Here is a 56265-nt window from a genome sequence, read left to right on the forward strand (position 1 = left end):
TCGGTGTCCAGCAGAATGGTCACCGGGCCGTCATTTTGAGAAAAGACCTGCATATCCGCGCCAAATTCGCCGTGCTGCACGTCAAAGCCCCGGCCGGCGCACTCGGCCATAAACTTCTCATACAGAGGAATGGCGATGTCCGGCTTGGCGGCCCCGGAAAAGCCGGGACGGCGGGATTTGGTGTCGGCGTACAGGGTAAACTGGCTCACCACCAGCAGAGCGCCCCCCACCGCCTCCAAATTGAGGTTCATTTTCTCGTTTTCGTCCTCAAAGATGCGCAGGCCGCACACCTTGTCGGCCAGCTTGACCGCCTGGGCCTCGGTATCGGTGGGGGCCACCCCCAGCAGCACCAGAAAGCCCTGGCCGATCTGGCCGTTGACCTTGCCGTCGATGGTGACGGAGGCGTTTTTCACTCTCGTTACAACTGCGCGCATGTCCTTAAATTCCTTTCTGTCAAGCGGGACGGAGGGCCGGTTTACCCCCCAACCGGGATAGTCTTTTCCATTATATACTGCCCGTCGATTTCCGTCAATCAAAAGGGGACAGGCCTTGTCTTTGACCGGGAAAAGTGGTATGATTTATGCTTGAAACAGTATGTTTGGAGGAACCGCTTTGAACCGACAGACCACCAAAATTTCCCCCGCCGACGTGGAGCGTCAGCGGGATTTCTGCCATCAGATCCTGGAGCGCAACGCCGCCCGGCCCACGCCCCCTCTGGCCTTCGTGGACACCTACGGCTGCCAGCAGAACGAGGCCGACTCCGAGCGGCTGCGGGGCTACCTCAGCGAGATGGGCTACCAGTTTACCGACAGCGAGGCCCAGGCCGACCTGATCCTCATCAACACCTGCGCCATCCGGGAGCACGCCGAAATGCGGGTGCTGGGCAACGTGGGGGCCCTGGTCCACACCAAGCGGGCCAAGCCCGGCCAGCTGATCTGTGTGTGCGGCTGTATGGCCCAGGAGCCCCACCGGGCCCAGAAGATCAAGGAGTCCTACCGCCAGGTAGACCTGGTGTTCGGCCCCCACGCCCTGTGGCGGTTCCCTGAGCTTTTGTACCGGCTCATCACCCGCCGGGGCCGTATCTTTGACATTGCCGACGAGCCCGGCTCCATCGCCGAGGGCATCCCGGTGGTGCGCCAGGACAAGGTGAAAGCCTGGGTGTCCATCATGTACGGCTGCAACAACTTCTGCACCTACTGCATCGTCCCCTATGTCCGGGGCCGGGAGCGCTCCCGCCAGCCCCAGGTCATTCTGGAGGAGATCCGGGGCCTGGTGGCCGAGGGCTACAAGGATATCACCCTGCTGGGTCAGAACGTCAACTCCTACGGCAAGGACCTGGACTCTCCCTGTGACTTTGCCGACCTTTTGAAGGCGGCGGCGGACATTGAGGGGGATTTTCTCCTCCGCTTCATGACCAGCCATCCCAAGGACGCCTCTCAGAAGCTCTTTGATACCATGGCCGCCTCTCCCAAGATCGCCCCCTGCTTCCACCTGCCCTTCCAGGCAGGCAGCGACCGGGTGCTGAAGGCCATGAACCGGGTGTACGACCGGGCGGGCTATCTGGACAAGGTGCGGCGGCTGCGGCAGGCCATCCCCGACGTGGTCATCACCTCCGACGTCATCGTGGGCTTCCCCGGAGAGACCGCCGAGGAATTTGAGCAGACCATGACTCTGCTGGACGAGGTGCGCTTTGACGCCCTCTTTACCTTTATCTATTCCCCCCGGGTGGGCACCCCCGCCGCCAAGATGGAGGACCCCGTCTCCAAGGAAGAGAAGGCGGCCTGGTTCCAGCGGCTGGTGGAGCGGCAGGACCAGATCTCCGAGGAAAAGCACAAAGCCTACATCGGCAAGACGGTGCGCTGCCTGGTGGACGGCAAGGACGACAAGGGCCTTACCGCCCGCACCCCCGGCAACCGGCTGGTGCGGCTGAGTGGGGAGGAATCCCTCATCGGCCGGTTTGTGGACGTGAAGATCACCGGGGCCAACAAGTGGTCCCTGATGGGGGAAGTCACAACCTAACGCGACGGGGCCATTTCTTCCCCGGATCAGCGATCAATTCTATTTTATTCCAACCAGAAAAGGAGCGTCCGCCATGCCGTCCGAGCTCACCCCCATGATGAAGCAATACTACAAGATGAAGCAGCTCCACCCGGACTGCATCCTCTTTTTCCGGCTGGGGGACTTTTACGAGATGTTCCAGGAGGACGCCAAGCTGGCCTCCAAGGAGCTGGACCTGACCCTTACCACCCGGGACCGGGGCAAGCCGGAGGACCAGCGCACCCCCATGTGCGGCGTGCCCTACCACTCCGCCGACTCCTATATCGCCCGGCTTATCTCCAAAGGCTACAAGGTGGCCATCTGCGAGCAGATGGAGGACCCCGCCGCCGCCAAGGGTCTGGTGGAGCGGGATATCATCCGCATCGTTACCCCCGGCACCGTCATTGCCTCCTCCATGCTGGAGGAGGGACGCAATAACTTTATCTGCGCTATCTACCAGGACGCCGCCGGGGTGGGTCTGTGCTTCTGCGACATCTCCACCGGCGAGCTGTCGGTCACCTCCTTCTCCGGTCCCGATGCCTACGAGCACCTGTGCAACGAGCTGGGCCGGTTCTCCCCCCGGGAGGCCATGCTGTCCGACGGGGCCTACCGCGACGACGCCCTGCTGGACTTTCTCACCAACCGGCTGGACTGCCGGTGTGAAAAGGGCGGGGAGGACCGCTTTGAGCCAAGCGCCGCCCAGGCGCTGGTGGAACAGCAGTTTACCAGCGGCCTGGACCAGCTGCCCCGGGAGGACAGCCACGCCCTTCAGGCGGCAGGGGGCCTTTTGAGCTACCTTTACGAGACGCAGAAAACCGACCTGTCCCACATCACCGCCCTCACCTGGTTCTCCTCCGGCCAGTTCATGGAGCTGGACCTGACCGCCCGGCGCAATCTGGAGCTGACCGAAACCCTCCGGTCCAAGGAGAAGAAGGGCTCTCTGCTGTGGGTGCTGGACAAGACCCGTACCGCCATGGGCCGCCGTCTCATCCGGGCCTGGATGGAGCGGCCCCTTCTCTCCCCGGCGGCCATCCGCCGTCGGCTGGGGGCGGTGGAGGAACTGGTGGCCGACCCCATCGGCCGGGAGGAGCTGACCGCCACCCTGCGGGAGATCACCGACCTGGAGCGGCTCATCGGCCGCATTGTCTATGGTACTGCCGGAGGGAGGGACCTGGCGGCGCTGGCCGCCGGGCTGGGTCGGCTGCCCCAGCTGCGGGAGCTGCTGACCCCCCATACCGGGGCCCTGCTCACCTCTCTTGCCGACGCTCTGGACGACCTGCCCGACCTGCGGGAGCTCATCGGCGCAGCCATCGTGGACGATCCTCCCTTCTCCGTCCGGGAGGGCGGCTTCATTCGGGCGGGCTTCGACGCCGAGGTGGACCGGCTGCGGGATATCCTCACCAACGGCAAGGACCTGGTGGCCGCCGTGGAGGCCCGGGAAAAGGAAAAGACCGGCATCAAGAGCCTGAAGGTGGGCTTCAACAAGGTATTCGGCTACTACATCGAGGTATCCAAGTCCTATTATGACCAGGTGCCCCAGGACTATATCCGCAAGCAGACCCTCACCAACTGCGAGCGGTTTATTACCCAGGAATTAAAGGACCTGGAGCACGAGATCCTCTCGGCCCAGGACCGGGTCACCGCCCTGGAATACCAGCTCTTCTGCGACCTGCGCCGGAAGGCCGCCGCCCGGGTGGGGGAGATTCAGCGTTCCGCCGCCGCCGTGGCCCAGGTGGACGTGCTGTGTTCCTTCGCCGCCGTGGCCGCCGAGCAGGGCTACTGCAAGCCGGAGGTGGATCTGTCCGATGCCATCGAGATTTCCGAGGGCCGCCACCCGGTGGTGGAGAAGATGCTGAAAAACGCCCTCTTTGTCCCCAACGACACCCGGATGGACGGCCACGACAACACAGTGGCCATCATCACTGGCCCCAACATGGCGGGCAAATCCACCTATATGCGGCAGGTGGCCCTCATCGTCCTTATGGCCCAGATGGGCTCCTTTGTCCCCGCCAGGTCGGCCCGCATCGGCATCGTGGACCGGGTGTTCACCCGTATCGGGGCCAGCGACGACCTGGCCGCCGGGCAGTCCACCTTCATGGTGGAGATGACCGAGGTGGCCGAGCTGCTGAAAAACGCCACGTCCAAAAGCCTGCTCATTCTGGACGAAATCGGCCGGGGCACCTCCACCTACGACGGCATGTCCATTGCCCGCTCGGTGCTGGAATACTGCGCCGACAAAAAGCGGCTGGGGGCCAAGACCCTGTTCGCCACCCACTACCACGAGATCACTGCCCTGGAGGGGGTCATCCCCGGGGTGAAGAACTACAACATTGCCGCCAAGAAGAAGGGGGACGATATCCTCTTTCTGCGGAAGATCGTCCGGGGCGGGGCCGACCAGAGCTATGGCATCGAGGTGGCCAAGCTGGCCGGGGTGCCCGACAAGGTCATCTCCCGGGCCCGTCAGATTTTGAAGGAGCTGGAGGCGGGAGGGGTCCAGACCCCCCAGACCCCGGCGGCCCCGCCGTCCGAGCAGGTCTCTCTGCTGGACATGGGGGGCAATGAGGTGGTCCGCCGCCTTCAGGAGGCCGATCTGAACACCCTCACCCCCATTGAAGCCATGAATCTGCTCTTCCAGCTCAAGCAGATGGTGTAACGGCGGGTCCGCCGCCACACCATCCACGAAAGGAGGGAACCGCCATGTATAAAAGCCGCCGTTCCGGGCAGGCCCCGCTCTCCCGGGGGGAGCAGCTGCGGGGCTGGATCTTTTTCGCCCTCTATCTCTTTTTCTTTCCCTGGCTGATGGGATGGGTCCAGCGGTTTTATCCGGCGGAATTCCCGGTGGCCGAGGCCAATGTGGTCTATTACCTCCTGCTGGCGGTGCTCACCTTTGTGGTGTTCTGGTCCTTTCTGCGCCGGGGGTTTGGACTGCTGCTGGACTGGCTGCCTGAAAATCTCTTTGCCTGCGCCACCGGCCTCATAGGCGCGGTGGTCCTCTATGGTTTGGTGCGGCTCATCCCCCTGCCCGTCCAGAATCCCAACTTCATCAGCTACCCGGAACAGTACGCCTTTGCCCCCGCCGCCACCGTCCTGATTTTGGTGGTGCTCATGCCCCTGGTGGAGGAGCCGCTGTTCCGGGGCCTGCTCTTTGGCGCGGCCCGGGGCTACAGCCGGTGGCTGGCCTATGTGCTGTCGGCGGCGGGGTATGCCTTTTACTGCGCGGTGCAGTTCGTATACGCCTACGGCGCCCTGGACCTGCGCTATCTGCTGCTGGCCATCCAGTACGCCCCCATGGCCCTGGCCCTCACCTGGTGCTATGACCGGGGCGGCTCCATCTGGAGCGCCATCGCCCTGCACGCCGTTCTCAACGGCTTTACCCTGCTCTTTGCCCTGTGGGGGTGGTAGGCGGCGGGGGCAAGCCCCCGCCCTACGCCCCCACAGAATTTCCATTTGCCGATATCAGAAAGTTGGTCGTTTATGCCCCACATTCAACAACTTGACTCCCATGTGGCCGACCTCATCGCCGCCGGTGAGGTGGTGGAGCGCCCCGCCTCGGTGGTGAAGGAGCTGATGGAAAACGCCATTGACGCCGGAGCGGACAAGCTGACGGTGGAGATCCAGCACGGCGGCATGGCCCTCATCCGGGTCACCGACAACGGCTGCGGCATCGCCGCCGGGGAGGCGGAGACCGCCTTCCTCCGCCACGCCACCAGCAAGCTGCGCACCGAGTATGACCTGGAGGCCATCGGTACCCTGGGCTTCCGGGGGGAGGCCCTGGCCGCCATCTCCGCCGTCTCCCGGGTGGAACTGCTCACCCGCACGGCGGAGGAGCCCCTGGGCGCCGCCCTCTCTTTGGAGGGAGGCGTGGTGGTGAGCCGGGAGGAGGCGGGCTGTCCCCAGGGCACCACCATGGTGGTGCGGGACCTGTTTTTCAACACCCCCGCCCGGCTGAAATTTGTGAAAAAGGACTCCGCCGAAGGGGCGGCCTGCTTCGCCATGGCCCAGCGGCTGGCCCTGTCCCACCCGGAGGTCAGCATCAAATTCCTCCGGGACGGCAAGCAGGACCTGCTCACCCCCGGAGACGGCCAGCTGAAATCCGCTCTGTATGCGGTGCTGGGCCGGGATCTGGCCCTGGGCTTCACCCCGGTGCAGGGCACCGGCGAGGAAATCAGCGTGTCCGGCTTTGTATCCCTGCCCACCTGCTGCCGGGGCACCCGGGGGTACCAGCACTTCTTTGTCAACGGCCGGTATGTGAAAAGCCGTACCATGATGGCCGCTTTGGAGGAGGCCTACGCCAACCAGAAGATGGTGGGCAAATTCCCCGGCTGCGTCCTCCACCTGACCACCAAGCTCAACGCCGTGGACGTAAACGTCCATCCCACCAAGCAGGAGGTCAAGTTCGGCAGCGACAAAAAGGTCTTTGACGCGGTGTACTACGCGGTGAAATCCACCCTGGAGGCCGACCGCTCCCGGCCTGCCGCCCTGGCCGACCGGCCCCGGCCCGCCCCCAGACAGGCGGTGGACACCGTCACCCCCAACCAGACCGCCTTCCGCACCATGACGGCGGAGCAGTTTCGCAGGACGGCGGACAAGCCCGCTTCCCCTCTGCCCCTCCAGGACGTGACCGCCCGGAGCGTTTCCCCCGTGAAACCTTCGGCTGCACCCAAAGCGGCCGCCATCTATGACGGCCCTGGGGCCCCATCCCGGCCCGCTCAAACCGCCCCGCCCGCAGCGGCCAGCGTCCCGGATCGCCCGCGGCCTGATCCGAAACCAGACAGCGGAGGGCGGCAGATTGCCGCCCCTGTCCCGCCGCCGGACACCCCCGCTCCCACCGTCCAGCCCGAGCCGGAGGAACTGCCCTGGCGTCTGGCGGGGGAGGTCTTGAACACCTACATCATTGTGGAACAAGGGGACAAGGTGCTGCTCATCGATAAGCACGCCGCCCATGAGCGGATGAACTTTGACCGGCTGAAGGCGGCGGGGTACACCCCCATGGTCCAGACCCTGCTTACCCCGGTGGTGTTCACCCCACCGGCGGAGGAGGGGGCCGCCCTGCTGGCCCAGCTGCCCCTGCTGGCCCGGTTCGGCTTTGAGGTGGAGGACTTTGGGGGCGGGGCCCTCATCGTCCGGGCCGCCCCCTACGACGTGGACGCCGATCAGATCCCCGATGTGCTGCTGGAGCTGGCGGGCCGCCTGCTCACCAGCGGCACCGCCGACCCGGACAGCGCCCGGGACGCCCTGCTCCACACCATGGCCTGCAAGGCCGCCATCAAGGGAGGCCAGAAAAACGGGGAGGCCGAGCTGCTGAAAGTGGCCCAGGCTGTCATGACAGGCGCGGTCAAGTATTGTCCTCACGGCAGGCCGGTAGCCATTGAGCTGACCCGCCAGCAGATTGAAAAACGGTTTGGCCGGGCTTAGACTATGTCCTGGGAAATGTAACCCCTTCCCGACGCTTCGACGAAATCCGCCTCATAATTGGTATATATTGGATGTATCTCAGAGAAAAAGGAGTGCATCCATATGCAAAAGACACCCAACCTGCAAGACTTATTCCTGCTCCGGGCACGGCGGACCCGGGCCAATGTCACCGCCTTTTTGATGAACGGCTATCAGCTCAAGGGCCAGATCGTGGGCTATGACGCCTTTGTGGTGGTACTTATGACGGGGGACAAGCAGCAGATGATCTACAAGCACGCGATCTCCACCATCGTGCCCGAACGGGCCATCTCTCTGGAGCGGGAGGAGCGTGGCGACTGACAAAAGGAGTACCTATGAAGCAAGGTTCACTGAACGCCCGCATCATCATGCTGCTGCTGCTGGGCGCCATCCTGCTCACCATCGGGGTATCGGCCTGGCACAGCCTCCGGAACCTCTACCCCACGGTGCTGGCCTACACCTACACGGTGAACGACAGCACCGAGGTCACCGGCTATCTGGTCCGGGAGGAGAGCGTCCTCACCAGCCAGGGCGGCACGGTGGAGCTGCTCCCCGACGAAGGGGAGAAGGTGAGCCGGGGGGAAACGGTGGCCCTGCTTTACCAGAGCGACGCCAGCGTCTCCCAGCGCCAGACCCTCCAGCAGCTGCTGCTGGAACAGGAACAGCTGGAATACGCCCTGGCGCAGGCGGGCGGGAGCAGCGACTCCGCCCAGCTCAGCAGCCAGGTGGCCGACGCCATCGGCAAACTGCGGGGGGCTACCGCCGCCGGTGATCTGACCGGTCTGGAGAGCCAGACCATGGAGCTGAAAAGCCTGATCTATAAATACGGCTACGCCTTTGACCAGAATACCGAGGAATCCACCGCCGCCCTTCAGGCCTCCCTGGATGAGGTCAACGCCCAAATCACCGCCCTCACCGCCCAGGCCTCCCAGAGCACCAGCCGGGTGACCGCCGCCCAGTCGGGGATCTTTTCCGGCGTAGTAGATGGGTATGAAAACCTTATTACCCCGGACATGCTCTCCACCATCACCCCCTCCCAGCTGGAGGGTCTGGCCGGGCAGAACCCCTCGGCGGATTCCGCCGCCATCGGCAAGCTCATCACCGACTCCACCTGGTACTTTGCCTGCGTGCTGCCTGAGAGCGAGAGCCAGCGGCTGGTGGAGGGGCGCACCATCACCGTGCGCTTCTCCCGGGACTGGTCCGGCGATGTGGAGATGACGGTGGAGCGGCTGGGCGATTCGGTGGACGGGCAGGTGGTGGTGGTGCTGTCGTCCGACAAGTTTTTGTCGGACACCACCCTGCTGCGGCGGCAGACCGTGGAGCTGATCTTTGAGACGGTCAGCGGCATCCGCCTACCCAAGGAGGCCCTGCGGGTGGAGGAAAAGACGGTGGAGGACGTGGACACCGGCGAGGAACGCACGGTGTCGGTCACCTGCGTATACGCCCTGGTGGGCGAGTGGGCCGAGCTGAAGGAAGTAACCGTTCTGGCCGAGGAGGAGGACTATATCATCGTCACCGCTCCCACCTCTGAGACAGAGACAGAGGCCCAAGCCAAAAAGGCTCTGCGGGCGGGAGATAAGATCATTATTTCCTCCGGCGAGCTGTACGACGGTAAATATATTGGTTGAGCCTGTTGAAAAAGGGCTGCATAACAGAGAAACAATCTTACGGTTATCCTCATTTTGTGTGTATTTATTTTGGAGGTGCTTCATCATGTCCCTGGAAGAGAAGGTAGCGCAGGTAAAGGCCAACATCGCCGCCGCCGCCCGGGAAGTGGGCCGGGACCCGTCGGAGATCACCCTGGTGGCCGCCACCAAGGTCCAGACCTCGGACACCATCCGGCAGGCCATTGCCGCCGGTATCACTGTGTGCGGGGAAAACCGGGTGCAGGAGATGACCGCTCACCTGGACGACAACGCCTACGCCGGGGCGGCCCTCCATTTTATCGGCCATTTGCAGACCAACAAGGTCAGGCAGGTGGTGGGCCGGGTGGACCTCATTGAATCGGTGGGCTCGGAGCACCTGCTGGATGCCATCGAGGCCCAGGCCGCCAAGCTGGATTTGGTGCAGGATATCCTGCTGGAGGTCAACATCGGCGGCGAGGCCTCCAAAAGCGGCATCGCGCCCGAGGAGCTGCTTTCCCTGGCTCAGAAGGCGGTATCCTGCCCCCATGTGCATCTGCGGGGGCTGATGGCCATCCCCCCCGTGGCGGAGGGGCCCCAGGGCAACCGGCCTTTTTTTGCCCGCATGCACCAGCTTTTTGTTGACATAAGGCAAAAGATGGCGGATAATGAGGTTAACATTGACTGTCTTTCCATGGGTATGAGCGGCGATTATCAGGACGCCGTCCGGGAGGGCGCCACCCTGGTTCGGGTGGGTACCGCCCTGTTCGGCCCCCGCCCCCCCATGCAGCATACATGATCTGAACTTAGGAGGTAACCGACAATGGGATTGTTTGACGAACTGCGGAGGCTGGCCCGCCCCTATGAGGATGAGGCGGAAGACGACTACGAGGACGACTTTGAGCCTGTCTCCCGCAGTGAGCGGATGGACCGGACCAGCAGCGACCGGCCTGAGCGCAAGAGCACCAGAAGCCAGTCCATCTCCGAGTCTACCGGCAGCCTCTACTCTATGGATAACGAGCGCCGCAGCAACAAGGTGGTCAACATCCACACCACCACCCAGCTGCAAGTGGTGCTGGTAAAGCCCGAGCGCTTTGAAAACGCCAGCGAGATCGCCGACCACCTGCGGGAAAAGCGCACGGTGGTACTCAACCTGGAGTCCACCAACAAGGACATTGCCCGCCGCCTGCTGGACTTTTTGTCCGGCGTGGCCTATGCCAACGAGGGCAAGATCAAGAAGGTGGCCATCTCTACTTACATCATCACACCCTACAACGTGGATATTCTGGGCGATTTGATTGACGAGCTGGAGAACAACGGCCTGTATTTCTAATTTTTAAATACCATTTTTATCTATTGTAAGGCGCGGCCACCGGCTACGCCTTACAGATTATGCCCCTTTTCCGGCAAGGTCCGGTAGGCGCATTGGAACAAAACATCAGGGGGAATTGACCTATGCTGACGCCTCAGGAAGTCTCTGAGCACGCCTTTACCAAGGCGTTTAACGGCTATAATATGACCATGGTGGATGAGTTTCTGGACATCCTGACGGCGGACTATACCACTCTGTACAAGGAAAACGCCACGCTGAAAGCCAAAATGAAGGTGCTGGTGGACAAGGTGGAGGAATACCGCTCCACCGAGGACGCCATGCGCAAGGCCCTGATGACCGCCCAGAAGATGGCGGACGATCTGGTGGCTGAGGCCGAGAGCAAGCGCAACCAGCTGATGCAGAACGCCGAGGCCGACGCCAGAGCCCGGGTGGACGAGTTACAGCAGTCCATCCGGGACGAGCAGGCCCGCCTGACCGCCGCCCAGCAGTCCACCGCCGCCTATGTGCGCAAGCTGAAGGAGCTCTACCAGCACGAAATGGAGTTTTTGGGCGGGCTGTCCAAGCTGAGCGCCGCCGCCCCTGCCGCCCCCGCCGACCCGGTGGGAGATACCGCCCGGGATATTGAGGAAAACGTGGAGCGGATCATCCAGCAGGAGGAGCAGGTCCCCCAGCCCGCGTCCGTTACTCCCATCACGCCCATGCCGGAGCCCGCCAAAAAAAGCGGGGAGAGCAGCCTGTATGACGAGCTGATGGAGCTCAGCGGCCGGAAGGCCCAGGCCGCCCACCATCCGGCCGAGGACGAGGACGACGAGGTGGAGGAGCCCACCCGCCGCATCGACTTTGACAACCTGCAATTCGGCAAGGACTATGAAATCCGGTAAACCTCTTGACAGAAGCCCCGCAAACGGGTAAGATACTGGGAGACGTCTGGAAAAAAGGCGTCTCCCAGTCATTTTCATCTGAAACATGCTGTGACGAGGACGAGTACCGCCCCATCCCTGCGCAGAGAGCCGCCATTTTGGTGCAAGGCGGACAGGGCAGGCCGGGAAAATCACCTCTGAGCATGACCGCCGAAGTACAGTAAGCGGTTACGGTTGGCCTCGTTACCGGCCATCGAGTGGTTCCGGCCCGCCCGGAACAATGAGAGTGGTACCGCAGAGGTGTGCGCCTTTGTCTCTTAGGAGACAGAGGCGTTTTTTGTTTGCCTCCATTCCCGTTTTCTATTTATTTTTATCATAAAAGGAGAAACACCCATGGACTACAACCAGACTGTCCACCTGCCCCAGACCGACTTCCCCATGCGGGCGGGCCTGCCCAAGCGGGAGCCCCAGATGCTCCAGGAGATGTATGACCACGATCTCTATCACAAGCTCATGAAGAAGAACGAGGGCAAGCCCCTGTTCGTCCTCCATGACGGCCCTCCCTACGCTAACGGCAACATCCACATCGGCACCGCTTTGAACAAGATCCTCAAGGATATGATCGTCAAGCACCGGAATATGACCGGCTACTGCGCCCCCTATGTGCCCGGCTGGGACACCCACGGCCTGCCCATCGAGTCCGCTATCCTGAAGAACAAGAAGGTCAAGCGGGACGAGCTCACCACCTCCCAGTTCCGGGAGAAGTGCAAGGAGTATGCCCTGGACTTCGTGGACAAGCAGCGGGAGCAGTTCAAGCGCCTGGGCGTGCTGGGCGAGTGGGAGAATCCCTACCTGACCCTGAAGCCTGACTTTGAGGCCAAGCAGATCGAGATCTTTGGCAAGATGGCTGAGAAGGGCTTTATCTACAAGGGCATGAAGCCGGTGTACTGGTGCCCCGCCGACCAGACCGCTCTGGCCGAGGCCGAGATCGAGTACGCCGACGACCCCTGTACCACCATCTTTGTCAAGTTCCCCGTCCGGGACGACAAGGGCAAGCTGGGCCAGTACACCGACCTCAGCAAGACCTACTTCGTCATCTGGACCACCACCCCCTGGACCATCCCCGGCAACTTCGCCATCTGCCTCAACGCCGACTTTGACTATGTGCTCCTCCAGGTGCCCGGCGGCGATGTGTATATCCTGGCCAAGGACCTGGCCGAGAGCGTGTGCAAGTCCGCCCACATCGACTATGAGGCCTGCACGGTGCTGGCTACCCTGAAGGGCTCTGAGTTTGAGCTGATGACCGCCACCCACCCCCTCTTTGACCGGGAGAGCGTTATCCTCAACGGCGAGCACGTCACCCTGGACGCCGGCTCCGGCTGCGTCCACACCGCCCCCGGCTTCGGCGCCGAGGACTTCCAGATCTGCCAGCAGTACGACAAGGCGGGGCTGACCCACATCGGGGTGCCCGTGCCTGTCAACGCCAAGGGCGTGATGACCGACGAGCGCTACAACGGCCAGTTCTACGCCAAGGGCAACGACATGGTGGTGGAGGACCTGGAAAAAGAGGGCTTCCTGGTGGCCAAGGAGTCCATCACCCACTCCTATCCCCACTGCTGGCGGTGTAAGAACCCCATCATCTACCGGGCCACTGAGCAGTGGTTCTGCTCCGTGGACGCCATCAAGGACGCGGCGGTCAAGGCCTGCGACGACATCCAGTGGAAGCCCGACTGGGGCAAGGACCGGATGACCAGCATGATTACCGAGCGCAACGACTGGTGCATCAGCCGCCAGCGGGTGTGGGGCGTGCCCATCCCCATTTTCTACTGCGCCGAGTGCGGCCAGGACATTGTCACCCCCGAGACCATCGCCCACATCGCCGGTCTGTTCCGGGAGCACGGTTCCAACATCTGGTTTGACAAGGAGGCCGACGAGCTGGTGCCCGCCGGGCTCAAGTGCCCCAAGTGCGGCCACACCCACTTCACCAAGGAGTCCGATATCATGGACGTGTGGTTCGACTCCGGCTCCACCCACGCCGCCGTGCTGGACGAGCGTGATTATCTCCACTTCCCCGCCGACGTGTATCTGGAGGGCGGCGACCAGTACCGGGGCTGGTTCCAGTCCTCCATGCTGACCTCCATTGCCGCCAAGGGCGTGGCTCCCTACAAGCAGATCATCACCCACGGCTGGACCGTGGACGGTGAGGGCAAGGCCATGCACAAGTCCCTGGGCAACGCCGTGGGCCCCGAGGAGGTCATCAAGGACTACGGCGCCGACATGCTCCGGCTGTGGGTGGCCTCCGCCGACTACACCCAGGACATGCGTATTTCCCAGGACATCATGAAGCAGCTGTCCCAGGCCTACCTGAAGATCCGCAACACTGCCCGGTATATGCTGGGCAACCTGTGCGACTTTGACCCCGACAACGATCTGGTGCCGGTGGAGCAGCTGATGGATCTGGACCGCTACGCCCTGCACTGCTTCAACGAGCTGGTCAAGACCGTGCGGGCGGCCTACGACAAGTACGAGTTCCACGGGGTCTATCGGGCCGTGTACAACTTCTGCGTGGTGGATCTGTCCAACTTCTATCTGGACATCATCAAGGACCGGCTGTACTGCGGCGGCGAGGAAGAGCGCCGCTCCGCTCAGACCGCCTTGTACCACATCCTGGACGGCATGACCCGGCTTATTGCCCCCATCCTGGCCTTCACCTCCGACGAGATCTGGCACGCCATGCGCCATGCCGCCGGGGTGGACGGGGAAAGCGTGCTCTTTAACGAGATGCCCGGCGACAACGCCGCCTATGCCATGGCCCAGGCCGATCAGGACCGGTGGGCCAAGCTGGTGAGCCTGCGGGACGCCGTCAACAAGGCCCTGGAGAACGCCCGCAACGCCGGTGTGTTCAAGAAGGCCCAGGATACCGAGGTCACCCTGTCCGTGTCCGCTGAGGACGCCGCCTTCCTGAAGGACGTGGACCTGGCTACTCTGTGCATCGTGTCCAAGGTCACCGTCGCCACCGACGGGGTGGAGGGGGAGAAGAACGAGGAGTGCCTCATCCCCTGCACCATCGCCGTCAAGCTGTCCGAGGCCCCCAAGTGCCCCCGCTGCTGGAACCACAACGACGCCATCGGCACCCAGGGCCACCACGCCGAGCTGTGCCCCCGCTGCGTCGCCGTGGTGGGCGAGTAAATCAAACCGTATAGAGAGAGGACGCCGCAGCTGCGGCGTCCTTTTTTATGGTTTTATCGTTTTAAATCGCTGCTCTGTTTTGCCTCCGGCGGGTGACTTTCCAGCGAAGGAAAGTCACCAAAGTTCGCCGGGGTTTGCGAACCCCGGACCCCGGAGTCCATGGCGGCGGTGGAATTTTGGCAAGACAGCAAGCCCTATTCCGCTCAGGGCTCGTATTGGCCTCCGCCTGGCGGTGGTTCGGCTGCCGCCCCTCGGCATATCACCTTGCAAGCCTTGGGAATTGCTGCGTTTGCGTGGCATTTGCTTATGCCGCCATCGGTGCGGTGGTTCTCATTTGGACTGGATTCTTGCCGCAAGCACCCTCTCCAGGGGGGTACATCCAATAGGGGGGAACCGCAGTTCCCCCCTGATTGGTCGTTTCAAGGGGGTTGGGTGTTGGGAAGGGGGGAAATCGAAATCCCCCCTTCCCAACTGGCCTTTGCCTACTTTCGGCCAGACGAAAGTAGGCCCCCGGAGGGCGCATCCCCTTGGAAGGCCTCCTGTTCCCGCACAAATTCCCGTATCAGCTGGCGGACCTGTCCGGCCAGGCTCCGCTGCTGCGCATTGGCCAAAGCCCTCAGTTTCTCCTTTGTCTCCCCATCAATCCGCACGCAAATGGTCTGGATGTCTTGTTGTAATTTCATACTTCCGCCCCCTTTTGCCCATAATATCATTCTTAATAACTCTAGTCAACTCTATATAATTCTTTGTGAAAAATCACTCTGACTGATACCATAAAGATACAAATAGATACATGGAGGAGGGAATGGACATGGGCATCCAGGAAACCCCCTATTCTCTGCGGCTGGACCACAAAACCATGCAGAAAATCCGGGTATTGGCGGCTAAGGAGCGCCGCTCCATCAATATGCAGCTGTGCATCGCGGTGGAGCGCTATCTGGAGGAATACGAACAGGAGCACGGGGAGATCCCGGTGGAAGACGGGAACAAAACCGCCCGATAACCTCCGCAGCAAAAAAATGGCCGCCTTTCGGCGGCCATTTTTTATCAATATCAATACTTGGAGAACTGATTGGATTCCATCTGGGACAGGAAATCGTCTTCCCGCTGGAACTCCTCCCGGGAGAAGTCGTCTGCCTCCTCGCTGGGGCGGCTGGGCTGCTCCTTGGGCGGAGCCGTCTCCATACTGCTCTTGCGGCGGGACTGCTCCTGATAAAAAGCCTCTTCGCTGGACGCCCCGCCGTCCTGCTCAAAGTGGAACTGATCCACCATGCTCTTGAGCAGCTGGGCCTGACCGGACAGCTCCTGGCTGGCGGCGGCGCTCTCCTGGGCGGTGGCGGAGGTGGTCTGTACCACGCTGGTGATCTGCTCCACACCGCTGTTCACCTGGTCAATGGCGGTGGACTGAGCGGCCGAGGCCTGGGCAATGCTCTGGAAGGCGTCGGTGATCCGCTGGGCGGCCTCCACCACCTGCTCCATAGCCTGGTTGGTCTCCTCCATGCTGGCGGTGCTGGCCTTGACGGCTTCCAGCGACTTGGCGATCAGGGCGGTGGTGTCCTTGGAGGCGTCCGCCGTCTTGGAGGCCAGAGAGCGCACCTCATCGGCCACCACGGCAAAGCCCTTGCCCGCCTCACCGGCCCGGGCGGCCTCCACCGCCGCGTTGAGGGCCAGAATATTGGTCTGGAAGGCGATATCCTCAATGGTTTTAATGATGCGGCCGATCTGGTCGGAGCTGGTGCGTACCTCGTCCATCAGGCGCAGGCTCTGGCCCATCTTATTGCCGCACTCCTTGATTTCCCCGTTGACCTTGACAGCCCCCTGGTCGGCCTCCTCAGACAGCTTGGCGTTGGAATGTACGGCGGTGGCGATCTCGGTGATACGGTCGGCCAGATCCTGGATGGAGCCGGCCTGTTCGGTGGCTCCCTGGGCCAGACCCTGGGCTCCGGAGGAGACCTGGTCCGCCCCGGCGGAGACCTGCTGGGAGGCCTCGTGGATGCCTCTCATCAGTTGGGTGAGCTTGTGGGTAAAGGCGGTAATGGCCCGCTGGATGGGAATAAAGTCCCCCTTGAATTCCAGGCTGGTCCGGGCGGTCAGGTCGCCCTCTGCCAGCCGCTCCATCACCATATCCACCTCCCGGACATAGGACGACAGGTGAGAGACACATTCCCGCATGGAATCGGCCATCTCGCCCACCTCGTCATCCCCCTGATGGGTGATGGAAATGCCCAGATTGCCCTGGCTCATCTCCCGCAGGCCCTGGTTGAGCTGGTCAATGGGGCGCAGCTTTTGTACGATGATCCGCCACAGGAACAGGGCCACAATGACGGTCCCGGCCAGCAGCAGGGCCAGAAGCACCCCCACCGACCGGACCGTGGCGGCGTTGTACTCCCCGGTGTTCATGCTGCACATCAGCCTCCAGCCGGTAAGGTCAATGGGGTAGACCACCGCCTGGCGGGCCTCTCCGTTCAGGTCATAGGGCAAAACTTGGCCGGTGGGGTTATCCAGCTCATCCAGAATACCCTGGCTGAGCCCGGCGCTCTTCAAATCCAGGCCGATGGATTCATTGTCGGCGGCGGCCATGATGCTGCTGTCGCCGCTGACCAGAGTAAGCCGCCCGGAGTCGCCAAAGGAGCGCTCCCCCAGGAAGGCGGAGAGTGTATCCAGCTGAACGTCCACCACAAAAATACCAGCCATAGCGCTGCCGTTCATCACCGGGGTAACAATAGACACACACAATTTTTTGGTAATGGCGTCCTGATAGGGTTCGGTGATATAGGTCTTCAGGCTCTCGGCCACCGGGCTGTAGTAGGGCCGCTCGCTCAGACGGATATCGTACCAGATACCATCCTGGTCATACATATAGTCCTCGCTCAGGCTGCCAAAGCCCACCCCCAGAATATCGGGGTAAGCCTGCATGGTTTTCTGCATGGTATCCACCAGACCGGCAAAGTCAGGGGAGGTCGAAATGGCGCCCTCTGTGGTCACCACCGCCTTGAACTGCCCGCCCCGGGCCAGAGTTTCGGCAACGCTCACATACTTCTCCATAAACTGGGACACCTGCTGGGCTCCTCCATAGGCCATCTGCTCCAGATAGGCGTCCTGTTTCTGGTTCATACCCCTGGCAGTGGAAATTCCCATCAAAAATGCGGAAATCAGATTCAGGGCCAGCAGAACCAGGATCGAGTACAGCGCCAGCTTTGTGGAAATCTTTTTGGGCTTCATGTTCTTTCCTTTAAACTCCTTTTCGCATGATTTTTCCGCTTCGGCAAACAGGAAACAGGTCACGAATATAAATGTTTTTGCATAGGCCCGAAAGGGTCGGGCTCCCTTTCCGCCGGAAGGACCATAGGGCAAGATAGACCTGATACAGGCCAGAAAACCGGGTTTTCTCTCTGTTCTGCCCAACTATCTTGTCGCATACATCGGAAAAGCAGGCCCATAAGGCCCGCTTCTACCCGCAACATTGTAGCATCTCATTATACAAAAGTAAATACAAATTTTAATAGAATAACCAGATTTATTTTTTCTTTCCAAAGCTCTCCCCTATTTCATTGATTTTCCCTGCCAAAATCCCAGTTATACAGGGGACTTGCCCCCCGTTCCGGTCCGTGTTAGAATAAGAAGAACTTTTCACAAAGGAGCCTGACGCTATGCTCTACGCCATTCTCGCCGCCGCTCTGGTGGGGCTGGACCAGCTGGTAAAATTCCTTATCCGGTCCAACCTGGCCCTGGGGGAGGGGGTCCCCTTCCTGCCCCACATTTTGCAGCTGACCTACTACCAGAACACCGGCGCGGCCTTCTCCATTTTTGAGGAGCACACCTGGATTCTCACCCTGATTTCGGCGGCGGCATCGGTATTTCTCATCATACTGCTGGTCAAAAAGGTCTTTCCCCACCCCTTCGGCATGGTCTCCCTGGCCCTGGTGCTGGCCGGAGCGGTGGGCAATCTCATCGACCGGCTCTTTCTGGGCTATGTCACCGATATGTTCCAGACCCTCTTTATGAATTTCCCCGTATTCAACGTGGCCGATATCTGCATCGTATGCGGCGGCATCGCCTTCTGTGTCTATTTTCTGCTGTTCCAGGGCAAGGAGGAGAAACAAGCATGACGCCGCTGCACCTGACCGCCGACCGGCCGGGGGAGCGGGCCGACCAGTTTTTAGCCCGGATGCTGCCTGAGCTCACCCGCTCGGCGGCCCAGAAGCTGCTGGAGGAGGGGGCCGTCACCTTAAACGGCCTGCCGGTGAAGAAAAACTACAAGACCAGCGCCGGGGACGAGCTGGTGCTGGTCCTGCCCGACCCCGCCCCCATCGACGTGCTCCCCCAGGACATCCCCCTGGACGTAGTGTATGAGGACGACGACGTGATTGCCGTCAACAAGCCGGTGGGGCTGGTGGTCCACCCCGCCGCCGGGCACCCCGACGGCACCCTGGTCAACGCTCTGTTATATCACTGCGGCAATTCCCTGTCTGGAATCAACGGGGAGCTGCGCCCCGGCATCGTCCACCGCATCGACCGGGACACCTCGGGGCTGATTATTGCCGCCAAAAACGACTTCGCCCACCTGGCCCTGGCGGAACAGCTTCAGGACCACTCCCTGTACCGGGAATATGAGGCGGTATGCGTGGGGCATTTTAAGGAAGAGGCCGGCACCGTGGACGCGCCCATCTTCCGCCACCCCACCGACCGGAAGAAGATGACGGTGAACAAGCTCCAGGGCCGCCGGGCAGTGACCCACTGGTCGGTGCTGGAGCACCTGGGGGGCTATACCCACATCCAATGCCGCCTGGAGACCGGCCGCACCCACCAGATCCGGGTCCACATGGCCTACATCGGTCACCCCCTGCTGGGGGATACCGTGTACGGGGCCAAAAAGCCGGTGGCGGGGCTGGCGGGCCAGTGCCTCCACGCCCGGCGGCTGTCCTTCATCCACCCTCGCACCGGGGAGCGCCTGACCGTGGAGTGCCCTCTGCCCGACTGGTTCCAGGCGGTGTTGACAAAATTACGTGCTATGCTATAAACTTTAATATATCGTTTCATTTTTAGAAAGAAGGTGGCCGAAATGGGAAAATTCGACGGCGTTCTGCTGGTCAGCGACTTTGACGATACCCTTTATGGGGAGAATATGCAGGTGGCGCCCGCCAACCTGACCGCCCTGGACTACTTTACCAGGGAGGGAGGAATCTTTACGGTGGCCACCGGACGGGCCCACCCCACCTTTGCCCCTCATGCCCGCTGCGCCCCCATCAACGCCCCGGTGGTGCTGTCCAACGGCTCGGCCCTGTACGACTTTACCGCCGACCAGATGGTGTATGAGACCTTCCTCCCTCTGCGGGTACGGGAGGACCTGGAGCAGGTGGCCCGGGATATCCCGGAAATCGGCTTTGAGGCCTACCACCACGATGATATTTACGTCTACCAGCCCAACTTTGTGACCCAGCGGCATTTGAGCCGGGCGGGGGCCACCGCCTCAGAGGTGCCCATTGCCCGCATGCCTGTGCCCTGGAGCAAGGTGATCTTGCAGCAGCGCAATGAGATTTTGCTGGAGACCCAGCGGTATATGCTCCAGCGGTGGGCGGAGCACTATGAGGTCATCTTCTCCAACGCCGTTTTGCTGGAGCTCACCCGGAAGGGGAGCAACAAGGGAGGCATGGTGGCCTATCTGGCCAACTATCTGGGGGTGGACCCCCAAAAGATCTACTGCGTGGGGGACAACCAGAACGACATCCCCATGCTGGCCATCTCGGCCATCCCCTTTGCCCCCTCCAACTGCGCCCAGGAGGTAAAGGACTGGGGGGCCCGTATCCTGTGCTCCTGTGAGGAGGGCTGCGTGGCCCAGATCGTGGAGATTCTGGACGGGATTTATTAAACAAAATGGACCGCACCAAAAGGTGCGGTCCATTTCTGTTTACACATACCCCAGCAGGCCCCGGACAGAGACCTCCCCGGAGGAGAGGGCCTCCTGGGCGCCGTCCTCCCACCGGACCACCAGGGCAAAGTTGTCGTCCACCCCCACCGCCGTACCGGTGCGGGCCTGGCTCCCTTGGAGCACCTGCACCGGCTTGCCAACGGTAATACAGTCCTTCCGGTACCGCTCCAGCCAGCTGTCCCATTTCCCGGGAAAGTCCCGGTCCAGCCGGTCCAAAGCGTCCAGCAGAGCGGCGGCCACCTCCGCCCGCCGGGGGGCGGCCCCCAGGGCCTGGGCCAGAGAGATAGCCACTGGGGCCACCTCCGGGCCGAAGTCGGCCTCGGTCTGGCTCAGATTGACCCCAATGCCCACCACCACATAGCGCAGAGCGGCGGTCTCCCCCTCCAGCTCCAGCTCGGTGAGGATGCCGCACAGCTTGCGGCCCTCCAGAATCACGTCGTTGGGCCATTTGACGCCGGGCCGCACGCCGCACACCTGCTGGATGGCGTCGCACACCGCCACCGCCGACCAGGCGGTGAGGGCGCTGACCTGCTCCAGGGGGCACTGGGGCCGCAGCAGGGCGGACAGATATAGCCCCCCCGGCGGAGAGACAAAAGTACGGCCCCGGCGGCCCCGGCCCCCGGTCTGCTGGGCGGCCACCACCGCCAGGCCGTCGGGCACAGCGTCCACCGCCCGGCGCTTGACCTCGTTGTTGGTGGAATCCACCGTATCCAGGCACACCAGCGCCTTCCCCACCTGTCGGTTGGGGTCCATCAGTTCCCCAGGGGAGAGCCGGTCGGGGGAGTCCTCCAGGGCGTAGCCCCGGCGGGGGGCAGAGGAGATCACATACCCCTCCTGCCGCAGGGCCTCCATAGCCTTCCACACCGCCGCCCGGCTCACCCCCAGGGTCTGGCTCATGGCCTCCCCCGACAGGGGGGCCCCCTGCCGGGCCTTCAGCAGGGCCAGCACCTCTTCCCGCAGCATGGCTCTCTTCCTTTCCATCATGGATTGGCCGGATGGGCCCGGCCTTCTGATGGCTCTCATTGTAGCCCGGCAGGCAGGCTTTTGTCAACCGTCCCTAGTTCTCATTTGACATTTCCTCAATTGTAAACTATAATTCTTTCTAAGTTTACAATTGGAGGAGATCTTATGAAAACCAAACCACTGGTCTACGCCGCCGTCATGGCAGCCCTGATTACCCTCTGCGCCTGGATCACCATCCCCACAGTAGTACCCTTTACCCTCCAGACCTTTGCCATTTTCCTGGCGGTGGGGGTGCTGGGGGGAAAGCTGGCCTCCCTGTCGGTAGCGGTCTACCTGCTGCTGGGAGCGGTGGGCCTGCCGGTGTTCTCCGGCTTCTCCGGGGGACTTGGCCCCTTTTCCGGAGTCACCGGCGGCTATTTGCTGGGCTTTCTCCTTATCGCCCTGGTAATGTGGGGAGCGGAGGCCCTGCTGGGCCGGAGTCCCATTATTTTTGTAATGTCCGGCATTGTGGGGCTGGCGGTGTGCTACGCCTTCGGTACCGCCTGGTTTGTGCTGATGTACGCCGCCTCCACCGGGCCCATCGGGGTGGCCTCCGCCCTGTGGACCTGCGTGATCCCCTTTTTGCTCCCCGACGGGGTGAAGCTGGCGCTGGCCCTGGTCCTCAGCCGCCGTCTGGCCCCCGTCCTGGCCCGGGCCCGGGCCTAACAAGTCATATCCCGCCCCTTTGTCCCATATAGATGGTTAAGACTGTCTATGGGAAAGGGGCGGGATTATGCCGTATGAAAGTGAACGGGGCCGGCCGGAGGCGGCCCATCATCTGATTTTGGAGGACCGGGAGCGCCTGTCGGTCTCCGGGGTGGAGGAGGTGGAGAGCTTTGACGAAACCGCCATCGTCATGCACACCACCCGGGGCACCCTGGTGATCCGGGGGGAGAACCTGCACATTGAAAAGCTGAGCCTGGACGGGGGAGACCTGAAGGTGGAGGGGGACGTGGACTCCCTCACCTATGAGGACGACCGGGGCAAACAGTCGGGCGGCTTTTTTGCCCGGCTCTTCCACTGAGATGGAGATCTCGGTTTCTGAGCAGGCCGTCTTTCTGGGGGGCGCTCTGGTGCTGGGGGCGGCCATCGGCCTGATGTACGACCTGCTGCGGGTCATGCGGGTGCGCATCCCCCTGCCTCTCATCGGGGGCGTGCTGGACCTGCTGTTCTGGCTGGTGGTGACGGTGGCCCTGTTCGTCTACTCCACCGTGGCGGGCCGGGGAGAGGTGCGTCTTTACCTGCTGGCCGGGGTAATCCTGGGGGGCGGAGCCTACTTCTGGGCCCTGAGCCGGTGGGCCCTGTGGCTGGGCTACCGGGTGGCCGACGTGCTGACCGCGGTGTGGCATATTGTGACATTCCCTTTGGCGGTGCTGGGAAAGCTATGTAAAAAAATCGGAAAACTCGCAAAAAAAGCCTTCCATTATCGGCCCAAGTGGTATAAAATAAAGCCGATACCCGATGAACCGGAACAGAGCCTCCAGGCGGACGTGGAAGGAGCCACCCATGAAAGTCAAAAAAGCATCCCTTCTGACCAAAGTCGTCATCCTGGCCCTGCTCATCGGCGCGGCCACCGGGCTGCTGAGCATGCGCAGTCAGCTGCAGACCGCTCAGGACGATCTGGCCGACGCCCAAAAGCAGGTGGAGGAACAAAAACAGATCAACGCCGACCTGGCCGACGCCGTGGAAAACAGCAATGACCCGGAGCGGCAGGCCGACCTGGCCCGGGATAAGCTGGGCCTGGTGGAGCCCGGCGAGTATGTGTTCCGCTTCACCGATTGAAATTTGAAAGAGAGGATTTTTCAGGCAAATGGAGTTTGGTGTTGGTACGATTGTGGAAGGAAAGGTCACAGGCATCACGAAGTTCGGCGCTTTCGTCTCACTGCCCGAGGGCAAGTCGGGGCTGGTGCATATCTCTGAGATCGCCTATTCCTATGTCAACGATGTAAAGGATCATCTGAAGGAAGGGCAGGAGGTCAAGGTCAAAGTCATCGGCATCGACGAGAACGGCCGTATCAACCTCTCCATCAAAAAAGCCATGGACCCGCCTCCCCGTCCCGCCGGTCACGGCGGCCACGGTGGTCAGGGCCGGCCCGGCGGCCGCTCGGGCGGCTTCTCCGGCGGCTTCCGGGGCAAGCCCGCTCCCGCCGAGCCCACCACCTTTGAAGACCGGCTGAAGCAGTTTATGGCCTCCTCTGACAGCAAGCTGTCCGAGCTGCGCCAGGCGGAGCGCCGCAGCTCCCGCCGGGGTGGACGGAGATAACGAACTCTTTTACATGATAAAACCCCCGCGTCCGGCTGGACGCGGGGGTTTTTGTCTGATATGAGGCTGGCCGCCCGCCTATCTCCCCATGACCTGCCACACCCCCAGGGCCACCAGGATCAGCCCGGACAGGGGCAGGGCGTATGTTCCCAACAGTCGCCCGGCCACCCGGTCCCCCAGCATCCGGCCCAAAGGGAGGGCGGCCAGGGTAAGTACAAAATTGGCCACGGCGGCTACCCCAGGCCCCACGCCGGAGGCCCCGGCGGCCACACCCACTCCGGCGTTGTTCACCGCCAGGGCGGCGGCCAGAGCCACCCAGCCCAGCAGGTTATTTCCCGCCTGGGGGGTCTCCTCCCGGGACTGGGCCCCCAGGCCCCGCAGCCAGTCCAGCACGAACCACAGCCCGATGCCTGCCAGCACCAGCCCGCCCAGGGCCCCGGCAAAGCTCCGGCCCAGAGTTCCCGCCGCCCCCCGGCCCAGCGCCAGGGACAGCCAGGTAATGAGGGTGGTCAGCCCGGCAATCACCAGGGTATGGAAAAAGGAAGGCCGCACCCCCCGCACCGCCCAGCCCATAGCCAAAAGGACCGTATCAAAATTACAGGCGGCGGCAAAGAGAACGGCCGCCGCCAGCATGGAAAACCACTCCATGGAGCACCTCCTGTTCCGCCTATTCTATTCGGAACACGAATTGGCGGTGCATGGGGTGGTTTTTTATCGTCTGCTGTGATATACTGAGCTGCATTGAAACAAAAGGAGTGGCCTCATGGACAGCAAGGAAGTTTTTCTCCAGATCTACCGGGACAACATCCACCGGGAGGGCGCCGACGCCCTGCTGGACTATCTGGAGCACAAGAGCGATTTTTTCACTGCGCCCGCCTCGGCCCGGTTCCACGGTTCCTATCCCGGCGGCCTGTGCGAGCACAGCGTCAACGTCTACCGCTGCCTGGAGGCCTATCTGGAGCGGGAGCGGGTACGGGAGCTGTACGGTTTGGAGTACCCCCCGGAGAGCGTGGCCCTGGTGTCTCTGCTCCACGACGTATGCAAAACCGGCTGCTACAAGGGAGGCACCCGCAACGTGAAGGGCCCCGACGGCAAGTGGCAGAGCGTGCCCACCTTTTTCTATGAGGACCCCCTGCCCTACGGCCACGGGGAAAAGAGCGTGTATATCCTCTCCGGCTTCCTCCGCCTCACCCGGGAGGAGGCCATGGCCATCCGCTGGCACATGGGCTTTTCCGGCGATGAGGACAAGCGGCTGGTGGGCCAGGCTTTCCAGCAGTACCCCCTGGCCTTCGCCCTCAGCGTAGCCGATATGGAGGCCACCTATTTTCTGGAGAAAGACGAGGCGTAATCACTGTGGCAAAGCGAGAAAATGATCTGGGCCGGGACCCGATCGGCAAGCTGCTGCTGCGGCTGGCGCTGCCCTCGGTGACCGCCCAGCTGGTCAATGCCCTGTACAACATCGTGGACCGCATTTACATCGGCCACATCGAGGAGGTGGGGGATCTGGCCCTCACCGGCCTGGGGGTGTGTTTCCCGGTACTGATGTTCGTCTCCGCCATTTCCGCCCTGGTGGGCATGGGAGGCGGCTCCCGTGCGGTGGTGCGCATGGGAGAGGGGAAGGAGGACCAGGCCAACGCCATTCTGGGCAACTGTACCGCCCTGCTTATCACCCTCTCCGTTTTGGTGACCGCCTTCTTTCTGGCGGTAAAGGAGCCCATGCTCCTCCTCTTCGGCGCTACGGCGGACACCCTTCCCTTCGCCAGCGACTACCTTACCATCTATCTGTGGGGCACCATTTTTGTGGAGCTGTCCCTGGGCCTGAACTTCTTTATCACCTCCCAGGGCTTTTCCACCATCTCCATGGCCACGGTGCTCATTGGCGCGGTGACCAACATCGTGCTGGACCCCATCTTTATCTTCGGCTTTGGTATGGGAGTACAGGGGGCCGCTCTGGCCACCATCACCGCCCAGGCGGTGTCGGCCATCTGGGTGCTCCGCTTCCTCAGCGGCAAACGTACCAAGCTGAGACTGCAAAAGAAATTCTTCCGCTTGAATCCCAAGGTGCTGGCCCCAGTGGTGGCGCTGGGAGTATCCCCCTTCATCATGAACGCCACCGAGAGCCTGGTGAACATCGCCTTTAATTCCTCCCTGAAGGCCTACGGCGGAAACCCCGCCGTGGGGGCCATGACCATCTGCTCCAGTGTCTTGCAGGTCTTTTTCCTGCTGCTTCAGGGCATCGCCCAGGGAGCCCAGCCCATCATCGGCTTCAACTACGGCGCCGGTCAGCTGGACCGGGTGAAAAAGGCCTTCAAGCTTCTGATTATCAGCGCCTTTACCTTCAGCTGCGCCGCCTGTCTGGCCCTGGAACTCTTCCCCCAGGCCTTCGTCATGCTGTTCAACGACAAGCCCGAGCTGGTGGATCTGGCGGTGTGGGCCCTGCGGATCTACGTGTGCGGTATGTTCATGCTGGGTATCCAGACCTCCTGCCAGCAGACCTTTGTGGCCCTGGGCCAGGCAAAGATCTCCCTGTTTCTGGCCCTGCTGCGGAAGATCATCCTGCTGCTCCCCCTGATTCTGATCCTGCCCCGGGTCCTGGTGGGGCATCAGGTGATGGCGGTATTCCTGGCCGAGCCGGTGGCCGATGTTCTGGCCGCCCTCACCACCGGGTGCATGTTCCTGTGGCGGTTCCCCCGGATTCTGGAGCGCCGCCGGCAGGAGCTGGAGAAAAAACACGCATAAACAGCGTGTCGAGAAAGCTCGACACGCTTCTCAAAAATGCAAGCATTTTTTCGAGGAGATGCAGCCCGCCGCGCGCATCCTTTGGCCAATGGGCCAAAGGCCACACTTGCGGGCTGAGCAGAGTTTTTTCTGAGGCACATGTCCTCAGAAAAAACAGATTTCCACTCTGTTTTGCCGCCTGCGGGCGGCAAAACTCTGCCGAGGGCTTTTTCCCATACAAGAAACCCTCTTCCTTTTCAATAGGCTGAAAAAAGATGTGCCGTAAAACTTTCGTTTTGCGGCACATCTTTTTTATGTATTTCAGATCTTATTTTTTCTAAGAAAATTCACTCGCCCTGGGCGATCTGGAGCTGGCCGCTCTCCCGCAGGATGCGGCGCAGGCGGCTGAGGGTCACCTGGGTCATGCCCAGGAAAGAGGCGATATGCTTGCCGCTGACCCGGTGGTGCAGGCCGGGGTAGGCCCGCAAAAACCACTGGTAGCGGTCCATGGCGTCGTACTGGTACATGGCGGCCTTTACCTCCCAGTGGCACTTGAGGGCCTTTTGCAGAAAGGCGCTGTACAGGCGGTAGAGCTGGGGCCACTCCTCCATCTGCTCCAGCAGGGGGACGATGGGCAGCTCCAGCACCTGGCTGTCCTCCAGTGCCTCCACATTGATGGAAGCGGGCTCTCCCAGTACGATGGAGGCGTTGGCCGGGGCGCCGGGCTCAAAGGCAAAGCAGTCTGTGATATCCCGGCCGCCTGCGTCCAGGAAATAGCCCCGCAGCAGGCCCTGGACCAAAAAACCCACTTTAGCGGGCCGCTCTCCCTCCCGATAGAGTGCGTGCCCCTTTTTCAGCCGGCGTATCTCCCCCAGCTGTGTGAGCCGTTGAATGAGCGGTTCATCGGTCAGACCAAACAGGTCACGGTAGAGCTCCGACAGTCCCATTGCCATCTCCCTTTCCGCTAATAATAACGATTTATTTTATCATAGTTTCTCCTTTTTCTACATTATCCCAGGTTAACTTCCTTAAATTTCCCCAATATTTTTCCAATCACCTATATAAAAAGCGGATTTGCCCAGGGCTGCTCCTCCAGGTCCAGGTCGGAGGCCACGAAAAACCGCCCGCTGTTGGAGGAAAAGAGCAGGGACAGCTTGGGGATGCGTCTTTCAAACCGCTCCTGAACCTGGCTGAGGAGCAAATAGTGGTTTTCCCGGTATTCCAGCCCTTCCACGCCGCCGGCAAAGCGGTTGCCCAGCGTGCGCCAGAAGTTGGCGCTGAACAGCTCCAGCGTGGACAGGATCAGCGCGTCCAGCTCCTCCACACCCATGATGTGGTTTTCATTCCATCTAATCTCCATTGACGTCAGGCCTCCCTTTTGCCGCTTTCTTTGATAGGCCTATTTTACTACGTCATTATGAAGGCTACATGAAATTCCCATACCGGTTTAAACGCCCTGGTCGGGATCGCTCTGCTCAAACTCCCACTGCAAACCGTATTTATCCAGAAAAGAAAAGGAGCGGATCTGACTCAGACACCTGGCCGTCTCGTCATTGCGGGCGTCGGCCTTGCACAGGTCCTGGTCAAAGTAACACACCTGCTCCGGCGTGGTGGGACTGTGCCGGAACACCCGGTACGCCTCGGTCTCATTGATAAGCCGGGTATTGGGCACGGTCTTGATGTAGGCAAAGGCCTCGTCAATGTTTTCCACCTGCAAAGTCACATGCCGCACGCCGCTGACATCGTTGGCCTTAAAAAACAGGGGCGTTTTGCGGCCGATGGGATAATGGTACTGCACCAGCTCCAGGGTGAGCGTGGTCCCCGGCACCTGTAGGTAGGCGATGGATACCTCTCCATGTTCCGGGTCCTCCAAAAAGCCGGAGGCCTGAAAATAACCTTCATTCTGCCAATAGGGCAGGCAGTAATCAGGCTCCGCCCCCAGCAGCTGCCAGTAATACGCCACCGCCGTACGGATGTGCTCCACCAAAACGCAGATGTGGGACAGGCCGGTAAACCGGGGTGGGGCGGGGTGGACCTGCACCGCCTCCGCTTCCTCCTCCAATCCGGCACAAAGAGGACTGACACAGGGCATCATTTCTTTGGTTTTCATAGGATCACACCTTCTGACAGTATGCTGTTGGACGCCTGCGGGCCGCCCGAGAGATAAAAGTGAAAGTCGTCTACCCGCCGGATGAAGCCGCCCTTGGCGTACACCACGCCGGAGAGAAAGTGGAGGGTACGCTGGGCCACCTCCACATCCATGTCCTCCAGATGGACCTCCACCGCCCGCAGGCTCATCAGCTGCCGGGCGGCGTGCTCCAGATCCGCCGAGGAACGTAAGCGTACAAGGAGGGGCCTGGCCTGGGTCCAGCTCTGAATGGAAATCACGTTGTCCTGTTGTTCAAAATCAATTGATCTGATTGCTTCCATAATGCGCTCCTCCTCTGTTTTTGCCGGGTATTCAGCCGGAAAAGACGCCGGATGGCCCCGGCCCCCTTCCCCATGTCATGCCCCTTGACGGCTCATCGCCTTCATGTTATTGTAAACTTAATCTATTTTTACCCGATTTGGTAGCACTTGTGCAAAATTTAGTCCTATTTGCGCAAAATTCGACAATTTTTTAGAAAGCGGGTGGATGCCTATGGTACAAGTAGCGGTTTGTGACGACGATCCCGACTACCTGCACAAAATGACAGATCTTCTCCATGTATATTTTCAGACCCATTCCACGCTCCACGGACAGATCTCCGTTTTTCAGCGGGGGGAGGAACTGCTGGAACAGGCCGGGGCACAGAGCGGTTTTGACCTCTACCTTTTGGACGTGCTCATGCCGGGGCTCAACGGCATCCAGACCGGCCACCGGCTGCGGGAGCTGGGGGACGGAGGGGAGATCATCTATCTGTCCACGTCAGACGATTACGCGGTGGACAGCTATGACGTATCCGCTTTTTTCTACCTGCTGAAACCGGTGGACCGGGAGAAGCTCTTTTCGGTGCTGGACCGGGCGGTAGCGCAGCTGGAGCGGCGGCGCAGCAGTCGGATAAACAGCGTTGTCATCGTAAGCACGCCCCAGGGCCCCCGGCGGGTCCGTATGGAGGATATCCGGTATGTGGAGCGGGTGGGGCGCATCATGCGCTACCACTGTGCCGGCGAGGTGGTGGACTCCCAAAGCATTCGGACCTCTTTTAAGGAGATGACCGCCCCCCTTTTGTCCGACGGCCGGTTTTACCGGTGCGGCGCCAGCTTTGTGCTCAACTTCCAGCACATCACCGGGGTGCGGGGCCAGAGTGCCCTGCTGGATGACGGCGGGGTCCTGCCGCTGCCCCGGATGGCGGTGGCCGCTTTTAAAAACGCGTGGGGGAAATTCTGGCTGGAGGAAAACACAACCTGGTAGGACGTCCTCGGGGGCAAATCGTCCTGACCCTGTTGGCCCATTAAAAACAGAGTATTGGAAAAGGGGATGAGATATTGGTGGAATACAGCATAGGATTTTTGATTGTTCGCAGCTTTTTTATCACCATTATGACCCTGGGTATGATGGCCAGCCTGACAGACTTCCGTTTCAGCGTTCGGAAACTGCTGGTGATTCTGCTGGTCTATCTGAGTTGGGTGGCGTTCTCCTGCGGGGTACTGCTGTATGTGGGGGGAGAGGTGCTGCTGCTGCGGGTGTTCCTGCTGAACGTATCGTTTCCCGCCATCCTGATCTCCTATTGGGCGGCCAAGGACACCCCCGCCCTGGCAGTATTCAACTACATGACACAGATCGTCTTTTCCCTGGTGGCCGCCTCATTCTGCCGGATGCTGACCGAGCTGTGGAAGCTGCCCCCCATGATGAATTTTGTGTTCATGTGTCTGTTTTACCTGCCGGTGATCTGGCTGGAATGGCGGTTTTTGCGGCAGCCCTTCCGGGCGCTGGCCGCTGTCCTGCCCACCCGTTGGTGGTGGGTACTGACCCCCATCCCCTGCATATTTTGCGCCTATCTGATCCTTCTGGCCACATGGCCCCAGAGCTATATGGACAACGACATCCAGCGTATCTATCTCTACACTGCGATTCTGCCGCTTCTGGTGGTGTACATCAGCGTCTTTATAGGGCTTCATAACCAGTATTACGTCCAGCTGGAGCGGCAGAACGCCGCTCTGGTGGCCATTCAGGTCTCGGCCCTCCAGCAAAAATTGCAGGCCACAAGGGACACGGCGGAAACTGTAAATATCCTTCGCCATGATCTGCGCCACCGCCTTCAGACGGCGGCGGAGCTGGTGGCCCGGGGAGACCGGGAGGAGGCGCTGGCCTTTCTGGACGCCGCCCAAATGCGGCTGAACCAGCAAAAGCCGGTGCGCTGGTGCCGCCCCCCGGTGCTGGACGCCATGTTCTCCTCCTATTTTGAGCAGGCCCGGCGGCAGGAGATCGCCGTAGACGCCCAGATCGCCCTGCCCGACCAGCTGCCGGTGGACGAGGGGGAGCTGGCTGTGGTCTTTGCCAACGCCCTGGAAAACGCCATCCACGCCTGCGCCGCTCTGCCCCCGGAGCAGCGGGCGTTGTGGTGCAAGGTCATCTCCCGGCCCAGCATTATGCTGGAGATCTCCAATCCCTGCGCCGGACCGGTGACCTTTGACAGAAAGGGCTTGCCGGTATCCAGCCAGCAGGGACACGGTCTGGGAAGCCGGTCCATCTATGCCTTTTGTCAGAAATACGGAGCCAGCCTGAAGTTTTGCTATGAAAACGGGTGGTTTTCCATGCGGCTGGTTTTGTAAGGCCCATCACATATCCGCCCTTTCCCACGCATATATATGCCCCGTGAGAATCATTGCGGGGAGTGTTGCTGTTTGAAAGGGAACATTGAGGAGCGCGCCTGCCGGCTGGCGCTTTACATCATAGAGAACCGTGCCACGGTGCGGACCGCCGCCCGGCAATTCGGCATCAGCAAATCCACCGTACACAAAGATTTGAGCGAACGCCTGCCCTCCTTCAACCGGCCCCTCTATCTCCAGGTCAAGGGGGTGCTGGAGGAAAACAAGGCGGAACGGCACATCCGGGGCGGCATCGCCACCCGGCGGAAATACAAAGGGGTTTGATACCCGGCGCAAGCCATAAAAAACAGGCGGGCCGCTGACGCGGCCCGCCTGTTTTGCTATTTTTTCGGTTTTGATTACTTGGCGTAATCCACCACTTTGGTCTCCCGGATCATATTCACCTTGATCTGGCCGGGGTATTCCAGCTCTTCCTCGATCTTCTTGGCGATCTCCCGGGCCAGCAGCACCATCTGGTCCTCGCTGACCTTGTCGGGGGCCACCATGATGCGGACCTCCCGGCCCGCCTGGATGGCGTAGGACTTCTCCACACCAGGGAAGGAAGAGGTGACCTCCTCCAGCTTCTCCAGACGCTTGATGTAGTTCTCCAGGTTCTCCCGCCGGGCGCCGGGCCTGGCGGCAGAGATGGCGTCGGCCGCCTGCACCAGGCAGGCCACCACCGTCTTGGGCTCCACATCGTTGTGGTGGGCCTCGATGGCGTGGATCACGTTCTCGCTCTCCCGGTACTTCCGGGCCAGCTCCACGCCGATCTGGACGTGGGAGCCCTCCACCTCATGGTCGATGGCCTTACCCAAATCGTGGAGCAGGCCGGCCCGCTTGGCCTCGGTGATGTCGGCGCCGATCTCGGCGGCCAGCAGACCGGCCAGATGGGCCACCTCGATGGAGTGGTTGAGCACGTTCTGGCCGTAGCTGGTGCGGTAGCGCATCCGGCCCAGCAGTTTGATCAGCTCCGGGTGCAGTCCGTGGACGTTGGTCTCGAACACGGCCCGCTCGCCCTCAGCCTTGATGGTGGCGTCCACCTCCCGCTTGGCCTTCTCCACCATTTCCTCGATGCGGGTGGGGTGGATGCGGCCGTCCTGGATCAGCTTCTCCAGAGCCAGCCGGGCAATCTCCCGGCGGACGGGGTCGAAGCAGGAGACGGTAATCACCTCGGGGGTATCGTCGATGTTCAGGTCCACCCCGGTCAGGGTCTCCAGGGTGCGGATGTTGCGGCCTTCGCGGCCAATGATGCGCCCCTTCATCTCGTCGTTGGGCAGGGGTACCACAGAGACGGTGGCTTCCGCCACATGGTCCGCGGCGCAGCGCTGGATGGCCAGGGACAGGATCTCCTTGGCCCGCTGGTCGGCTTCCTCCTTGAACTGGGCCTCGATCTCCCGCACCTTCATGGCCGACTCGTGGGTCACTTCCTCGGCCAGCTGGTTGATGAGATAGTCCTTGGCCTCCTCGGCGGTGAAGCCGGAAATGCGCTCCAGCACCTCCATCTGGGTCTTTTTCACGGTGGCCACCTCTTCCCGGGCCGCTTCCAGCTCGGTCAGCTTGCGCTGTAAGGTGTCCTCTTTCTTCTCAATGTTCTCGGTCTTGCGGTCCAGGTTCTCTTCCTTCTGCTGCAAGCGCCGCTCCTGCTTTTGCAGGTCGGCCCGGCGCTCCTTGACCTCGCGCTCGTACTCGTTGCGGGCCTGAAGGATCTCCTCCTTGGCCTCCACCAGCGCCTCTCGCTTCTTGCTCTCGGCGCTCTTGATGGACTCGTTGATGATGCGCTTGGCCTCCTCCTCGGCACTGGAGATCTCCTTCTCCGCCACCTTGCGGCGGTACTGGATGCCCAGGATGAAAAATACCACAGCCGCGACCACGAACGCGATGACGGCTGCTAATATGACAGGCAACATGAGCCGGGTTCACACCTCCATTTGTTTGGATTTTTCTTTCATTGGTTTTGTTCAATTCCCAAGTGGGCAGAGGGGCCGGATTTGTCCGACCCGTACAAAAATTTGAAGAGCGTACCCCTTGCCCTTCAAAATATGCACCGAATCTATTGTAAGGCTGTCCGCCGCTCCTGTCAAGAAAATTCCGCGCCGGAAGAATCGTTCCCTGCCTTATTTCCCGGGAAAAGGCGAGGACGCGCCGCAAAATGCAGCGCGTCCTTCAAATTTGCCGGAGATGGGTGTCGGCAGGGGGCGGGTCCTCCCGCTGAAACTCCGTCATGGTCCCCCAGTACCGTTTGGGCATGTGGGTCATGCGGCACTTGGGGTTATAGCGGCCCTCAATGGCGATGGTGTCATAAAACCGCCGCCACAGTCCCCGGTAGTCCAGCTCCCCATGTCCGGGCTGGTTAAGGGAAAACTGGTCCAGGGGGACAATGGCCCACTTGCCCCCCTGGCAGAAGAGGGCCTCCCGGTGGGTCCTGTCGTAGAGGGCCAGGGCCTCTTCGGGGTAGCGGGCGGCAAAGTGGGGCCGCAGCAGGGGGAGCACCCGGTTTTTGGGGGCGATCTCCCCGGCCAGCACCCCGCCCTGGTCGGAAAAGCGGGTAAAGCCCTTGAGCAGATGGGCCTCCCGGGTCAGGTGGAGCACCGCTTTGTTGAGGGCCGCCACCCTGGGGTCGGTCAAATCCCGGGTGACGGCGGGGCCTTTGGCATACCCCAGCTTGAGAAAGTCCCACAGGCACAGCTCCCGCTGGTCCAGGCAGGTGAGAAAGCCGTAGGTCACCAAGGTCTTGCCTTGACGGCCCAGCCTGGGGGAAAGGGAGCGGTATACCCGCTTGGCCCGCTCATGGTCGGTGTCCACCGTCCGCTCGGGCCACAGGGCGGCCTGGCCCTCCTGATGGGTGAGAAAGCAGGCCGGTTCCTCTTGGTTTGCGTAGGCGGTAAAGACGCAGGTGAGAAAACCGGCAAAGCTGCCGTCATAGGTGTAGGCAAATTTGGGCCATTCCATGGGCGGCCTCCTTTCGGGAATGGGCGGGGGAGCGGACCTTAAAACAGCGATAGCTGTTCCGGCTGATCCCCCGCCAGGGCAGGCTTTTCCAGGGCAACCAGATGCCGCAGCACCCCGTCGGGGCTGACCCGCAGCCCCTCCAGCATTTTGCCCGAGCAGGTAATGAAATACTGGGCCCGTTTCAGCACCACCCCCAGGGTTTTCAGCCCCGAGAAGGTGAGGGGCCCTACCCGCCGGGCGGTGAGGATACGGCGGGCGGAGGTCACCCCGATGCCGGGCACCCGCAGGAGGGTTTCATAGTCGGCCCGGTTCACCTCCACCGGAAAGCGGTCCATGTGCCCCAGAGCCCAGGCACATTTGGGGTCCACCCGGGTGTCGAAGTTGGGGGAGGCCTCGTCCAGCAGCTCCTCCGCCCGGAAGTGATAAAACCGCAGCAGCCAATCGGCCTGGTACAGCCGGTGCTCCCGCAGCAGGGGCGGCTGAAAGTCCCGCCGGGCGGGGAGGAGGGCGCTGTCCGACACTGGCATATAGGCCGAGAAAAACACCCGCTTGAGCTTGTACTTGTCATAGAGGGCCTGGGTCAGGGTCAAAATATGCCGGTCGCTCTCCGGGGTGGCCCCGATAATCATCTGGGTGGACTGGCCCGCCGGGGCAAACCGGGGGGCGTGGCGGTATTTTACCAGCTCCCCCTTGGCCTGGGTGATGCCGTCCCGGATCTGGGCCATGGGAGCCAGAATGGCTTTTTTCTCCTTGTCGGGGCACAATTTATGGAGGCTGTCCTGGCTGGGCAGCTCGATATTCACCGAAAGCCGGTCGGCCAGCAGCCCCAGCCGCTCCGTCAGGGCCGGGTCGGCCCCAGGGATGGCCTTGGCGTGGATATAGCCGCGAAACCCGTATTCCTTCCGCAGCAGGGAGAGGGCCGCGATCATCTCCTCTGTGGTGCGGTCGGGGCTGACCCACACCGCCGAGGACAAAAACAGGCCCTCGATGTAGTTGCGCCGGTAAAAGCCCATGGTCAGCTCGGCCAGCTCCCGGGGGGTGAAGGCCGCCCGGGGCAGGTCGTTGGACCGGCGGTTGACGCAGTAGGCGCAATCGTAGATACACCGGTTGGTATAGAGCACCTTCAGCAGGGAGATACACCGGCCGTCGGCGGAAAAGGAGTGGCAGCACCCGGCGGCCATGGTGCTCCCCATGCCCCTGCCGCCCCGCCGGTCCACCCCGCTGGAGGTACAGGCGGCGTCGTACTTGGCGGCGTCCGCCAGAATGGTCAGCTTGTCCAGCAGCTCCACAGCGCTCCCCCCCTTGTCTGGCTCCATTATACATCGAACAAATGTACCAGTCAAGTGGTGGATTGTGCCTGGAACCGGCACAAATGGGGTGGAAACTACGTTGCGTTTTCCCATTACAAGGTGTATAATTGCATAGATTAACCTTTTATACCGACCGTCTTTTTACTTTCATCCGCTGTTTAAGGAGGAGCTTTTATGCATTACACCTTTGCTCAGTATCAGCAGAGCGCCGATTATATCCGCGGTAAGATCGGTTCCTTTACCCCCAAGGTAGCCATGATCCTTGGCTCCGGCCTGGGCTACATGGGAGACATTGTGGAAAACCCCATCGCCGTACCCTATGGAGAGATCCCCCATTTCAAGGCCTCCACCGCCCCCGGCCACAAGGGCCGGCTGGTATTCGGCACCCTGGAGGGCCAGCCGGTGGCCGTCATGCAGGGCCGGATGCACCACTACGAGGGCTACTCCTATGAGGAGGTGGCCTATGCCGTCCGGGTGCTCAAGCTGCTGGGTTGTTCCACCCTCATCGTCACCAACGCCGCCGGGTGCGTCAACATGAACTGGAAGGCGGGGGATCTGATGCTCATCACCGACCAGATCAAGATCTTTATGGAGTCCCCCCTGCGGGGTGAGAACCTGCCGGAATTCGGCGTGCGCTTCCCCGACGCCTCCCACCTGTACACCCCAGCCCTTCAGGAGGTGGCCCGTTCCGCCGCCCGGGAGCTGCGCATTGACCTGAAGGAAGGCGTGTATATGTACTTCCCCGGCCCCCAGTACGAGACACCCGCCGAGGTGCGCTTTGCCCGCATTGCCGGGGCCGACGCGGTGGGTATGTCCACCGCCCCCGAGGTCATCGTGGCGGGCCACTGCGGGATGGAGGTGCTTGGCTTCACCCTGCTGAGCAACATGGCCGCCGGTATCCTCAATCAGCCTCTGTCAGAGGAGGAGGTGCTGGAGGCCGCCGAGGCCTGCAAGGACAAGTTCTCCCGACTGGTGCTGGCCTGCCTGAAGAAAATCCAATAAAAGGAGAATTGCCTTATGTCCATTCTCATTCATAACTGCACCGCCGTGCTGATGGACGACCAGAATACCGTCCTGCCCAACGCCTATGTGGAGGTGGAGGGCACCCGCATCCGCTCGGTGGGCACCCAGCGCCCCTGGGGCCCCTTCGACCAGGAGATCGACTGCAAGGGCAATGTGCTCATGCCCGGCTTTGTCAACGCCCACACCCATGTGCCCATGACCGCCATGCGGGGCTACGGCGACGGCAACAACCTCCAGGACTGGCTGCACAACTATATCTTCCCGGTGGAGGCCCGCTGGGACGACCGGGCCGTCCGGGCCTGCACCGCTCTGGGTCTGGCCGAGATGATCGCCTCCGGCGTCACCTCTATCGCCGACATGTATATGCGCACCGACATCATCGCCCAGGAGGTGGCCTCCGCCGGAATCAGCGCCAACCTGAGCGTGGGGGGGGTGCTCTTCGGCGAGGGCTTTGACCCGGACACCAACCACGACTGTGTGGCCCAGCGGGAGCTGACCGAAAAATGGCACAACTACAACGACGGCCAGATCCGGGTGGACGCCTCCATCCACGGAGAGTACACCTCCCGAGCCGAGCTGTGGCAGTGGATGGCCGACTACGCCAGGGAGCACCAGCTGGGGATGCACGTCCACATCTCCGAGACGAAGGCCGAGCATGAGGCCTGCATCGCCCGCCACGGCAAGACCCCCATCCAGATCCTCAACGACTACGGGGTGTGGGACACCCGGGCCATTGCCGCCCACTGTGTGTGGACCACCCCGGAGGACTGGGCCATTATGGCGGAAAAAGGCATCTCCGCCATCCACAACCCCATTTCCAACCTGAAGCTGGGCAGCGGCATCGCCCCCATCCCCGCCATGAAGAAAGCGGGGGTCAACGTGTGCCTGGGCACCGACGGGGTGTCCTCCAACAACTGCACCGACTTCTTCAGCGACCTCAAGTTTGCCGCCATCCTCCACAATGGGGCGGGCTGCGATCCCTTGGCCCTGCTGCCCGCCGACGCCCTGCGGATGGCCACCCGGGACGGCGGCGCCGCTCTGGGCCGCAAGACCGGCATGATCCAGGGCGGCTATGAGGCCGACCTGATCCTGGTGGACTTCTCCCACCTGAACCTGACCCCCTGCCACAGCGTTCTTTCCAATCTGGCCTATGCCGCCCACGGCACCGACGTGTGCATGAATATGGCCCGGGGCAAGGTCATATACAAGGATGGGGACTTCCTCACCATCGATCTGGAGCGGGTACGCCGGGAAGTGGCGGACTACGCCCTTCCTCTGCTGTTCCAGAGCAAATAAGGGGGACTACCGTTGTCAAACCAGCAGAAAAAAAATACCTTCTACGGTGCGGCGGCCTTTTTGGCCATGACCACCATTATTGTCAAGGTCATCGGCGCCATCTACAAGATCCCGCTGACCGCCCTGCTGCCCGACGAGGCCTACGCCGACTTCAACGCGGCCTACAACATCTACACCTTCTTCCTCACCATCTCCACGGCGGGCCTGCCTGTGGCCCTGTCCAAGACGGTGAGCGAGTGCAACGCCCTGGGCCGCCAGAACCAGAAGGCCCGGGTGTTCCGGGTGGCCTTTTCCGCCTTTTTGTTCATGGGCCTGTTCAGCTTTGTGTGCATGTCGGTGTTCTCCCCCATTGTGGCCACCTATGTGCTGCAAAATGAGAAGGCGGTCTTTGCCGTGCTGGCCCTGTCTCCCGCGGTGCTGTGTACCTGCATCTGCTCCGCCTTCCGGGGCTATGCCCAGGGCCACATGAACATGGTGCCCACCGGCATTTCCCAGGTCATTGAGGCCCTGTGCAAGCTCTTTCTGGGTCTGGCTTTGGCCTTCCTGGTCCTCAACTCCGCCATTCCCGACGAGGATCTGAAAAGCCGCCTGTCCGCCTCCGGCGCGCTGCTGGGCGTGTCCATCGGCTCTATTTTGTCAGTGGCCTTTTTGGCCTTCAACCACATCCGCACCAACCAGCGGGAGCGCACCCACTCCAACGACACCCCGGACCGCTCCCGGGACATTCTGGCCAAGCTGCTCAAGCTGGCCATCCCCATCACCCTCAGCTCCTGCACCCTGTCCATCGTCAACCTGATCGACACCGGCCTGGTGCAGAGCCAGCTGCAAAGCGTCTTTACCGCCATTCAGGATGGGCTCACCGGCATCAACAACAGCGTGCTGGACATCTTCCCCAAGTCGGTGACCATTTTCCAGGAGAATCTGTCCAAGTTCCAGGAGGCCGTCCTCACCGACCCCAACACCGCCCTGGACCCCATTCTGGACTCCGCCCGCAGCTTGTACGGCGCTTACAGCAAGACCATGAGCATCTACAACCTGCCCTTTAACCTGATGGTGCCGCTGACCGCCTGCATCGTGCCCGGCGTGTCCGCCTGCATCGCCCGGCGGGACGGCCTGGGGGCCCAGCGCACCACCGAGTCCGCCATGCGTGTCTCCGCCCTCATCGCCCTGCCCTGCGGCTTCGGCCTGTTCGCCCTGGGCACCCCCATCATTCAGCTGCTCACCGTGGGCAATGTGGATGAGTCCATCGCCGGACCCCTGCTGTCCATCCTGGGCATTGCCTCCTTGTTTGTGTGCATCCAGGTGGTGGCCTCCGCCATCCTTCAGGCCAACGGCATCGTCAACCTGCCCATCATCACCATGGTGATCGGCGGCGTGTCCAAGGTCATCGTCAGCTATACCCTGGTGGGCAACCCCAAGTTCATGATCTACGGCGCTCCCATCGGTACCCTGACCTGCTTTGTGGTGGTGTCGGTGCTCAACCTCATCATCATCAAGCGGATGGTGCCCCATCCCCCCCGGCTCACCGTGGTGTTCTTCAAGCCCCTCATCGCCTCCATCATCATGGCGGCGGCGGCCTGGGGCTGTCAGGGCCTGCTGGCCCGGTTCCTGTCCGGCTCCTTCCTCAAAAACGCCATGGCTACCGCCGGCGGTATCCTGGTGGGCGTGGTGGTCTATGTCGTCCTCATTGTGGCCCTGCGGGTGCTGTCCAAGGAGGATCTGGAAATGATGCCCAAAGGTGACAAAATCGCCAAACTCTTGCGGATTCGCTGACTTTTTTGGAAAAAGAGGTTGCAGGAGGCCTTGAAATATGGTAGATTTTCAGTATAAGGATTCCTATAATGTCCAAGATCTGGAGGAGATTGTCCGTATTCTCCGCGCCCCCGGCGGCTGTCCCTGGGATGCGGAGCAGACCCATGCGTCTATCCGCCGCAACTTCCTGGAGGAGGCCTACGAGGCGGTGGAGGCCATCGACGAGCAAAACCCCGAGCATTTGAAGGAAGAGCTGGGGGATGTGCTGCTCCAGGTGCTGTTCCATGCCCGCATGGAGCAGGAGGCCGGCCGGTTCGGCCTGGACGATGTGGCCGACGGGATCTGTAAAAAGCTCATTTACCGCCACCCCCACGTCTTTGGAGACGTGGCGGTGAGCGGTACCGGCGAAGTGCTCACCAACTGGGAGGAGCTCAAGCGCAAGGAAAAGGGCCAGGCCACCAACACCGACGCGCTGGAGGCGGTGGCCCGCTCTCTGCCTGCCCTGTGGCGGGCGGAAAAGGTGCAGAAGAAGGCTAAAAAGGCCGGCTTTGACTGGCCGGATATCTCGGGGGCGCTGGACAAGCTGTCCGAGGAGCTGTCCGAGCTGAAGCAGGCCGTGGCCCAGGGCACCAACGTGGAGGAGGAGCTGGGGGACCTGCTCTTCTCCGCCGTCAATGTCTCCCGCTTTTTAAAGGCCGACCCGGAGGACGCCCTCAACGGCGCCACCGACAAATTCATCGGCCGGTTCCGCAAGGTGGAGGCCCAGGCCGCCGCCCAGGGCAGGTCCATGGAGGGCATGACTCTGGAAGAATTGGACAAGCTATGGGAGTGCGCCAAAGAAACTTAACGGCCCATCGCCTTAAGTATAATGCAAGTACAACACAGTTACAGGAGGAAAACAGCAAATGAACAAGGCTGAACTGATCAACGAGGCCGCCGAAAAATCCGGCCTGTCTAAGAAGGATACCGAAAACGCCATCAACGCCGCCATCGAGGTCATTTCCCAGTGCCTGGCCGAGGGGGACAAAGTGCAGCTGGTTGGCTTCGGCGCTTTTGAGGTGAAGTACCGCGCCGAGCGCACCGGCCGCAACCCCAAGACCAAGGAGAGCATCAAGATCCCCGCCTCCAAGGTGCCCGTATTCAAGCCCGGCAAGGCCCTGAAGGATATCGTGGCCCAGCAGAATTGATTGATATAAAAATGCCCGTCCGCATGGACGGGCATTTTTGCGTTTTTGCAGCGCCGGTCCATGAGTTATCCACATGGCCTCCTTTTCGGGGCCGTCCCGCTCCGGTGGGGGGAGGCGCTGGGGATAGAATTGGTCAATCCCTTGCGCCCCAATGGATTGCGCCTGAAACAGGAAAAGGGGACGCCCCCGTTGGGCGTCCCCTCCATTTACCGTAAAAAAGAGTTTTGCACATTATCCACATGGTTTTCCACATTGTCTTATACCAGCAGGTTCTGGTATTCCTCCGTCTTGCCTACCCGGCCCACGGCGGACAGAGAGGCCTTGGAAAAATCCATCAGCTCTTCCGCCAGGGCCCGGACATCCTCCCGGGTAACGGCGTCGTAGGCGGCGATGATCTGCTCCTCGTCCAGCACCTGGCCCACCATCAGCTCCCCACGGCCCAGACTGCTCATGTGGGCCTGGGTGGATTCCAGACCCATGAGCACGTTGGCCTTGGACTGCTCTCTGGCCCGGTCCAGCTCCTCCTGGGTGACCCCGTGGTCGTTGAAGTCCCGGATCACCCCCAGAATGGTATCCAGGGCCTGCCGCTCGGTCTCCTTGCCCAGGGCGGTATAGATCCCAAAGTACCCGGTGTCGTCGTGGCAGGTGCCGTAGGAGTAAATGGAGTAGCACAGCCCCTTCCGCTCCCGCACCTGCTGGAACAGCCGGGAGGACATGCCGCCGCCCAGAATGGAGGAGAGCAGCTGGAGGGTGAACCGCCGGGGGTCGGAGAAGGACAGCCCCGGAAAAGCCAGGGTCAGGTGGTTTTGCTCAATGGCCTTTTTCTTAACCACGATGCCGGTGCGGTAGGCGGCGGGCTTCCGCTTTTCCTGCGGGCGGGGCTCCAGCGCCCCAAACCGGGCGGCCAGATCGTCCACATCTTTCTCGGTAAACTGGCCCGCCAGAGTGACCACAATGGCGTGGGGGGCATAGTGGGCCTGCTGATAGGCCTTGAGCCAGGCCCCGTCCATCTGGTCCAGGGTGGCCTTTTTCCCCAAAATGGGCCGGGCCAACGGAGAGCCCTTGAAGACCACTCCGGCCAGCCGCTCGGCGCACAGATCTTCCGGGTTGTCCTCGTACATGCCGATTTCTTCTAAAATGACCCCCCGCTCGGTGTCCACGTCCCCATCGTCAAACTTGGAGTGGAAAAACATATCGCACAGGATGTCACTGGCCTGGGGCAGGTGGGTGTCCAGCACCCGGGCGTGGAAGCAGGTGCACTCCTTGGTGGTAAAGGCGTTGACCTGCCCGCCGATGGCGTCCATCTCCTCTGCCAGCTGGGCGGCAGTGCGGGTGGCGGTGCCTTTGAAGAGCATGTGCTCAATAAAATGGGCGGCGCCGCTCTCTCCGGCGGCCTCATGCCGGGAGCCGGTGCCCACCCAGATGCCCAGACAGGCCGAGCGGACCCCGGGGATCCGCTCGGTCAGGATACGCGCCCCGTTGGGGAGCGTCCGTTTTTCAACCTTCAAACAATAGGACCTCACATTCTTTTGTATGGGGACCTTATCCCCGCAGGGCGATCAGGAGCAGTACCACCCCGGTGATCGCCAGGATCAGCGCCAGGTATCCGATTACTTTCAGCTTCATTGCCGTGCCGCTCCTCTCCTAAGATTGCCCTGCACGCCATTATATCATACCTCCTTTCCCTTGTCAGCCGAAAAACAAACGGCCGGAGCCGTAAAGAGGCAAATTTCTGTGAAAAACGCCCGCTTTACGGGGGACAGGGAAGGGGGTATACTGAACTTATCAGACCAGAAAGGAAGTTGGAAGTATGAATCAGGAAGCATTGAAGGTTCTGGAAGCGCGCCGCAGCTGCCGGGCCTACAAGCCCGAGCAGATCACCGAGGAGGCCCTTCAGGCGGTGCTCAAGGCGGGGACCTACGCCCCCACCGGCATGGGCAGACAGTCCCCCATCATCATCGTGGTGCAGGACAAGGAGACCATCCATACCCTGAGCCGCATGAACGCCCGGATCATGGGCAACCCGGAGGCCGACCCCTTCTACGGCGCTCCCACGGTCCTTATCGTGCTGGCGGCCAAGAGCGCCCCCACCTATTTCTATGACGGCTGCTGCGTCATGGATAACCTGCTCAACGCCGCCGAGGCGGCGGGGCTGGGCTCCTGCTGGATTCACCGGGCCAAGGAGGAATTTGAGTCCGATGAGGGCAAGGCCATGCTGGCCAAGTGGGGCGTCCAGGGGGACTATGAGGGCATCGGCCACTGCATCCTGGGTTACCGGGAGGGGGACAAGCCCGAAGCTACGCCCCGGAAGGAAAACTATGTCTATTATGTGCGGTAATTGCCGCAGGTAAGCAAAAAGCGCGCCGGATGGCGCGCTTTTTGCATGATAGAATAAGGAGCAAAGTCTCCCTTGGCCCATCCCGTCAATCCAGCGTCAGATCTCCCTCCTTGATCCAGCCAATCCGGCGAAAGAACAGCCCAAACAGCCAGGCCAGAACGGCGGGGAGGACAAAGCAGATCAGAATCAGCCCCGCCCAGTCAAAGCCGGTGATGGCGGCCTTGGCCCCGGTGGCCACATCGTTGACCCAGCCGGTATACACCCCGATGGGGCCCACCATGCCGCAGGTGCCCATGCCGGAGGCCACACCGGAGGCGGGGTCGTTCATCTCCAGATGGAACAGGCAGGTGGCCATGGGGCCGGTGATGGCGGAGGTCAGAATGGCGGGCAGCCAGATCTTTGGGTTTTTCACGATGTTCCCCATCTGGAGCATGGAGGTACCCAGGCCCTGGCTCACCAATCCGCCCCAGCGGTTCTCCCGGAAGGAGAGCACCGCAAAGCCCACCATATTGGCGCAGCACCCCGCCACGGCGGCCCCGCCCGCCAGCCCGGTGAGGCCGATGGCGGCGCAGATAGCCGCCGACGAGATGGGCAGGGTGAGGGCGATCCCGATGACCACCGACACCAGCATTCCCATCCAGAAGGGCTGGAGCACCGTGGCCCACTTCACAAAGTCGCCCACGGCGGAGGCGGCGGTACCGATGGCGGGGGCCCACAGGGCGGACAGGCCCACCCCCGCCAGAATGGTCACCAAGGGCGTGACCAGAATGTCGATTTTGGTCTCCTTGGACACCGCCTTGCCCAGCTCTGCGGCAATGACGGCGATAAAGAGCACCGCCAGAGGGCCGCCCGCCCCTTTTTCACCGCTGAGGGTGGTACTGCCCAAAGCGTTGGCGGCATAGCCCACCGTCACCAGGGAAAAGAGCACCAGGGGAGGGGACTGGAGGGCGTAGCCAATGGCCACCGCCATGGCCGCCCCGCTCATAGCCGAGCAGTAACCACCCACCTCCACCAGAAAAGCCAACCCCAGCTGGTCCCCCAGGGTATCCAGAATGGTGCCGATGAGCAGGGAGCAGAACAGGCCCTGAGCCATAGCCCCCAGGGCGTCCACCCCGTACCGCCTGCCGGAGATCACAATATTTTTCCGTTTGAGAAATGCCGATACCTGTCCCATAACCAGTTCCTCTGTTCTATACGTCATAACAAGTGTCTTGACACCTTAATGCACTATTATAGCGGCGGGGGAATTTTTGTCAAGGAAAAGATGCCCGGCGGCGGGGAATGTGGTAAGATAGCGGGAGAGCATACCCAACCATCTGCATCACAGTGCGGCCGCCACATATGGCGGCCCTACAGGTGGTTACCATACAAAAAGGAGGCACACCATGACTTTACTGGAACGTCTGGGCGGACGGGAGGCCATCACCGCCGGGGTGGTGGACACTTTCCGCACTCTGTCCCGCCATCCCCATCCCTCCCGCCACGAGGAGGCGGTAGGGGCGGACTTTATGGAATATCTGCAAGCTCTGGGCCTGTCCCCCATCCGGGACGGGGCGGGCAATCTGCTGGCGGAGGTCCCCCCCTCACCGGGCCGGGAAGAGGAGCCCCTGCTCATCCTCCAGGGCCATATGGACATGGTGTGTGCCGTGGCCCCCGGCAGCGGCTTTGATCCCCTCACCGACCCGGTGACCATTGTGGAACAGGACGGCTATCTGCGCACCGACCGCCGCTCCTCCCTGGGGGCGGACAACAACCTGGGCAACGCCGCCGCCCTGTGGGTCTTGGGGCAGGGGGTGAGCCACGGGCCCCTGCGGCTGCTGTTTACCGTAGGAGAGGAGCTGGGCCTGGAGGGGGCCAAGGCGGTGGACCCGGCCTGGCTGGAAGGGGCCGCCTACCTGCTCAACACCGACGGGTTCCACCTGGGCCGGGCCATTGTGGGCTCCGCCGGGGGACGGCGGGAGACCTGGACCCGCCCCCTGGACACCTGCCCGGCCCCGGCGGGGGAGGCCTGGCAGCTCTCCCTCACCGGCGGCACCGGCGGCCACTCCGGCGACGACATCCACCTGGGCCGGGCCAACCCCATCGCCCTGCTGGCCGGTTTCCTGGGAAATCACCCCCAGCTGGCGGTGGCCTGCTTCCACGGCGGCGCCGCCTTCAACGCCATTCCCGCCTCGGCGGAGGCGGTGGTGGTGGGTCCCCGCCCCGATCTGGCCGGGTTAGAAGCCGCCCTGGCCCCCTTCCGCGCCACCGACCCCCATCTGCGGGCGGATTGCGTTCCAGTGAACCAGCCGGAGCGGGTGTGGACGGCCGGCTTCCGCCAGACGGTGCTGGGCCTGCTCACCGCCCTCCGCCACGGGGTGTACGCTATGGACCCCCAGTTCCCCGGCGTGGTGGGGGCCTCTGCCAACCTGGGGGTGGCGGAACAGGCCGATTCCTCCTTTGCCGTCCGGCTCTTCCTCCGGGCCGCCCGGAAAGAGGACGAGGAGGCCATGGCCAAGGAAAACCAGGCCCTGGCGGAGGGGGCGGGCTTTGCCCTGTCGGTCACCGGCTATCCCGGCTGGCCGGGAGATAAAAAGAACCCCCTGGCCCTGGCGCTGGACCGGGTATACCGGGCCCAGACCGGGCGGGGGTTGGAGCTCAATATGGTGCATGTGGGACTGGAGCCGTCGGTATTCCGGGCCAAGGCTCCCGCTCTGGTGATGGCCTCCACCGGGCCGGACATCCTGGACGCCCACTCGGTAGACGAGCGGGCCCCCCTGGCCGGACTGGCCGACTATGCCCTGCTGCTGGCGGGGGTATTAGAGAACCCCCTCAGCTGAGCAACTCTTTGTACAGGGCGGGGGCGTCGGCCTTGCCCACGTGCTCGGCCACCGACAGCACCTCCACCTTCACGGTGCGCTCGCCAAAGCGCAGCTCCAGCACGTCTCCCACCTTTACGTCGTAGCTGGCCTTCACCGGCCGGCCATTGGCGGTGACCCGCTGGTTGTCACAGGCCTCGTTGGCCACCGTCCGCCGCTTGATGAGCCGGGAGACCTTGAGCCATTTATCCAGACGCATATCGGAATCCTCCTTGTTATTTTTCAGAATTTTATCACACAAATACCGCCTGCACCAGAATCATGTACAGGATGGTGCCCCCAAAGATGCTGAGCAGGTTGTTATGCCGCCACAGATGGAGGGCCACCACCGCTCCCACTGAAATGAGCTGGGGCAGCCAGTCCCCCGCCTGGGCAAAGGAGAGATCCTTCAGGCAGTAGATGATAAGCATGGCGATAATGGCGGGGGGAAGCACCCGGCCCAGGTAGAGAATCAGCTTGGGGGGTGCGGTGCCCCGGTCAAAGAGCAGGAAGGGGAGAGCCCGGGTGAGAAAGGTGACAACGGCCATAACGGCGATGGAGGCAATGGCCCCAGCGGTGGTCAGCATGTGGTTTCCCCCTCCTTTTCCTCTAATTTTTCCCGCAGTACCAGCAGCAGCAATACGATGACCCCCAGGGAGACAATGAGCATCTGCTGCTGGCCAAAGACCTGCCCCAAAATGAGCAGAAACACGATGGTGACCGCTCCCCCCAGCAGGGCGGGCAGGTGCTTGCGGTAGGCCTTCCACTGGTCCACGGCGATGACCACGAAGAGGGCGGTCATGGCAAAGTCAATGCCGGTGGTGTCCACCGGAATAAGGGCCCCCGCCACCGCGCCGATCACCGAGCCCAAAATCCAATAGCTCTGATCCAGCAGGGCGATGGCAAAATAAAAGCTCTTGGGGTCCACCCCCACTGGAGCCTGGGCCGAAGCCAATAACGCATACGTCTCATCGGTGAGGGAAAAGATCATATAAAACTTCCGCCAGCCCATACCCCGGAATTTTTCCAGCATGGACAGACCGTATACCAGGTGGCGGAAGTTGATGAGCAGGGTCATGAGGGCCACCGTCCCCAGACCGGCGGCAGTGGACAGCAGGGTCACCCCCAGATACTGGCCCGACCCGGCGTAGATGGTGAGGGACATAAAAAAGGCCCAGATAAAATTGTACCCAATGGCCTGGAGCATAAATCCAAAGGCCATGCCGATGGCCAGATAGCCCATCAGCACCGGCACCGTCACCGGAAAGGCGGCGGAAAGGGCTTTGCGGTTCATAGCGCGCACTTCCTTTGTGCTGAGATCGAATCAATATTTTACACACGTTAGCGCAGAAAAGCAAGAGGGGTGGGGGATTTTCCTTTTTCCCGCCGAATGGGGTCCTTTCCATGCAAAAGAGTTGTTTTTATCCACCGAAACGGTATATAATAGGTACCTCTATTCGATTGGGCTTTGTTTGACTGGAACAGGAGCAAGTAACATGAAGAAACTGTTGTTTATTTATAATCTGCACGCCGGGAAGGGCGCTTTGCGGGGGCGGCTGGCCCCCATTCTGGACGGTCTGACCCAGGAATGGGACGTGACCGTCCATCCCACCCGGGGAGCCGGAGATGCGGCGGTCACCGCCCGGGACCGGGCGGGGGAGTTTGACCGCATCGTGTGTTCCGGGGGGGACGGCACCCTCCACGAGGTGGTATGCGGTCTGATGGAGCTGCCCCCGGAGGGGCGGCCCACCATCGGATACATCCCCGCCGGTACCACCAACGACTTTTCCAAAAATCTGGAGCTGCCCCGCACGTTGGAGGAGCTGGCGGTGGTGGCGGCGGCGGGGGCGCCCCGGCCGGTGGACGTGGGAAGCTTCAACGACACCCACTTTGTCTATGTGGCGGGGTTCGGGGCCTTTACCGATCTGGCCTACAACACCCCCCAGCAGGCTAAAAACCTGCTGGGCCATCTGGCCTATGTGCTGGGCTCCGTGACCCGCCTGGGCACCATCCAGCCCCACACCATGACCCTGGAGCACGATGGCGTGGTGCTGTCGGACAGCTTTTGTCTGGGGCTGATCTCCAACACCCTGTCGGTTGCTGGCATCAAGGGCACCCCGGCCCAGCCCATCGCCCTGGATGACGGTCTGTTTGAGGTCATGCTGGTGCGCCAGCCTCAGAACATTCTCCAGCTTCAGAACATCATGAAGGCCCTGACCAACATGAGCGACGACGAGGAGGGTCTGGTGACCTGCTTCCGCACCAGCCATCTGAAGATCACCAGCGATCAGGCGCTGGCCTGGACGCTGGACGGGGAGTACGGCGGGGACCATCAGGTGGTGGAGATCTCCAATTGTCACAATGGCGTCACCATTGTGTACGGGGCGTAATACTGTGGGAAAAGACCTACAGGTCTTTTCCCACAAAAAGCCGCATGACGAATGGGGTTCGATTTCTTGCGAAATTGTCACCCCATCCGTCATGAGAAGTGTCCTTTCCGAGGCGCATGTCCCCGGAAAGGACGGATTCTGATTTGATTCCGCCGCCTGCGGGCGGCGGAACTCTGCGAGGCTTCCTTATTGGAAGATTTTTTGACAAGTTGCGGCGGGGGCAAGCCCCCGCCCTGCTTTGATTTTACCAGGTAAGGATACAGATTATGACTACTTACGACGCTGGAACGTTTGATATTGCCGTTATTGGGGCAGGCCACGCGGGCATCGAGGCCGCCCTGGCTGCCGCCCGGCTGGGCCTCAGGACCCTGTGCTTCACCGTCAACCTGGACGCGGTGGGCAACATGCCCTGCAACCCCGCCATCGGCGGCACCGGCAAAGGCCATCTGGTGCGGGAGCTGGACGCCTTGGGAGGAGAAATGGCCAGGGCCGCCGACCGGGCCTGCATCCAGTACCGGCTCCTCAACCGGGGCAAAGGCCCGGCGGTGTGGTCCCTCCGGGCCCAGGCCGACCGCCGCCGCTACCAGGAGGTGATGAAGCACACCCTGGAACAGCAGGAAAACCTGTGGGTCAAACAGGCCGAGGTCACCGATATCCTCACTCAGGATGGCCAGGTGGCCGGCGTGCGCACCGTTTACGGGGCGGAGTACGCCGTCCGGGCGGTGGTGGTGGCCACCGGCACCTTTCTGGGGGGGCGCACCATCATCGGCGAAGTTACCCGGGACTCCGGCCCCGACGGGCTGGCCGCCGCCCTCCCCCTCACCGACAGCCTCAAAGGGCTGGGCGTGTCCCTCCGCCGGTTCAAAACCGGCACGCCCCCCCGCATCCACGCCCGCAGCGTGGATTTTTCCAAGCTGGAGCTCCAGCCCGGGGACGAGCAGGTGGTGCCTTTCTCCTTTGAGACCAAAGTGCCCCCGGACAATCAGGCGGTGTGCTGGCTGACCTATACCAACGAGCAGACCCACGCCATCATCCGGGCCAATCTGGACCGCTCTCCCCTGTACGACGGGACCATTGAGGGGGTGGGACCCCGGTATTGCCCCTCCATTGAGACAAAAATCGTCCGTTTTCCCGACAAAGAGCGGCATCAGCTCTTTTTGGAGCCCATGGGCCTCAACACTGAGGAGCTCTACCTCCAGGGATTTTCTTCCTCTCTGCCCGAAGAGGTGCAAGTAAAAATGCTTCACACCATTCCCGGGCTGGAACAGGCCGAGATGACCCGCCCAGCCTACGCCATCGAATACGACTGCGTAGACCCCACCCAGCTTTTGCCCACCCTGGAGCACAAGGGGGTGAAGGGCCTGTACGGGGCGGGGCAGTTCAACGGCTCCTCCGGGTATGAGGAGGCCGCCGTCCAGGGCTTTGTGGCGGGAGTGAACGCCGCTTTGCAGCTGCTGGGCCGGGAACCCCTCATTCTCCGGCGGGATCAGGGGTACATTGGGGTGCTCATTGACGATCTGGTCACCAAGGGCACCAACGAGCCCTATCGGATGATGACCTCCCGCACCGAGTACCGGCTGCTCCACCGGCAGGACAACGCCGACCGGCGGCTATGCCCCATCGGCCACGCCATCGGGCTGGTAAGCGACGAGCGGATGGCGGCGGTGGAGGCAAAATACGCCGCCGTGGACAAGGAGATCAAGCGCCTGGAGCACACCGGCACCCATGAGGGGCGGCTGTGCGACCTGCTGCGCCGTCCGGAAAACACCTATGATAGTCTCTCCACCGTGGACCCCAACCGGCCGGAGTTATCCACAGAGATCACCGAGGCTGTGGAAATCTCGGTGAAATATCAGGGGTACATTGACCGGCAGCTGCGGCAGGTGGCCGAGCAGCGGAAGATGGAGGACAGGCCCCTGCCCGCCGACCTGGATTACCTGTCCATGGAGGGCCTGCGGCTGGAGGCCCGGCAGAAGCTGGACCAGATCCGCCCTTTGAATCTGGGGCAGGCCAGCCGAATTTCCGGGGTCAGCCCGGCAGATATCGCGGTTTTGATGGCCTTTTTGGAAAAATAACCGATGATCCACACCAGAAGGAGAAACTATGAAGGAACAGATCGTATTGGGCCTGTCCGGCGGGGTGGACTCCGCCGTGGCGGCCCGGCTGCTGCTGGAGGCGGGATATGCCGTCACCGGCTGCTATCTGGACATTGGCCTGGGGGGGACCGGGGCGGAGGACGCCGCCCAAGTGGCCCAGCGGTTGGAAATTCCCCTGGAAATCGCGGATATTCGGGCCGATTTGGAGCGGGAAGTATGCGCCCCCTTTGCCGCCGCCTATCAGGCCGGGCGGACGCCCCTGCCCTGCGCCCTGTGCAATCCGGCGGTGAAATTTCCCGCCCTGTTCCGGGTGGCTGAGCGGCTGGGGGCCAGCTATGTTTCCACAGGGCACTACGCAAATGTGGAAAACGGAGTGCTGAAAAAGGGCAGACCCGCCAACGACCAGTCCTATATGCTGGCCCGGCTCACCCGAACGCAATTACAGCATATTATCTTCCCCCTGGGGCCCTATGAAAAGCGGGAGGTGCGGGAGCTGGCCCGGAATTATAGTCTTCCGGTGGCGGACAAGCCCGACTCCATGGAGATCTGCTTCATCCCCGACGGGGATTACGCCGCCTGGCTGGACCGCCGTGGGTTTTCCACACCGGAGGGGGATTTTGTGGACAAGTCCGGCAAGGTCCTGGGCAGGCATAAAGGAATTCACCATTACACCCTGGGACAGGGGAGAGGGCTGGGGGTATCCGGTCCCCACCGGTACTATGTCACCGCCCTGGACCCGGAGCACCATCAGGTGGTACTGTCCGACGGCTCCGACCTGGGCAGGTCCACGGTGCTGTGCTCCGCCCCCAATTGGATCGGGGTAGAGGGGCTGGACGGGCCCCTGGCGGTCACTGTCCGGCTGCGCCACTCCCGGACCGAGGGGGAAGGGGTGCTCTACCCCCACGGGGACGGGGTGCTGATTGAGATGAAGGCCCCCGCTCGGGCCCCCACCCCCGGCCAGCTGGCGGTCTTTTACCGGGGGAATGTGGTGGCCGGCAGCGCCTGGATCGAGGCCGGCCTCTCCTGAACAGATAGAGAATGGAGGAATTACACCATGAAAAAGCTCGTTTGTACCTCTCTGGCCCTGTGTCTGCTGCTGGCGGGCTGCGGCGGCGGCGATAAAAAGGCGGAGGAAACCCCCACGCCCAACCAGCTCCAGCGCCTGGAGCTGACGGCGGAGGAAGACGCCCTGCTCAATCTGGTGGGAGGCACCGAGGCCGAGTACGGCCTGTATCAGTGCGCCGCCGGGGAGGGGGTCACCGGCTACACCATCGAGGTGCTGTCCTGGTCCGACGGGTCCTGGGAGACCCTGGCGGAAGGGGGCCTGTCCGCCCTGCAAAGCGACGCGCTGCGGCTGGGTATTGTGCTCAGCGGGGACAAAATCACCGTCAACTTCCAGGACGGGGGCGCCCGGTATAGCTACGCCCCCCAAATCCAGGATATGGACCGCAATCTGGACACCGGCCGCAGCTGGGTATGGCTGGAGGACCCCCAGATATTGACGGTTGGAGAACGGACACCCCTATATTTAGAGGTTTATGACAATGGCAGCGGCATCCGCTCCGCCACCCTGCCCGACACCTTCTCCGACGCCGGACAGCTCAACAGCTACGACCGGGCCTATGCAGTGGCCATCACCGCCCAGCCGTAAAACGCTCCGGTACGGAGGTGCATGGGCGGCCATCTATAAGACAAGTAAAATTACTTTACATCATTTTCCCGGATGCTATCCGCCTTTTTCCCTTGTCCGCCCCCGCCCATTGCCGCCCGGTACACAGGTTTTATCTTCCTTTTTATTTTACCCCAAGGGGAGGTCGAAATCTTGGAAAACACCCCGCTGTACACCGCCCTGCGCAACTTCGCCGCCAAAACCCCCCTGCGGATGCACATGCCCGGCCACAAAGGCAAACCCCTGCCCAACTTCCCCCTGGAAGAGCTGGCCGCCCTGGACTTTACCGAGCTGCCCCCCACCGGCAACCTGTTTGACGGCGGCGGGGCCATCGGGGAGGCGGAGGCGCTGTGGGCGGAGGCCTTTCACATGGACAGCTGCCTCTTTCTCACCGGCGGCTCCACCCAGGGGGTGCTGGCCGCCCTTACCCTGGCCTGCAAGCCGGGGGACACCGTTCTGCTGGACCGGGGGAGCCACCGCTCGGCCTACAACGCTCTGGCCCTGCTGGATTTAAAGCCGGTGTATCTGGAGCGGCCCTGGCTGGAAGAGGCGGGGGTCACCGGCCCCATCTCCCCGGAACGGGTGGAGGAGATGCTGAAGGCCCACCCGGGGAGCAAGGCCTTTTGCCTTACCTCGCCTACCTATTACGGCGTGCTGTCCGATTTGCCCGCCCTGGCGGAGGTGGTCCACCGCCACGGGGCCATTCTGGTGGTGGACGGGGCCCACGGGGCCCATCTGCCCTTTTTGGGGGACTACGGCCAAAGGGCCGCCGATTTGCTGGTGGTCTCCGCCCACAAGACCCTCCCGGCCCCCGGCCAAACCGCCCTGCTCTTTTCCAACGGCGCCTTTTCCCACGCCGAGCTGCGGCGGGCGGCCAGTCTGTACGGCTCCTCCAGCCCCTCCTATGCCATGATGGCCGCACTGGACCTGTGCCGGGCCCATATACTGGAGGGCGGAGCGGCGGCCTACCATCAGACGGCAGAGCAGGTGGCCCGCCTGCGGCGGCGGTTCCCCGCCCTGACCCAACAGAGCGCCCCTCTGGACCCCACCCGGCTCACCCTGCTGTCCCCCGACGGATACCGGGCGCAAAGGGCCCTGGAGGAACGGAATGTGTGGCCCGAGATGGCCGACGGGGGCCATGTGGTGCTCATTCCCACCTGTGCCGACGGCCCGGCCGACTTTGCCCGGCTGGAAACGGCTTTGGAACAAATCCAGCTGGGGCCCTGTCCCGGCTATCCGCCCCCGCCCCCGCCGCCGGAGATGGCGCTCTCCCCCCGGCAGGCCCTGTTCGCCCCCCGGCGCGCCCTGCCTCTGGAACAGGCGGTGGGGCACATTTCCGCCGGTCAGGTGGCCCCCTATCCCCCTGGTGTGCCCGTCATTGCCCCGGGAGAGGTGGTGGACAAAAAAAGTATCGCATATTTGAAACAAATAGGTTATAATACACTGGAAGATGTTTCTGTGGCCGTCCTGTGTGAAGCGGCCTCAGCGCCGGAGTTTCGGCATCTTTGAGCAGGAGGGATACACATGAAACTGGTTCTGGCTATCATCAACCACGACGACGCCAATACCGTAACCCAGGCCCTGACCAAAAAGGGCTTTTCATCCACCAAGCTGGCCACCACCGGCGGCTTTCTGATGGCGGGCAACGTGACCATTCTCATCGGTGTGGATGAGGAAAAGGTGCAGAATGTCATCGACATTATCAAGGAGCACTCCCACTCCCGCAAGCAGATGATCCCCACCACCTCGGAAATGAGCTACGGCTACTATCCCAGTATGCCGGTGGAAGTGGTGGTGGGCGGCGCCACCATCTTTGTGGTGGATATCGAGCGGTTCGAGCGGGTGTAAGATGGACCTGTCCACACTGGTGGGCAACGCCCCCCTGAAGCGGCAGCTCTCTCTGGAGACCGCCCGGCGGGGCCTGTCTCACGCCTATATCCTCAGCGGGCCGGCAGGGTCGGGCAAGCGAACCCTGGCCGGCCTGCTCTCCGCTGCCCTGGTATGTACCGGCGGGGGAGAGGTCCCCTGTTTTGCCTGCTCCGGCTGCCGGAAGGCCATGGGGGGCATCCACCCCGATATCATCCGGGCCGGTGGCGAGGGGGACGAGCTCAATGTGGCCCGGGTGCGGGCCATCCGCAGCGACGCCTATATCAAGCCCAATGAGGCCCCCCGGAAGGTGTACGTCCTGGAGGGGGCCCAAACTATGAACGACTCCAGCCAGAACGCGCTCTTAAAGCTGCTGGAGGACGGGCCGGCCTACGCCGCCTTTTTGCTGCTCACCGACAACGCCGCCGCCCTGCTGTCCACGGTGCGCTCCCGGTGCGAGGTATTAACCCTCTCTCCGGTGACGGTGCAGGAGGCGGAGGCCTTTCTGGCCGCCCGGTATCCCGACTGCTCCCAGGCCCAGCGGGCCAACGCCGCCGCCCGGTGCGAGGGCATTCTGGGCCGGGCAGTGGACCAGCTGGAGGGAAAGGCCGGGGACGGCAAGGCCCTGGAGGGGGCGGCAAAGCTGCTGGAACGTTTTTGTTCCGGGGACGAGCTGGCCCTGATGGATTTTTGCGCCTCTCTGGAGCGGGACAAGTGGGACCGGGACTCTCTCAGCGCCCTGCTGGATGAGTTTTTGCTGCTGCTGCGGGACTGCGTAGTGTGCGCCGCCGGGGCCCTCCACGAGAGCGACCCCCGTCGCCGGGCGCTGGCCCAACAGGGCGCGGCGGCCTTGTCCCCAAAGGTACTGACCCAGGCCGCCGCTCTGACCGAGCGGCTGCGCGCCGCCTGCGGCTTTTATGTGGGCGCCGGCCATCTGGCCGGGTGGCTGGGGGCGGAGCTGGCCCAGCTGGGCCGGTGACAGGCCGTTCTGCGCAACATACCACATCTGGAGGTAACTATGACCGAGATCATCGGCGTCCGCTTCAAAAGCGGGGGCAAGCAATATTATTTTGATCCCCAGGGGGAGCAGGTGTCCCCCGGCCAGGGGGTCATTATCGAGACCTCCCGGGGCCTGGAGTACGGCGAGTGCGCCCAGGGCAACACCATGGTGGAGGACGAAGAGGTGGTACAGCCTCTGCGGCCCATGGTGCGCATTGCCACCGAGCGGGACCTGGAGACGGTACAGAAAAACCACGAGAAGGAGAAGCGGGCCTTTGCCATCTGCCAGGAGAAGATCGCCGCCCACGGGCTGGAGATGAAGCTGGTGGAGGTGGAGTACAACTTTGAGGGCAATAAAATTCTCTTTTTCTTCACCGCCGAGGGCCGGGTGGACTTCCGGGCCCTAGTGAAAGACCTGGCGGGGGTGTTCCACGCCCGCATCGAGCTGCGGCAGATCGGCGTCCGGGACGAGGCCAAAATGCTGGGGGGACTGGGCATCTGCGGCCGGCCCCTGTGCTGCGCCTCCTTTTTGGACGAGTTCCAGCCGGTGTCCATCAAAATGGCCAAGACCCAGAACCTGTCCCTCAATCCCACCAAGATCTCAGGCACCTGCGGGCGGCTCATGTGCTGTCTGAAATACGAGCAGGAGGCCTATGAAGACGCAGTCCGCCGGATGCCCAAGAACGAGTCTTTTGTGGAGACCCCCGAGGGGGTGGGCACCGTGTCCCAGGTGGATCTGCTGAAGGAGACGGTAAAGGTGCGGCTGGACGACGCACCCGAGACCCCCAAGTGCTTCCACAACTGTGAGCTACGGGTGATCCGCAACGGCAAAGGCAAGCGGCCGGAGGACTATGTGGCCCCGCCGCCGGAGGAACTGGCCAAGCTGCGGAAGGTGACGCCGGTGGAGGAGCCCCGCACCCTGACCGGTGGGGTAAACGCCGCCCTGGCGGAGCTGGGGATGGGGGAGGACAGCGCCGCTGACGCCCGCCGGAACCGGAGCCGCCGCCGCAAACCGGTTGGGGAGCAGCCCCAGGAGAAGCGGCGGGAGGAGGCAAAGCCTGCCCAGCAGCGGCCCAGCCAGCCCCGGCCCCCCAAGGGGGAGGCCAGACCCCGGCCTGAGCCCAAGCCCAAGGGCATGGAGAGCAGGCCCGCCCCGGAAAAGCCCGCCGCCGAGGGGGGCGCTCCGGCGGGAGACAAAAAGCGGCCGCCCCGCCGCCGGTATCACCGCCGTCCCCGGGGGGACAAGCCTCAGAATCCTGCGGAATAACGAAAATAAAGCGGGCGGCCGTACGGCCGCCCGCTTCAGCCTGTCGAAAAAGTCCAGCAAAAGCTGGGCTTTTTCATTTAGATGAGATAAAATAGAGGAGGTGGTGAGA

At 62.1% G+C, this 56265-nt stretch carries 55 protein-coding genes, 1 pseudogene and 1 other annotated feature; of the genes and pseudogenes, 39 read left to right on the forward strand and 17 right to left on the reverse strand.

Annotated features, from left to right (window positions below; all coding sequences use genetic code 11):
* Window positions 1–434 (reverse strand): D-aminoacyl-tRNA deacylase (gene dtd / locus Q0J75_RS04105; RefSeq protein WP_297197069.1); only part of this gene is annotated, 434 nt, incomplete at its 3' end.
* Between the two features lie 160 nt (window positions 435–594).
* Between dtd and miaB the strand changes: the two genes are divergently transcribed.
* From miaB to ileS, 10 genes are all read left to right on the forward strand, one after another.
* A complete protein-coding gene (miaB, locus tag Q0J75_RS04110) occupies window positions 595–2019 on the forward strand; it encodes a tRNA (N6-isopentenyl adenosine(37)-C2)-methylthiotransferase MiaB (RefSeq protein ID WP_297197071.1) in 1425 nt (474 codons plus the stop codon).
* Window positions 2020–2092: 73 nt separating this feature from the next.
* Window positions 2093–4690, forward strand: a complete 2598-nt coding sequence (gene mutS, locus Q0J75_RS04115; protein ID WP_297197073.1) for a DNA mismatch repair protein MutS — start codon at window positions 2093–2095, stop codon at window positions 4688–4690.
* A gap of 44 nt (window positions 4691–4734) precedes the next feature.
* Window positions 4735–5439 (forward strand): CPBP family intramembrane glutamic endopeptidase, encoded by a 705-nt coding sequence (locus tag Q0J75_RS04120; RefSeq protein ID WP_297197075.1) that lies wholly within the window; start codon window positions 4735–4737, stop codon window positions 5437–5439.
* A gap of 72 nt (window positions 5440–5511) precedes the next feature.
* Complete coding sequence (mutL, locus tag Q0J75_RS04125) at window positions 5512–7452, forward strand: DNA mismatch repair endonuclease MutL (protein ID WP_297197077.1); 1941 nt, start codon at window positions 5512–5514, stop codon at window positions 7450–7452.
* Window positions 7453–7554: 102 nt separating this feature from the next.
* Window positions 7555–7791: an RNA chaperone Hfq gene (gene hfq, locus Q0J75_RS04130; protein WP_297197079.1), complete on the forward strand. Its 237-nt coding sequence runs from the start codon at window positions 7555–7557 to the stop codon at window positions 7789–7791.
* 14 nt (window positions 7792–7805) lie between these two features.
* Complete coding sequence (locus Q0J75_RS04135; RefSeq protein ID WP_297197081.1) at window positions 7806–9098, forward strand: HlyD family efflux transporter periplasmic adaptor subunit; 1293 nt, start codon at window positions 7806–7808, stop codon at window positions 9096–9098.
* An 85-nt stretch (window positions 9099–9183) separates the two neighbouring features.
* Window positions 9184–9891: a YggS family pyridoxal phosphate-dependent enzyme gene (locus Q0J75_RS04140; RefSeq protein ID WP_297197083.1), complete on the forward strand. Its 708-nt coding sequence runs from the start codon at window positions 9184–9186 to the stop codon at window positions 9889–9891.
* A 24-nt stretch (window positions 9892–9915) separates the two neighbouring features.
* Window positions 9916–10425 (forward strand): cell division protein SepF, encoded by a 510-nt coding sequence (locus Q0J75_RS04145; protein ID WP_297197085.1) that lies wholly within the window; start codon window positions 9916–9918, stop codon window positions 10423–10425.
* 122 nt (window positions 10426–10547) lie between these two features.
* Window positions 10548–11306: a DivIVA domain-containing protein gene (locus Q0J75_RS04150; RefSeq protein WP_297197087.1), complete on the forward strand. Its 759-nt coding sequence runs from the start codon at window positions 10548–10550 to the stop codon at window positions 11304–11306.
* Window positions 11307–11387: 81 nt separating this feature from the next.
* Window positions 11388–11606: a binding site (T-box leader), on the forward strand.
* A 72-nt stretch (window positions 11607–11678) separates the two neighbouring features.
* Window positions 11679–14474 (forward strand): isoleucine--tRNA ligase, encoded by a 2796-nt coding sequence (gene ileS / locus Q0J75_RS04155; RefSeq protein WP_297197089.1) that lies wholly within the window; start codon window positions 11679–11681, stop codon window positions 14472–14474.
* A gap of 482 nt (window positions 14475–14956) precedes the next feature.
* Here the strand turns inward: ileS and Q0J75_RS04160 are convergent, their stop codons facing one another.
* On the reverse strand, window positions 14957–15157 hold the full coding sequence (locus Q0J75_RS04160; protein WP_297197091.1) for a CopG family ribbon-helix-helix protein: 201 nt from the start codon (window positions 15155–15157) through the stop codon (window positions 14957–14959).
* A 128-nt stretch (window positions 15158–15285) separates the two neighbouring features.
* On the opposite strand from Q0J75_RS04160, the gene Q0J75_RS04165 reads away from it, so the two are divergent.
* A complete protein-coding gene (locus Q0J75_RS04165) occupies window positions 15286–15477 on the forward strand; it encodes a hypothetical protein (protein WP_297197093.1) in 192 nt (63 codons plus the stop codon).
* A 50-nt stretch (window positions 15478–15527) separates the two neighbouring features.
* Here Q0J75_RS04165 and Q0J75_RS04170 read toward each other — a convergent pair whose 3' ends face one another.
* Window positions 15528–17696: a methyl-accepting chemotaxis protein gene (locus tag Q0J75_RS04170; protein ID WP_297197095.1), complete on the reverse strand. Its 2169-nt coding sequence runs from the start codon at window positions 17694–17696 to the stop codon at window positions 15528–15530.
* Between the two features lie 428 nt (window positions 17697–18124).
* Here Q0J75_RS04170 and lspA point away from each other — a divergent pair, with 428 nt between their 5' ends.
* The 3 genes from lspA to Q0J75_RS04185 are packed head-to-tail and all read left to right on the forward strand — an operon-like array spanning window position 18125 to window position 20343.
* Window positions 18125–18583 carry a signal peptidase II gene (lspA, locus tag Q0J75_RS04175; protein ID WP_297197097.1) on the forward strand — a complete coding sequence of 153 codons (459 nt, stop codon included), beginning with the start codon at window positions 18125–18127 and terminating at the stop codon, window positions 18581–18583.
* Window positions 18580–19494 carry an RluA family pseudouridine synthase gene (locus Q0J75_RS04180; RefSeq protein ID WP_297197100.1) on the forward strand — a complete coding sequence of 305 codons (915 nt, stop codon included), beginning with the start codon at window positions 18580–18582 and terminating at the stop codon, window positions 19492–19494. Before lspA ends, Q0J75_RS04180 begins: the two co-directional genes overlap by 4 nt.
* Before the next feature lie 42 nt (window positions 19495–19536).
* On the forward strand, window positions 19537–20343 hold the full coding sequence (locus Q0J75_RS04185) for an HAD-IIB family hydrolase (RefSeq protein WP_297197102.1): 807 nt from the start codon (window positions 19537–19539) through the stop codon (window positions 20341–20343).
* A 39-nt stretch (window positions 20344–20382) separates the two neighbouring features.
* Here Q0J75_RS04185 and Q0J75_RS04190 read toward each other — a convergent pair whose 3' ends face one another.
* Window positions 20383–21366: a biotin--[acetyl-CoA-carboxylase] ligase gene (locus tag Q0J75_RS04190; protein WP_297197104.1), complete on the reverse strand. Its 984-nt coding sequence runs from the start codon at window positions 21364–21366 to the stop codon at window positions 20383–20385.
* A gap of 165 nt (window positions 21367–21531) precedes the next feature.
* Between Q0J75_RS04190 and Q0J75_RS04195 the strand changes: the two genes are divergently transcribed.
* The 5 genes and pseudogenes from Q0J75_RS04195 (at window position 21532) to Q0J75_RS04210 (ending at window position 23668) form a co-directional block, all read left to right on the forward strand.
* Window positions 21532–22071: a biotin transporter BioY gene (locus tag Q0J75_RS04195; RefSeq protein WP_297197106.1), complete on the forward strand. Its 540-nt coding sequence runs from the start codon at window positions 21532–21534 to the stop codon at window positions 22069–22071.
* Between the two features lie 67 nt (window positions 22072–22138).
* Window positions 22139–22429 carry a sporulation protein YabP gene (gene yabP, locus Q0J75_RS04200; protein WP_297197108.1) on the forward strand — a complete coding sequence of 97 codons (291 nt, stop codon included), beginning with the start codon at window positions 22139–22141 and terminating at the stop codon, window positions 22427–22429.
* 1 nt (window position 22430) lies between these two features.
* A pseudogene (gene yabQ / locus Q0J75_RS13190) lies at window positions 22431–22691 on the forward strand (spore cortex biosynthesis protein YabQ); the annotation flags it as partial.
* Window positions 22692–22911: 220 nt separating this feature from the next.
* Window positions 22912–23187: a septum formation initiator family protein gene (locus Q0J75_RS04205; protein WP_297197111.1), complete on the forward strand. Its 276-nt coding sequence runs from the start codon at window positions 22912–22914 to the stop codon at window positions 23185–23187.
* 28 nt (window positions 23188–23215) lie between these two features.
* Window positions 23216–23668 carry a S1 RNA-binding domain-containing protein gene (locus Q0J75_RS04210; protein WP_297197112.1) on the forward strand — a complete coding sequence of 151 codons (453 nt, stop codon included), beginning with the start codon at window positions 23216–23218 and terminating at the stop codon, window positions 23666–23668.
* Window positions 23669–23746: 78 nt separating this feature from the next.
* Here the strand turns inward: Q0J75_RS04210 and Q0J75_RS04215 are convergent, their stop codons facing one another.
* Window positions 23747–24316 (reverse strand): sporulation protein, encoded by a 570-nt coding sequence (locus Q0J75_RS04215; protein WP_297197113.1) that lies wholly within the window; start codon window positions 24314–24316, stop codon window positions 23747–23749.
* Window positions 24317–24431: 115 nt separating this feature from the next.
* On the opposite strand from Q0J75_RS04215, the gene Q0J75_RS04220 reads away from it, so the two are divergent.
* Together Q0J75_RS04220 and Q0J75_RS04225 are read left to right on the forward strand one after the other, a co-directional pair.
* Window positions 24432–25016, forward strand: coding sequence for a hydrolase (locus tag Q0J75_RS04220; RefSeq protein WP_297197115.1), 585 nt, complete (start codon window positions 24432–24434; stop codon window positions 25014–25016).
* A gap of 5 nt (window positions 25017–25021) precedes the next feature.
* Window positions 25022–26407, forward strand: coding sequence for an MATE family efflux transporter (locus Q0J75_RS04225; RefSeq protein WP_297197117.1), 1386 nt, complete (start codon window positions 25022–25024; stop codon window positions 26405–26407).
* Window positions 26408–26733: 326 nt separating this feature from the next.
* Here Q0J75_RS04225 and Q0J75_RS04230 read toward each other — a convergent pair whose 3' ends face one another.
* The 4 genes from Q0J75_RS04230 to Q0J75_RS04245 form a co-directional block, all read right to left on the reverse strand.
* Window positions 26734–27333, reverse strand: a complete 600-nt coding sequence (locus tag Q0J75_RS04230; protein ID WP_297197119.1) for a Crp/Fnr family transcriptional regulator — start codon at window positions 27331–27333, stop codon at window positions 26734–26736.
* A gap of 110 nt (window positions 27334–27443) precedes the next feature.
* Entirely contained in the window at window positions 27444–27746 is a 303-nt protein-coding gene (locus Q0J75_RS04235) for a hypothetical protein (RefSeq protein ID WP_297197121.1), read from the reverse strand.
* A gap of 87 nt (window positions 27747–27833) precedes the next feature.
* Complete coding sequence (locus Q0J75_RS04240; RefSeq protein WP_297197123.1) at window positions 27834–28496, reverse strand: VOC family protein; 663 nt, start codon at window positions 28494–28496, stop codon at window positions 27834–27836.
* Window positions 28493–28816, reverse strand: a complete 324-nt coding sequence (locus Q0J75_RS04245; protein WP_297197125.1) for a cell division protein SepF — start codon at window positions 28814–28816, stop codon at window positions 28493–28495. Before Q0J75_RS04245 ends, Q0J75_RS04240 begins: the two co-directional genes overlap by 4 nt.
* A gap of 211 nt (window positions 28817–29027) precedes the next feature.
* Between Q0J75_RS04245 and Q0J75_RS04250 the strand changes: the two genes are divergently transcribed.
* From Q0J75_RS04250 to spoIIID, 3 genes are all read left to right on the forward strand, one after another.
* Window positions 29028–29780 carry a LytR/AlgR family response regulator transcription factor gene (locus tag Q0J75_RS04250; RefSeq protein ID WP_297197127.1) on the forward strand — a complete coding sequence of 251 codons (753 nt, stop codon included), beginning with the start codon at window positions 29028–29030 and terminating at the stop codon, window positions 29778–29780.
* A 77-nt stretch (window positions 29781–29857) separates the two neighbouring features.
* Window positions 29858–31141 (forward strand): sensor histidine kinase, encoded by a 1284-nt coding sequence (locus Q0J75_RS04255; protein ID WP_297197130.1) that lies wholly within the window; start codon window positions 29858–29860, stop codon window positions 31139–31141.
* Between the two features lie 72 nt (window positions 31142–31213).
* On the forward strand, window positions 31214–31462 hold the full coding sequence (gene spoIIID / locus Q0J75_RS04260) for a sporulation transcriptional regulator SpoIIID (RefSeq protein ID WP_297197132.1): 249 nt from the start codon (window positions 31214–31216) through the stop codon (window positions 31460–31462).
* 74 nt (window positions 31463–31536) lie between these two features.
* Here the strand turns inward: spoIIID and rny are convergent, their stop codons facing one another.
* The 3 genes from rny to Q0J75_RS04275 form a co-directional block, all read right to left on the reverse strand.
* Entirely contained in the window at window positions 31537–33084 is a 1548-nt protein-coding gene (gene rny / locus Q0J75_RS04265; protein WP_297197135.1) for a ribonuclease Y, read from the reverse strand.
* Between the two features lie 256 nt (window positions 33085–33340).
* Window positions 33341–34126: a TIGR03915 family putative DNA repair protein gene (locus tag Q0J75_RS04270; protein ID WP_297197136.1), complete on the reverse strand. Its 786-nt coding sequence runs from the start codon at window positions 34124–34126 to the stop codon at window positions 33341–33343.
* A gap of 38 nt (window positions 34127–34164) precedes the next feature.
* On the reverse strand, window positions 34165–35415 hold the full coding sequence (locus Q0J75_RS04275) for a putative DNA modification/repair radical SAM protein (protein ID WP_297197138.1): 1251 nt from the start codon (window positions 35413–35415) through the stop codon (window positions 34165–34167).
* Window positions 35416–35610: 195 nt separating this feature from the next.
* Here Q0J75_RS04275 and Q0J75_RS04280 point away from each other — a divergent pair, with 195 nt between their 5' ends.
* From Q0J75_RS04280 to Q0J75_RS04300, 5 genes are read left to right on the forward strand one after another with little or no spacing between them, the layout of a single operon-like run.
* Complete coding sequence (locus Q0J75_RS04280) at window positions 35611–36438, forward strand: purine-nucleoside phosphorylase (protein WP_297197140.1); 828 nt, start codon at window positions 35611–35613, stop codon at window positions 36436–36438.
* Window positions 36439–36453: 15 nt separating this feature from the next.
* Entirely contained in the window at window positions 36454–37755 is a 1302-nt protein-coding gene (locus Q0J75_RS04285; RefSeq protein ID WP_297197143.1) for an amidohydrolase family protein, read from the forward strand.
* Window positions 37756–37767: 12 nt separating this feature from the next.
* Window positions 37768–39528: a putative polysaccharide biosynthesis protein gene (locus Q0J75_RS04290; protein WP_297197147.1), complete on the forward strand. Its 1761-nt coding sequence runs from the start codon at window positions 37768–37770 to the stop codon at window positions 39526–39528.
* Window positions 39529–39565: 37 nt separating this feature from the next.
* Window positions 39566–40354 carry a nucleoside triphosphate pyrophosphohydrolase gene (mazG, locus tag Q0J75_RS04295; protein ID WP_297197150.1) on the forward strand — a complete coding sequence of 263 codons (789 nt, stop codon included), beginning with the start codon at window positions 39566–39568 and terminating at the stop codon, window positions 40352–40354.
* 58 nt (window positions 40355–40412) lie between these two features.
* Window positions 40413–40694, forward strand: coding sequence for an HU family DNA-binding protein (locus Q0J75_RS04300; protein WP_297197153.1), 282 nt, complete (start codon window positions 40413–40415; stop codon window positions 40692–40694).
* Window positions 40695–40951: 257 nt separating this feature from the next.
* Here Q0J75_RS04300 and Q0J75_RS04305 read toward each other — a convergent pair whose 3' ends face one another.
* Entirely contained in the window at window positions 40952–42202 is a 1251-nt protein-coding gene (locus tag Q0J75_RS04305) for a M16 family metallopeptidase (protein ID WP_297197156.1), read from the reverse strand.
* Window positions 42203–42504: 302 nt separating this feature from the next.
* Between Q0J75_RS04305 and Q0J75_RS04310 the strand changes: the two genes are divergently transcribed.
* Window positions 42505–43032, forward strand: coding sequence for a nitroreductase (locus Q0J75_RS04310; RefSeq protein ID WP_297197159.1), 528 nt, complete (start codon window positions 42505–42507; stop codon window positions 43030–43032).
* 85 nt (window positions 43033–43117) lie between these two features.
* Here the strand turns inward: Q0J75_RS04310 and Q0J75_RS04315 are convergent, their stop codons facing one another.
* Window positions 43118–44206: a PTS transporter subunit IIC gene (locus tag Q0J75_RS04315; protein ID WP_297197199.1), complete on the reverse strand. Its 1089-nt coding sequence runs from the start codon at window positions 44204–44206 to the stop codon at window positions 43118–43120.
* Window positions 44207–44417: 211 nt separating this feature from the next.
* Here Q0J75_RS04315 and Q0J75_RS04320 point away from each other — a divergent pair, with 211 nt between their 5' ends.
* Entirely contained in the window at window positions 44418–45851 is a 1434-nt protein-coding gene (locus tag Q0J75_RS04320; protein WP_297197161.1) for a M20/M25/M40 family metallo-hydrolase, read from the forward strand.
* On the opposite strand, the gene Q0J75_RS04325 is transcribed toward Q0J75_RS04320, so the two are convergent.
* From Q0J75_RS04325 to Q0J75_RS04335, 3 genes are read right to left on the reverse strand one after another with little or no spacing between them, the layout of a single operon-like run.
* A complete protein-coding gene (locus tag Q0J75_RS04325; RefSeq protein ID WP_087267740.1) occupies window positions 45844–46089 on the reverse strand; it encodes an RNA-binding S4 domain-containing protein in 246 nt (81 codons plus the stop codon). The two genes, Q0J75_RS04320 and Q0J75_RS04325, sit on opposite strands and share 8 nt — an antisense overlap.
* 34 nt (window positions 46090–46123) lie before the next feature.
* Window positions 46124–46456: a branched-chain amino acid transporter permease gene (locus Q0J75_RS04330; protein ID WP_297197167.1), complete on the reverse strand. Its 333-nt coding sequence runs from the start codon at window positions 46454–46456 to the stop codon at window positions 46124–46126.
* Entirely contained in the window at window positions 46450–47163 is a 714-nt protein-coding gene (locus tag Q0J75_RS04335; protein WP_297197170.1) for an AzlC family ABC transporter permease, read from the reverse strand. Before Q0J75_RS04335 ends, Q0J75_RS04330 begins: the two co-directional genes overlap by 7 nt.
* A 202-nt stretch (window positions 47164–47365) precedes the next feature.
* Between Q0J75_RS04335 and Q0J75_RS04340 the strand changes: the two genes are divergently transcribed.
* The 8 genes from Q0J75_RS04340 to ricT all read left to right on the forward strand — a co-directional run bounded on the left by Q0J75_RS04340 (window position 47366) and on the right by ricT (window position 56156).
* The gene (locus Q0J75_RS04340) at window positions 47366–48259 is read left to right on the forward strand and encodes a diacylglycerol/lipid kinase family protein (RefSeq protein ID WP_297197173.1); all 894 of its coding nucleotides are present in this window, start codon (window positions 47366–47368) and stop codon (window positions 48257–48259) included.
* A 266-nt stretch (window positions 48260–48525) separates the two neighbouring features.
* Window positions 48526–50334 (forward strand): tRNA uridine-5-carboxymethylaminomethyl(34) synthesis enzyme MnmG, encoded by a 1809-nt coding sequence (gene mnmG, locus Q0J75_RS04345; protein ID WP_297197176.1) that lies wholly within the window; start codon window positions 48526–48528, stop codon window positions 50332–50334.
* Between the two features lie 28 nt (window positions 50335–50362).
* Window positions 50363–51382: a tRNA 2-thiouridine(34) synthase MnmA gene (gene mnmA, locus Q0J75_RS04350; RefSeq protein ID WP_297197179.1), complete on the forward strand. Its 1020-nt coding sequence runs from the start codon at window positions 50363–50365 to the stop codon at window positions 51380–51382.
* 27 nt (window positions 51383–51409) lie between these two features.
* Window positions 51410–52006, forward strand: a complete 597-nt coding sequence (locus Q0J75_RS04355; protein ID WP_297197182.1) for a hypothetical protein — start codon at window positions 51410–51412, stop codon at window positions 52004–52006.
* A gap of 171 nt (window positions 52007–52177) precedes the next feature.
* Entirely contained in the window at window positions 52178–53533 is a 1356-nt protein-coding gene (locus tag Q0J75_RS04360) for an aminotransferase class I/II-fold pyridoxal phosphate-dependent enzyme (RefSeq protein WP_297197185.1), read from the forward strand.
* Between the two features lie 15 nt (window positions 53534–53548).
* Window positions 53549–53872: a cyclic-di-AMP receptor gene (locus Q0J75_RS04365; RefSeq protein WP_297197190.1), complete on the forward strand. Its 324-nt coding sequence runs from the start codon at window positions 53549–53551 to the stop codon at window positions 53870–53872.
* Window position 53873: 1 nt separating this feature from the next.
* A complete protein-coding gene (locus Q0J75_RS04370; protein WP_297197193.1) occupies window positions 53874–54869 on the forward strand; it encodes a DNA polymerase III subunit delta in 996 nt (331 codons plus the stop codon).
* Window positions 54870–54908: 39 nt separating this feature from the next.
* Window positions 54909–56156 (forward strand): regulatory iron-sulfur-containing complex subunit RicT, encoded by a 1248-nt coding sequence (gene ricT, locus Q0J75_RS04375; RefSeq protein ID WP_297197196.1) that lies wholly within the window; start codon window positions 54909–54911, stop codon window positions 56154–56156.
* The last annotated feature ends 109 nt before the right edge of the window (window positions 56157–56265 follow it).

Origin of the sequence: uncultured Flavonifractor sp. (genome assembly GCF_944385615.1) — a bacterium.
GTDB lineage: Bacteria > Bacillota > Clostridia > Oscillospirales > Oscillospiraceae > Flavonifractor.

Coding starts and splice junctions, on each gene's coding strand:
- Q0J75_RS04235 (WP_297197121.1), bottom strand. CDS start 27,746: ATGGAGATTAGATGGAATGAAAACCACATCATGGGTGTGGAGGAGCTG.
- Q0J75_RS04285 (WP_297197143.1), top strand. CDS start 36,454: ATGTCCATTCTCATTCATAACTGCACCGCCGTGCTGATGGACGACCAG.
- Q0J75_RS04300 (WP_297197153.1), top strand. CDS start 40,413: ATGAACAAGGCTGAACTGATCAACGAGGCCGCCGAAAAATCCGGCCTG.
- Q0J75_RS04220 (WP_297197115.1), top strand. CDS start 24,432: ATGGACAGCAAGGAAGTTTTTCTCCAGATCTACCGGGACAACATCCAC.
- ricT (WP_297197196.1), top strand. CDS start 54,909: ATGACCGAGATCATCGGCGTCCGCTTCAAAAGCGGGGGCAAGCAATAT.
- Q0J75_RS04355 (WP_297197182.1), top strand. CDS start 51,410: ATGAAAAAGCTCGTTTGTACCTCTCTGGCCCTGTGTCTGCTGCTGGCG.
- Q0J75_RS04190 (WP_297197104.1), bottom strand. CDS start 21,366: ATGCTGCGGGAAGAGGTGCTGGCCCTGCTGAAGGCCCGGCAGGGGGCC.
- ileS (WP_297197089.1), top strand. CDS start 11,679: ATGGACTACAACCAGACTGTCCACCTGCCCCAGACCGACTTCCCCATG.
- mnmA (WP_297197179.1), top strand. CDS start 50,363: ATGAAGGAACAGATCGTATTGGGCCTGTCCGGCGGGGTGGACTCCGCC.
- mutS (WP_297197073.1), top strand. CDS start 2,093: ATGCCGTCCGAGCTCACCCCCATGATGAAGCAATACTACAAGATGAAG.
- yabP (WP_297197108.1), top strand. CDS start 22,139: ATGCCGTATGAAAGTGAACGGGGCCGGCCGGAGGCGGCCCATCATCTG.
- miaB (WP_297197071.1), top strand. CDS start 595: ATGTTTGGAGGAACCGCTTTGAACCGACAGACCACCAAAATTTCCCCC.
- Q0J75_RS04150 (WP_297197087.1), top strand. CDS start 10,548: ATGCTGACGCCTCAGGAAGTCTCTGAGCACGCCTTTACCAAGGCGTTT.
- mutL (WP_297197077.1), top strand. CDS start 5,512: ATGCCCCACATTCAACAACTTGACTCCCATGTGGCCGACCTCATCGCC.
- Q0J75_RS04145 (WP_297197085.1), top strand. CDS start 9,916: ATGGGATTGTTTGACGAACTGCGGAGGCTGGCCCGCCCCTATGAGGAT.
- Q0J75_RS04365 (WP_297197190.1), top strand. CDS start 53,549: ATGAAACTGGTTCTGGCTATCATCAACCACGACGACGCCAATACCGTA.
- Q0J75_RS04320 (WP_297197161.1), top strand. CDS start 44,418: ATGACTTTACTGGAACGTCTGGGCGGACGGGAGGCCATCACCGCCGGG.
- Q0J75_RS04245 (WP_297197125.1), bottom strand. CDS start 28,816: ATGGAAGCAATCAGATCAATTGATTTTGAACAACAGGACAACGTGATT.
- Q0J75_RS04310 (WP_297197159.1), top strand. CDS start 42,505: ATGAATCAGGAAGCATTGAAGGTTCTGGAAGCGCGCCGCAGCTGCCGG.
- lspA (WP_297197097.1), top strand. CDS start 18,125: ATGCTCTACGCCATTCTCGCCGCCGCTCTGGTGGGGCTGGACCAGCTG.
- Q0J75_RS04165 (WP_297197093.1), top strand. CDS start 15,286: ATGGGCATCCAGGAAACCCCCTATTCTCTGCGGCTGGACCACAAAACC.
- Q0J75_RS04205 (WP_297197111.1), top strand. CDS start 22,912: ATGAAAGTCAAAAAAGCATCCCTTCTGACCAAAGTCGTCATCCTGGCC.
- Q0J75_RS04250 (WP_297197127.1), top strand. CDS start 29,028: ATGGTACAAGTAGCGGTTTGTGACGACGATCCCGACTACCTGCACAAA.
- Q0J75_RS04335 (WP_297197170.1), bottom strand. CDS start 47,163: ATGAACCGCAAAGCCCTTTCCGCCGCCTTTCCGGTGACGGTGCCGGTG.
- Q0J75_RS04120 (WP_297197075.1), top strand. CDS start 4,735: ATGTATAAAAGCCGCCGTTCCGGGCAGGCCCCGCTCTCCCGGGGGGAG.
- Q0J75_RS04160 (WP_297197091.1), bottom strand. CDS start 15,157: ATGAAATTACAACAAGACATCCAGACCATTTGCGTGCGGATTGATGGG.
- Q0J75_RS04315 (WP_297197199.1), bottom strand. CDS start 44,206: ATGGGACAGGTATCGGCATTTCTCAAACGGAAAAATATTGTGATCTCC.
- Q0J75_RS04340 (WP_297197173.1), top strand. CDS start 47,366: ATGAAGAAACTGTTGTTTATTTATAATCTGCACGCCGGGAAGGGCGCT.
- Q0J75_RS04215 (WP_297197113.1), bottom strand. CDS start 24,316: ATGGAGTGGTTTTCCATGCTGGCGGCGGCCGTTCTCTTTGCCGCCGCC.
- Q0J75_RS04135 (WP_297197081.1), top strand. CDS start 7,806: ATGAAGCAAGGTTCACTGAACGCCCGCATCATCATGCTGCTGCTGCTG.
- Q0J75_RS04210 (WP_297197112.1), top strand. CDS start 23,216: ATGGAGTTTGGTGTTGGTACGATTGTGGAAGGAAAGGTCACAGGCATC.
- Q0J75_RS04195 (WP_297197106.1), top strand. CDS start 21,532: ATGAAAACCAAACCACTGGTCTACGCCGCCGTCATGGCAGCCCTGATT.
- Q0J75_RS04230 (WP_297197119.1), bottom strand. CDS start 27,333: ATGGGACTGTCGGAGCTCTACCGTGACCTGTTTGGTCTGACCGATGAA.
- Q0J75_RS04170 (WP_297197095.1), bottom strand. CDS start 17,696: ATGAAGCCCAAAAAGATTTCCACAAAGCTGGCGCTGTACTCGATCCTG.
- rny (WP_297197135.1), bottom strand. CDS start 33,084: ATGTTGCCTGTCATATTAGCAGCCGTCATCGCGTTCGTGGTCGCGGCT.
- mnmG (WP_297197176.1), top strand. CDS start 48,526: ATGACTACTTACGACGCTGGAACGTTTGATATTGCCGTTATTGGGGCA.
- hfq (WP_297197079.1), top strand. CDS start 7,555: ATGCAAAAGACACCCAACCTGCAAGACTTATTCCTGCTCCGGGCACGG.
- Q0J75_RS04180 (WP_297197100.1), top strand. CDS start 18,580: ATGACGCCGCTGCACCTGACCGCCGACCGGCCGGGGGAGCGGGCCGAC.
- Q0J75_RS04140 (WP_297197083.1), top strand. CDS start 9,184: ATGTCCCTGGAAGAGAAGGTAGCGCAGGTAAAGGCCAACATCGCCGCC.
- Q0J75_RS04370 (WP_297197193.1), top strand. CDS start 53,874: ATGGACCTGTCCACACTGGTGGGCAACGCCCCCCTGAAGCGGCAGCTC.
- Q0J75_RS04325 (WP_087267740.1), bottom strand. CDS start 46,089: ATGCGTCTGGATAAATGGCTCAAGGTCTCCCGGCTCATCAAGCGGCGG.
- Q0J75_RS04240 (WP_297197123.1), bottom strand. CDS start 28,496: ATGAAAACCAAAGAAATGATGCCCTGTGTCAGTCCTCTTTGTGCCGGA.
- Q0J75_RS04270 (WP_297197136.1), bottom strand. CDS start 34,126: ATGGAATGGCCCAAATTTGCCTACACCTATGACGGCAGCTTTGCCGGT.
- Q0J75_RS04330 (WP_297197167.1), bottom strand. CDS start 46,456: ATGCTGACCACCGCTGGGGCCATTGCCTCCATCGCCGTTATGGCCGTT.
- mazG (WP_297197150.1), top strand. CDS start 39,566: ATGGTAGATTTTCAGTATAAGGATTCCTATAATGTCCAAGATCTGGAG.
- Q0J75_RS04185 (WP_297197102.1), top strand. CDS start 19,537: ATGGGAAAATTCGACGGCGTTCTGCTGGTCAGCGACTTTGACGATACC.
- Q0J75_RS04280 (WP_297197140.1), top strand. CDS start 35,611: ATGCATTACACCTTTGCTCAGTATCAGCAGAGCGCCGATTATATCCGC.